The following is a 55,931-nucleotide window of genomic DNA, read 5'->3' on the forward strand; positions in this document are numbered from 1 at the left end:
GGCCGACACGGACCGATTGGCGCGAGCGGCGAGCAGCGGACGGTGGGTTAGAGGCGTTCCAATAGTGATTTCAATGCGCCTCGCACAGGCTGCGAAGTAGTGAATCTATGTTCTTAATTTTGTTGGCGGACCGATGTCCTGGTATACCAAGCCCCTGATTGGCCTTGTTTCATCAAGGCTCTAGAGCTGAACCATGGTTCGATTTATGGCAATTTGGAGATTGCGCAGGCCAAATCGACTCCGTAAATAGAGCCGACCTTTCCGATCCCCGCGCGCCCCCTGCTGGGCCGCCATAAAACATCAAAGCCCATGACCGCACGGATCGAACGACCCCTCTCGCCGCACATGCAAGTCTACCGCTGGACGCTGACGATGGCTCTGTCCATCATCCATCGCGCCACCGGTATTGCCCTCTATTTCGGAACCCTGCTGCTGGTCTGGTGGCTGGTTGCCGCGGCTTCCGGCCCGGCCGCTTACGCGCACGTCCAGGCCTTCGCCGGCAGCATCATCGGGCGGCTGATCGTGTTCGGCTACACCTGGGCACTGATGCACCATATGCTCAGCGGCATCCGGCATTTCGTGTGGGACCTCGGCTACGGCTTCAAGGCCAATGAGCGGGAAGCGCTGACCTGGGGCGCCCTGATCGGCGGCATCGCGCTGACGGTGCTGATCTGGATCATCGCCTATGCGAACGGAGGTGGACGATGAGCGCATCCGATACGCCGAAGCGCAGCCTGCGCACCCCGCTCGGCCGCGTCCGCAATCTCGGCGCCGCGCATTCCGGCACGTCCGATTTCTGGCGCCAGCGCATCACCGGCGTCGCCATGACGCTGCTGATGATCCCGGCGCTGGTGATCATCGTGATGCTGCTCGGCCGCAATCAGGTCTACGCTGCGCAGACCCTGAGCTCCATTCCCGTCGCGGTGATCCTGCTCCTCTTCATCTTCGCCAGCGCCTGGCACATGAAGATCGGCATGCAGGTGGTGATCGAGGACTACGTCCATAACGAGAAGCTGAAGCTCGTCTCGATCATGCTCAACAATTTCTTCTCGGTCGCCGTGGCGCTCGCCTCGACCTACGCGATCCTGAAACTGTCCTCCGGAGTGTAACCCATGGCCACCACAACGAATGGCACGGGCAACGGCGCTCCCGCCACCAACGGCAAAGCCTATCCGATCGAAGACCACACCTATGACGTCGTCGTGGTCGGCGCTGGCGGCGCGGGCCTGCGCGCCGTGGTCGGCTGCAGCGAAGCCGGCCTGCGCACGGCCTGCATCACCAAGGTGTTTCCGACCCGCTCGCACACGGTGGCGGCGCAGGGCGGCATCTCCGCCTCGCTCGGCAACATGCACAAGGACGACTGGCGCTGGCACATGTACGACACCGTGAAGGGGTCGGACTGGCTCGGCGATCAGGACGCGATCGAATACATGGTGCGCAACGCGCCCGACGCGGTCTACGAGCTCGAGCATTGGGGCGTTCCGTTCTCGCGCACCGAGGACGGCAAGATCTATCAGCGTCCGTTCGGCGGCATGACCATGGACTACGGCAAGGGCCAGGCGCAGCGCACCTGCGCCGCCGCCGACCGCACCGGCCACGCCATGCTGCACACGATGTACGGCCAGTCGCTGCGCCACGCTGCCGAGTTCTTCATCGAGTTCTTCGCCATCGACCTGATCATGGACGACCAGGGCACCTGCCGCGGCGTCATCGCGCTCAAGCTCGACGACGGCACGCTGCACCGCTTCCGCGCCCAGACCGTGATCCTCGCGACCGGCGGCTACGGCCGTGCCTATGCCTCCTGTACCTCGGCGCACACCTGCACCGGTGACGGCGGCGGCATGGTGCTGCGCGCCGGCCTGCCGATGCAGGACATGGAGTTCGTGCAGTTCCACCCGACCGGCATCTACGGCTCGGGCTGTCTCGTCACCGAAGGCGCCCGCGGCGAAGGCGGCTATCTCGTCAACTCGGAAGGCGAGCGCTTCATGGAGCGCTATGCGCCCTCGGCCAAGGACCTCGCCTCGCGCGACGTCGTCTCGCGCGCGATGACCATCGAGATCCGCGAAGGTCGCGGCGTCGGCAAGAAGAAGGACCACATCTTCCTGCATCTGGACCATCTCGATCCCGCGGTGCTGGCCGAGCGGCTGCCGGGCATCTCGGAATCCGCAAAGATCTTCGCCAATGTCGACGTGACGCGCGAGCCGATCCCGATCGTGCCGACGGTGCACTACAACATGGGCGGCATCCCCACCAACTATCACGGCGAAGTCCTGACCAAGAAGGACGGCGACGACAACGCCATCATCCCCGGCCTGATGGCGATCGGCGAAGCCGCCTGCGTCTCCGTGCACGGCGCCAACCGCCTCGGCTCCAACTCGCTGATCGACCTCGTCGTGTTCGGCCGCGCCGCAGCGCTCCGCCTCGCCGAGAAGCTGACGCCCAATGCCAAGCAGCCGGAGCTGCCGGCGAACTCGTCCGAGCTCGCGCTCGGCCGGCTCGACCATTACCGCTACGCCTCCGGCGGCACGCCGACCGCAAAACTGCGCGAAGGCATGCAGCACGTGATGCAGAGCAATTGCGCGGTGTTCCGCACCGGCGAAGTCCTCAGCGAGGGCCAGAACCTGATCGAGAAGGTCCACAGCGGCATCACCGACATCGCCGTGTCCGACCGCTCGCTGGTGTGGAATTCGGACCTCGTCGAGACGCTCGAGTTCGACAATCTGATCTCGCAGGCGGTGGTGACGATGAATTCGGCCGCCAACCGCACCGAGAGCCGTGGCGCGCATGCGCGCGAGGATTTCTCCGAACGCGACGACAAGAACTGGATGAAGCACACGCTGGCCTGGCTGGACGATGCCGGCAAGGTCAAGATCGAGTACCGCCCGGTTCACGACTACACCATGACCAACGACGTGCAGTACATCCCGCCGAAAGCGCGTGTGTACTGAGCGAACAGCGAAGGCCTTATCGAGATGGTTGAATTCGCACTTCCGAAGAACTCCAAGATCACTGGCGGCAAGACCTGGCCGAAGCCCGCGGGCGCGACCGAGACACGCGAGTTTCGCGTCTATCGCTGGAATCCGGACGACGGCAAGAATCCGAGCGTCGACACCTATTACGTCGACACCAATGATTGCGGTCCGATGGTGCTGGACGGCCTGATCTGGATCAAGAACCACATCGACCCGTCGCTGACCTTCCGCCGCTCCTGCCGCGAAGGCGTCTGCGGCTCCTGCGCCATGAACATCGACGGCCAGAATACGCTCGCCTGCACCCGCTCGATGCACGACGTGAAGGACGGCGCGGTGAAGATCAATCCGCTGCCGCACCAGCCGGTGGTGAAGGACCTCGTCCCCGACCTCACCAATTTCTACGCCCAGTACGCATCGGTCGAGCCCTGGCTGAAGACCACCTCGCCGACGCCGCAGAAGGAATGGCGCCAGACCCACGAGGATCGCGAGAAGCTCGACGGCCTCTACGAGTGCATCCTGTGCGCCTGCTGCTCGACCTCGTGCCCGAGCTATTGGTGGAATAGCGAACGTTATCTCGGCCCCGCCGCTCTGCTCCAGGCCAACCGCTGGGTGTCCGATTCGCGCGACGAGGCGACCGGCGAGCGGCTCGACAATCTCGAGGATCCATTCCGCCTCTACCGCTGCCACACCATCATGAATTGTGCCAAGGCCTGCCCGAAGGGACTGAACCCGGCGGAAGCCATTGCCGAGCTCAAGCTCAAGATGGTCGAGCGCCAGATCTAAAGGCGGCTTCATGCTTCCTGTCCCGGCCAGTCCGGCCGGGACATTCCGAGATCGCAGTCAATTCGAGTAGAATTTTCTCCGACCCGCGGTGGGCGTAAGTTCCAGGCGCACAACCAGCGGTTCCGGCACAAGTTGCTTCCTTCCTCGCGCGAGATTCAGTTAAGCTCCCGTCAGGGACGGAGCGACTGTGCAGAGGGCGCAACGCAATTCGCTGAGGCTGTTGCAGTGGATGATGGCGGCATCCCTGGCGCTGCCGGTTGCGCTGTTCATCATCACCTCCGCGATCTCCTACACCTCGACCAGGGACATCGCCGACCGGGAAATCGAGCGCACGCTTGATGTCGTGCATGAGCACGCGCTCAAGGTGTTCGAGACCATCGATCGCAGCCTGGCCGAGCTCAACGAGGTCGTGCGCGGCCTTCCCGACGACGTCATCCGCGCGCGCGAGCCGGCGCTGCACCGCCGCCTGAAGCGGCTGACCGATTCGCTGCCGCAGCTCAAATCGGCCTGGATCTTCGACGCGGACGGAAGAGCGCAGGTCAACAGCCTCGCCTCGCCGCCGCCGGAGCTCCGCTTTGCAGACCGCGACTATTTTTACGCTCATGTCGACCAGACCATCGGCAGCTTCATCGGCACGGCCCTGACACCCCGTCCGCCCTATCAGGGCGCACGCTTCTTCGGGATGAGCCGCCGCCGCGACTCCGACGACGGCAGCTTCATCGGGGTGATCCAGGCCTCCGTCCTGCCCGAATATTTCGAGAGTTTCTATGCGCGGATCGGCTCCGATGCCGGCAGCTTCTTCGCGATGGGCCGCGCCGACGGCGTGCTGCTCGCGCAGTTCCCGCGGCTCGAGCGCGACCTTCGGCTCGATCCGACTGGACCGGTCGGCCGGGAAATCGCGACGCGGCCCGCGCACGGCCTCATCACCGTCGCCTGGCCGTCGGACGGGATCGAGCGCCGCATTGGCTATCGGCGCGTCGCCGAGTATCCGATCTATGTCAGCGCCGGGCTCGAGACCTCGGCGATCCGCGCGCGCTGGCTCGCCACCATGGGCCAGCATCTGGTGTTCGGCATTCCCGCCACCGCACTCCTGTTTCTGCTGTTGGCGCTGGCGTTGCGGCGCACCCAGCACCTTCAGGCCGAAGCCGCCAAGCGGCGTGAGGCCGAGGAGGCGCTCAAGCACAGCCAGCGCCTGGAGGCGCTCGGACAGCTCACCGGCGGCGTCGCGCATGATTTCAACAATCTGCTGACCGTGATCCGCGCCTCTGTCGACCTGTTGAACCGGCCGCAACTGACGGAGGAGCGGCGGCAGCGCTACATCACGGCCATTGCGGACGCGGTGGCGCGCGCGGCCAAGCTGACCTCGCAGCTGCTCGCCTTTGCGCGGCGTCAAACTCTGAAGCCGGAAGTGTTCGACGTCGGCGAGCGGATGCAGGCGCTGCACGACATGCTGGCGCCGCTGCTGGGGCCGGCCATCGAGATCACCATGCGCCTGCCCACCGAGCCCTGTCTCGTCCACGCCGATGCCGGCCAGTTCGAGACGGCGCTGATCAACATGGCGACCAACGCGCGCGATGCCATGCAGGGCAAGGGCAGGATCGTTTTCACGGTCGAGACCGCGACGACCGTTCCGGACACGCTGGCCCATGTCCCAGGCAGCCAGAACTTGGTAAGCCAGAATTTGGGAAGCCAGAGCTTGGCAAACCAGAACTTGGCAAACCGCGGCTTCATCAGCGTGACCGTCAGCGACACCGGCATCGGCATTCCTGCCGCACGACTGGAGCGCATCTTCGAACCGTTCTTCACCACCAAGCAGGTCGGCCATGGCACCGGCCTCGGCCTGTCCCAGGTGTTCGGCTTCGCCCGGCAATCCGGCGGCGAGGTGACGGTTGCGAGCGAGGTCGGTCGCGGCAGCACCTTCTCGCTCTACCTGCCGCGCGTGCCGCCGGACCTGCTGCCGCAGCGGCAGGCGCCGAACACAGCGCCGGCGGTGGCCGGCAGCGGCATGTCGGTGCTGCTGGTCGAGGACAATATCGAGCTGGCCAATTTTGCCGCCGACGGCCTCACCGAGCTCGGCTACAGCATCACGCTGGTCGACAACGCCACCGATGCGCTCGCCGAGCTCGTCATGGACGCGGATCGCTTCGACGTCGTGTTCACGGACGTGGTGATGCCTGGGATGACCGGGCTCGATCTGGCACAGGCGATCCGCGACCGCGGCATCGACGTGCCGGTCGTGCTGACCACGGGCTACAGCCAGGCCCTGTCGCAAGAGGGCGTGACCGGTTTCGAACTCGTGCAGAAGCCTTATTCGATCGAGGAATTGTCGCGCGTTCTCCACCGGGCGGCCCGGATCCGGCGCGTCCGGGACGGCGCGGCCGAGTGAGGCTCCACGCGGAACCTGAGGGAACCGATTGATTTCCTTCGCGTTGTCCGCTCATGCACAAGCCGGCCGCGAAGCGCGAACAAGACCCAAAGCCGCCCATCGTCGGGATCAAGGGGGAGAATGGCGACGAGGTCGCCGCGCCACCGCCGGAATTGCTCGAGCCTGACCCGGAGCTAACGCCCGAGGAAGCCGAGCAGGCCCGCAAGGATTATCTGCTGACGCGGTTCTGGATCAGCGCGCGCGGCTTCTGGGGCCGCAACGGCGATCGCCTCGCCTGGCCGTTCTCGCTCGGCCTCGGCGCGCTGATCGTCCTGACCGTCGGCTTCCAGTACGGCATCAATGTCTGGAACCGGGCGATCTTCGACGCGATCGAGAAACGCGATGCGACCGCCGTCTTCCATCTCACCGCTTTGTTCTTCCCGCTTGCGATCGGCAGCATCGTGCTCGGCGTCATCCAGGTGTTCGCGCGCATGGGCATCCAGCGGCGCTGGCGGGCCTGGTTGACTGCAAGCGTGCTGACACGATGGCTCAAGAACGGGCGCTATTACCAGCTCAACCTCGTCCGCGGCGACCACGAGAATCCGGAATACCGGATTGCGGAGGATCTGCGCATCGCGACCGATTCGCCGGTCGATTTCCTCGCGGGCGTCACCTCGGCGCTGCTCTCGGCCGCGACCTTCATCGTCGTGCTCTGGACCATCGGCGGCGCGCTCACCGTTACGCTCGGCGGGTCGAGCATCACCATTCCCGGCTTCCTCGTGATCGCCGCGATGCTCTACGCCGCGATCGCGTCCGGCTCGATCCTGGTGATCGGCCATCAGTTCGTCCAGGTCTCCGAGAGCAAGAACCAGGCCGAGGCCGATTTCCGCTATACGCTGACACGCGTGCGCGAGAACGGCGAGAGCATCGCGCTGCTCGGCGGCGAGGAGGAAGAGCGCGACGGCATCGACCGCAATTTCACGAGCGTGCTCAGGCAATGGGCGCGGCTCGCCGGCCAACACATGCGCACCACGCTGGTGTCGCAGGGATCGAGCCTGGTTGCGCCCGTCGTGCCGCTTTTGCTTTGCGCACCAAAATTCCTCGACGGCAGCATGACGCTGGGACAAGTGATGCAGGCGGCCTCCGCCTTCACCATCGTGCAGAGCGCGTTCGGCTGGCTGGTCGACAATTATCCGCGGCTCGCCGACTGGAATGCCTGCGCGCGCCGCATCGCCTCGTTGATGATGTCGCTCGACGGCCTCGAACGCGCCGAGCAAGGCGATGGCCTCGGCCGCATCAAGCGCGGCGAGACCCGCAACGACGCCATGCTGGAGCTGAACGACCTCTCGGTCACGCTCGACGACGGCACGGCCGTGGTCGGCGAGACCGAGGTGGTGATCGAGCCCGGCGAACGGCTGCTGGTCGCCGGCGAATCCGGCACCGGCAAGAGCACGCTGGTGCGCGCCATCGCGGGCCTGTGGCCCTGGGGCGGCGGCAGCGTGAATTTCCATCCCGACCGGCGCCTGTTCATGCTGCCGCAGCGGCCCTACGTGCCTTCCGGATCCTTGCGCCGCGCGGTCGCCTATCCGGGCGCCGCCGACCACTGGACCGTGGAGGAGATCGGCGAAGCCTTGCACAAGGTCGGGCTCGATCATCTCAAGGAGAAGATCGAGGAAGAGGGCCCGTGGGACCAGACGCTGTCAGGCGGCGAGAAACAGCGTCTCGCCTTCGCGCGGCTGCTGCTGCACAACCCCGATATCGTCGTGCTGGATGAGGCGACCTCGGCGCTCGACGAGAAGAGCCAGGACAAGATGATGAAGACGGTCACCGACGCGCTACCGAAGGCGACCATCGTCAGCGTCGCGCATCGCGCCGAGCTGGAAGCCTTCCACAGCCGCAAGATCGTGCTGGAGCGCCGCAAGGGCGGCGCCAAGCTCGTCAGCGACATCGAGCTGATCCCGCGCAAGGGCAAGCGCAGGCTGCTCGGCCGCTTCCTGCGGCAGCGCAAGGCACCGAAGAAGGCGGCGTGAGGAAAGCGTTGTAAACGCATTCTCTCCGTCGTCCCGGACAAGCGCAGCTCTAGGTAACGCGAAGCGTTGCCTAGAGCTGCGTGCAGATCCGGGACCCATACCCAGGGAGGAGTTTGGCGACGACTCGGAGTGGGCATCTCGCGTCAGACTCCTCACTGGGGTTATGGGTCCCCGCGTTCGCGGGGACGACAGCGAGATTGTGGCTCGCATCGAGCGTTGGAGTCCCGCGCAAAACCGGCTATGCATGCGCCGCTTGCAACGAGGATCGCCTGCTTGACGACCGACAACACCCCTTCGTCCGCGCCGTTCGGCGCGTTCGCGCCCAATGCGGCGCAAGCTGCGATCATTCGCCTCGCACAGCAGTCGGGGCTGAAGCGCGGCGCATTCCGACCCTGGATGTCACGGCTGGTCAACCTGCTGCGCGGCGGCCCGGTCGACGTGCAATATCAGGGCGCATCGTTCCGCTTCTATCACCAGGGCAGCGCGACCGAGCGCGGCGCGCTGTTCAATCCCGATTACAATCTCGACGAGCTCGACTTCCTGCGCCAGCACACCCCTGCGGGCGGCACCTTCGTCGACGTCGGCGCCAATGTCGGCACGTTTGCGCTGGTGATGGCGCAGCAGGTCGGCAGCTCAGGCAAGGTGGTCGCGATCGAGCCACATCCGCTGACGTTTGGACGGCTTTCCTTCAACCACGCCGCGTCGAAGACGGCGCAAGTGCGCCTGGTGCAGGCCGCGGCCGGCGACAGCGACGGCGAGCTGATGATCGAGAGCGGCGGCGGCAATCTTGGCGCCACGCACGTCGTCACCGGCACGGCGACCGCCGAGGCCATCAAGGTGCCGTCACTGCGGCTGACACGCATTCTCGACGAGGCCGGCGTCCGCCAAGTCGATTCGCTGAAGATCGACGTCGAGGGTTTTGAGGACCGCGTGCTGATCGGCTTCTTCCGCGATGCGCCGCCCTCGCTATGGCCGCGCGCGGTCGTCATCGAGCATCTGTCACAAAACGAATGGCAGCAGGATTGTATTGCCGACATGGTCGCGCGTGGATTCGCGATCATGCGCAAGACGCGAAGCAATACGTTCCTCTCACGCTGACAAGGACGAAGGAGGTTACGATGATCGACCATCTGGGTTTCTCCGTCTCCGACTATGAGCGCGCCAAGGCGTTCTACGCCAAGGCGCTGGCTCCGCTCGGCTACGGCCTGATCATGGAGGTCACGGCGGAGCAGACCGGCCACGCTGCCGCCGCAGGCTTCGGTGCCAACGGCAAGCCGGATTTCTGGATCGGCGGCGAAGGCGCCATGAACAAGCCGGTGCATGTCGCGATCGCAGCCAGGGACCGCGCCACCGTCGACGCGTTCTACACGGCGGCCATCGCGGCCGGCGGCCGCGACAACGGCCCGCCCGGCATCCGCCCGCATTACCATGCGAACTACTACGGCGCCTTCGTGCTCGACCCTGACGGCCACAACATCGAGGCCGTCTGCCACGCGCCGGAATAAGGCAGATCCAGCGCGACGCGATCTGGGAACATCGGCGCGGCATCATCGTTGTCCTTCTCCGGACAACTGATCCCGATGATGCCGATGCCGATCGAACCGCCCGAGATTCCACCGGCAACTCCGGGGACTCCAGCCGAACCGCCGCCCGGCATTCCGCCGGGCAATCCGCAGCCTGAAATCACGCCGCCGGTGCGCGAACCCGGCTCGCCACCGCGGCCCGACGAATTGCCGGGCCGCATGCCTGAAGAGATTCCATCGCGCGGGCCGAACGGGCCGCTGACGCCGAACCCTGCGACGGATGCAATTCCGCCGCGGGATCGCGCATGAAGCAGCCGATCACATGTGGGGCAATTGCAACCAGCGTCTGAATGCGCAATGAACGTTGCCGGAGTGACATGATTTCCGTGCAGAAATAAATCGGGCCGCGACCGCATCGCCCGCCACAATCCGGCCTAACGCGTAGCTGTTCATCCCAACACTTCGTCAAAGAACCTTCCGGGGAAGTTCACCACCATGACCAATCTTCGTTTCGTGCTGCTCGCGACGACGGCTCTGACCGCGATGCAATTCGCAAGCTCCGCATCGCAAGCGCAAAGTGCGCCGCCGCTCGTGGTCGCACAGGCGCAGCCTCAAGATGCAGGCCCTGACGGAAAACCGAAGCAGCCGCCGAAGGGACCCGCGGCTGCGCCGCCTGCTGGGCCCGCACGCCCGGCCGCTCCGCCGCCCGCCGCTGCACCGCCCCACCCGCCCGCTGCGCCGCCGCCGGCTGCCGCACCGCCGCGTCCCGCCGCGCCGCCACCGCCTCCGCCGCCACCTGCGGCCCGTCCGGCTCCCCCGCCGCCACCACCGCCGCCTGCTGCACCGAAGCAGCCGTCGCCGCCTCCGGCCGCGGCGCCGCAGCAGCACGCCCCGACACCTCCACCTCCGCCGCCTGCGGCACGCCCGGCTCCCACGCCGCCGGCACCGCCGCCTGCTGCAGGTCCGCAGCACGCACCCACGCCGCCGCCTCCCGCAGCACGTCCGGCCCCGACGCCACCAGCGCCGCCGCCGGCTGCAACGCCTCCGGGCCGCCCCGCTCCGGGCCCCGCGGCGACGCCTTCTCCCGCACCCGCAGCGCCGACGGCGCGACCGGGAGCGCCTGCTCCGACCGCCACACCTGCCCCGACTGCGACACCCGCGCCGACTGCAACGCCGGCTCCGGGCAGCACGCCTGGCGCACCGCCGGCGGGCCGCCCCGGCGCACCGCCGCCCGGCGCACGTCCCGGCACGCCTCCGGCTGCAGGATCGCCGGCTCCCGGTGCCGCGCCCGCTCCGACGGCCACGCCGGCTCCCGGCAGCACGCCGACGCCACCGCCCGGACGTCCGGGTGCGGCAACGCCGGGCCCCGGCGCGGCTCCGGCCCCGACTGCGACGCCAACCCCTGGTCAGCAGGGTGCAACGCCGCCCGCGGCCGGAACCCCGCCTGCCGGCCCGCAGGCTGGTGCCCCGCCCCGGCCGCCGGCGCCTCCCGCCGGCGCTGCCGCGCCGACCGTCGTCCCTGGCACACCGGCCGCCGCGCCGCCGCCCGACAGGGCACAATACAGGCCGCCGACGGTCGCGCCCGCCTTCCGGGCCGCGCCGACGGTCGCCGCGCCCTTGCCGCCTCCGCCGCGCCCACAGCAACGCGACCTGACCCCGCTCGCGATCGGTGCAGGCGTGGTGGCCGGCGCCGTGATCGGCGCCACCATTGCCGACATGCACAGCCAGCGACGCGAGGTCGTCGAAGGCGGCCGCACCGTCTACACCGAGCCGGACCGCATCATCATCCGCGATCCGGGCGGGCAGGCTTACGTCCGTGGCAACGACCTCTATCGCTTCCGCTATGGCGCCCGTGACATCCGCACCGACACCGTCGGCGGTGAAACCCGCACCGTCGTGGTCCGTCCCGACGGCAGCGAGATCATCACCGTGGTCGGTGCGGACGGTTCGCTGCGGCGGCGAATCCGCAGGGACCCCCGCGGGGGCGAGCTCGTCATCATCGACAACACCTACCGCGATCCGCGGGCAGTCGGCGGCTTCTATGTCGACGTGCCGCCGCCGGTCGTGAACATTCCCTACGACCGCTACATCGTCGACGCCCAGGAGGCATCGCCGGACGTGATCTACCAGACCATGGTGGCACCGCCGGTACAGCGGATCGATCGGCGTTACTCGCTCGACGAGATCCGCTACAGCCCCAATGTTCGCATGCAGATGCCGAGCATCGACGTCAACACGATCAACTTCGAGACGGGATCGTGGACCATCCCGCCGGACCAGGCGGCCCGGCTGCAGGTGATCGCCGACGGCCTCAACCAGGCGATTCAGCAGAACCCGCGCGCGGTGTTCCTGATCGAGGGACACACCGACGCGGTCGGCAACGAGGTCGACAATCTGTCATTGTCGGACCGTCGTGCGCAGTCCGCGGCCGAATTGCTAACGCAGCAGTTCAACGTGCCCGCGGAGAACCTGACGTCGCAGGGCTATGGCGAGCAGTATCTGAAGGAGCAGTCGCAAGGGCCGAGCCTGATCAACCGGCGCGTGACCATCCGCAACATCACGCCGCTGCTCAATGGCGGCCAGGCCAACGCGGCGCCTCCGCCGCGGCAGTAAGTCCCTCGCAACGAGAAAATGGCCGGGAGCAATCCCGGCCATTTTTGTTTGGCGCGCGTCTCGCCCTTAATGCGCGGCGGCAAGCCCAAGCGCATCCGCGATGACGCGAAACACTTCCGTATTGTCCATCGAACCCTGCACGCGCTCGCTGCCAGGTCCGGTCGCGGTCAGGATGACGTCCTCACCCGAATGCACACTGGCGCCGATCATCGCCGGCAGATTGCCCGGGCGCAGCACGACGCCTGGAACATCCTTGTATCTGTCGTTGGCCTTGAACGTCCCGTCCTCCGCACCCTTCACGGTCGGCTCGTTGGGATTGTCGAGCTTCGGGCGGAACGTCTCGTAATGGTCCGGCAGGCTGGCCGAGAAGATGGCAAGCCGCCGGCTCACGTCGATGCGGGCCGGATAACCCTCCGCATCCGGCGCCGGATAATTCGGAAACCCGGCCTGATCGTAGACGCCGACGCGCTCGCGCAGCGGCACGTTGGGCGCGGTGCCCATGTCGTCATTCACCGTGCCGACGAGGCTGTTGGGATGATTGTGGTCCGCCAACACCAGGATGAGGGTGTCCTCGCCGCGCGCGCGCGCCCATTCACGGGTCTGGCGCACCGCGTTGTCGAGCATGATCGTGTCGAAGACGGCGCGCTCCATGTCGAGCAAATGCGCGTATTTGTCGATCATTCCGGACTCGACCATCAGGAAGAAGCCAGCCTCGTTCTTCGCCAGGATGTTCAGCGCTGCCTGCACCTGCTCGGTCAAGTCAGGTTGCTCGGGAAATTTCTTCACGCCGCCGCCTCTGAGGAATTTACGATCCAGCGCGCCGTCCATGTTGCCGGTGGCGAACAGGCCGAGCAGCTTGCTGGTCTCCGGCTTTGCGGCAGAAGCGCCGAGCTCGCCCGCGGTGGTCACCACCTGATAGCCTGCGTCACGAAACTTCGCGATGTAGTCGGTCTCGTCCTTGCGCTTGGAGCCGGCGGCGGATTTCGGCAGGAAATTCGCGCTGCCGCCGCCCATCAGCACATCCGGCTTGGCCGCGAACAACTGCTCGACGATCTCGTCATAGGCCGCGCGCCGGCGCGTGTGCGCGACCATCGCCGCCGGCGTTGCGTCCTCGATCTCGGTGTTGGTGACGACGCCGATCGCTATGCCGAGCCGCCTCCGGGCAAGGCTCGTGATGGTTTCGACCCGGGGATCGTCGAACGGGCTTGCGGTGCGGTCCGCGTAGACGCCGAGGGCGTTGACGGCAGCCTTGTGCCCGGTCGCATAGGCGCTGGCCGAGTTCGCGGAGTCCGTGATGATCGAGTCCGAGCCCGCGGTCGCCACCAGTGCCATGTGAGGCATGTCGTCGATAGCGAGCTTGCCGCGGCTCTTGCCCTCCGAGATGCCCTTGGACAGGATTCGGGCCGCGACCCGATGCGCCGGCGACATGCCGTCACCGATGAACAGGATGACGTTCTTCGCCTTGCGCGGACCCGTGTCGTAGACCGTCCACGTGATGCTGCGCTGGCGCGTGCCGTCACTCACATCCACGGCAATGCTGCCCGGCGTGGTCAGCGTGACGTCGCGCAGGATCAGCGCCGACTGCTCCTTGCCGTCCTCGCGGTCGATGAAGGTCGCCGAACGGCCGAACGCGGTCGCGTAATCCGCGCCGTTCACCGTCACCTTCAGCTTGGCGGGATCGACCGGCCCGGGGAATTCGACCTTGAAGTCGAATTGGGCTCCGGCCAGGATCTCGGCACGATCGATCGGATAGATCGTCTGTGCCGACAGTGACGTTGTCCAAAGCAAGACGATGAGAGAGGCGAGTGCCGATCCCTTGACCATGTTCGATGCTCCGCGATGCCCATTCCGGGGGAAACGGGGAGCCTAACGGCCGAGGATGACACCGTCATTATGTCGCGCATCGCCCGATCGGGCGGCAAAAGGCCTCAACCCTTGTCGCTCTCGAGCCGGAAGATCTGCGAGCCTTCGCTGCCCGACAAAAGGCCGGTGTCGCTGTAGAGCTTCAGCTTGGTGCGGGTGTCGGCGATGTCGAGGTTGCGCATGGTCAGCTGGCCGATGCGGTCGGCCGGCGAGAACGCGGCATCCTCGACCTTCTCCATGCTGAGCCTTTCCGGCGCATAGGTAAGGTTCGGGCTCTCGGTGTTGAGGATCGAATAATCGTTGCCGCGGCGCAGCTCCAGCGTCACCTCGCCGGTAACGGCGCGCGCGACCCAGCGCTGCGCGGTCTCGCGCAGCATCAGGGCCTGCGAGTCGAACCAGCGGCCCTGATAAAGCAGCCGGCCGAGGCGCATGCCGCTGATGCGGTACTGCTCGATGGTGTCCTCGTTGTGGATGCCGGTGACGAGGCGCTCATAGGCGATGTGCAAGAGCGCCATGCCCGGCGCTTCATAGATGCCGCGGCTCTTGGCCTCGATGATGCGGTTCTCGATCTGGTCGCTCATACCGAGGCCGTGACGGCCACCGATGACGTTGGCCTCCAGGAACAGCGCGACGGGATCGGCGAAGGTCTGGCCGTTCAGCGCTGTGGGCTGACCTTCTTCAAAGCGCACGACGACCTTCTCGGCCTTGACGGCACAATCGTCGCGCCAGAATGGCACGCCCATGATCGGGTTGACGATCTTGATGCCGCTGTCGAGGCTCTCGAGGTCCTTGGCCTCGTGCGTGGCGCCGAGCAGATTGCTGTCGGTCGAATACGCCTTCTCGGCGCTCATCTTGTAGGCAAAGCCCTGCGCGGTCATGAACGCCGACATTTCGGCGCGGCCGCCAAGCTCGTCGATGAACTGCTGGTCGAGCCAGGGCTTGTAGATCTTCAGGCCGGGATTGGTGAGCAGGCCGTAGCGGTAGAAGCGCTCGATGTCGTTGCCCTTGAAGGTCGAGCCGTCGCCCCAGATATTGACGCCGTCTTCCTTCATCGCCGCGACCAGCATCGTGCCGGTGACGGCGCGGCCGAGCGGGGTGGTATTGAAATAGGTAATACCGCCTGTCGAGATATGGAAGGCGCCCGACTGGATCGCGGCGATGCCTTCATGGACCAGCTGCGTGCGGCAATCGACGAGCCGGGCCTTCTCGGCACCGAACTCCATCGCCTTGCGCGGGATCTCGTTGTAGTCGGCCTCGTCGGGCTGGCCGAGATTGGCGGTGTAGGCATAGCAGCGCGCGCCCTTCTGCTTCATCCAGAGCAGCGCCGCCGAGGTGTCGAGGCCGCCCGAAAAAGCGATGCCGACTTTCTCACCCTTGGGCAGGCTTTTCAGGATCGTGGTCATGGCGCTTCCAATCGGGTCTCAAAGGGCTGATGTCATGGACGGGTTGACCGCGCGAATATCAAATTTCGCGGGGCTCGGCACCCATTTAATGGCTTAAACCGAGGGTTCGGGACCGGTCTTGCCGCCGAACAGGCGCCGGCGGAGCCGGTAGGCGGGCATGTTCAGCCGGGTCAGGGCGGCATCGACCGCCTCGTCCGAGAACCGGGTCCGTGGCCAGCGGTAGATCAGCGCGTAGGCAAACCAGATCACGACGAAACTGACGAGACCGGCGATCGCCACATCGGTGAAGAAATGACCGCCAAAGGCCATGCGCAGCCCGCTGGTGACGGCGCCGAACACCACCGCGCCGGCATAGGCGAGCGGGCGCCATGCCGGCGGCGCCAGCGCGGCCGGCGCCAGCGTCCAGAACGCGGTCGCGCCCTCGCCCGAGAAGAACGAGCAGTTGCGCGCGCAGCCGCCGCGCGGATCCCACCACGCCACGAACTGCTGGTCGCCGGCAAACTGCGTCACCACCACCGGGCGCGGGCGGCCCCAATAGGTCTTGAAGGTGAGGTTGGTGAGGATGCCGGCCGACATGATGATCGTGACCAGCAGGAACACGATCGCGCGACCCGACACCATCAAGGGACGGTCGGGCCGGATCATCTTGACCACGAGCGCCACAAGCGAGGGCAGCACGAAGGCCCATGCGACCCACATCGCAGCGTCACGCGCAAAGCCCGCCCAGTCGTTCAGCTTGAGCGGAAAGGTTTTGGTTTGGGGGTCGAAGAACAGCGACGCCAGCTTGAGATCGAGCTCGGGATAGAGGCCGAAAACAACGCCGATCACGAGCCACAGCGCCAGGGCGATGAAGAGTCCAGTCCGGTTCATGGCGGGCGGTTTAGCGGAGAGACGACGACATGAAAACCCCGGTGAAGGTGCCCATCCTCCCCTGGGAGGGTGTCAGAGAGCATCATCTTGCATCCGGCCTTGAATTCGACGGCAGCGGCGGAGGCGGTCGGCGCGGGGGCGGCGGGATGCGCCAGGCGCCGGCATTGCGGCCGGCGATCAGCCAGTAGACCACGCCGGCGACGATGCCCGCGCCGGTCATGATCTCCAGATGGCGCCGCACGATGCCTTCGAACTGAAACGTGTCGGAGTGAAAGGGAACGAGGCCGAGATAGCAGGCAAGTCCGACGAGGCCGCCGCCGACGGCATAAGCGAGCGCGCTGCGGATGTAGAGGGCTTCGGTGATCGCAACGATCACTGCCGCCGGCACCAGCGCAAAGCCGGAGACGAAGATGAAGCCGAAGCCGAGCAAAATGTCGATCGCGCCCTGATCGACGGGGCCGGCGCCGAGATCGGCGAACTCCGGAAACAGCAGCGCGACGACCACGATCATGCCGCCGACGAAACAGGCGGCGAGGAAGCCGATGAAGATGACGATGAGGCGGCCGATCAGGGACATGCGGAGGAAGTCACCGTAGTCGTCATTGCGAGCGCAGCGACTTGTCCGCCGAAGCCTTGGCGAAGGCGGAAGCAATCCAGAGATACGTCTGCAGACACAGTCTGGAATGCTTCGTCGCTACGCTCCTCGCAATGACGAGCATGCGAGAGCGCGGTCATGACAACCTAATCCGTCATTGCCATGGCGCGCAGTGCCTGCCGTTCGCGTGCGCTGAGCTTCTCGGTCTCCGACTTGAGCTGGCCGCAGGCGGCGAGGATGTCGCGGCCGCGCGGGGTGCGCACCGGCGAGGAATAGCCGGCATTAAAAATGTATTCGGAGAATTTCTCGATCTGGTCCCAGTCCGAACATTCATAGGCGGTTCCGGGCCAGGGATTGAACGGGATCAGGTTGATCTTGGCGTGAATGCCCTTGAGCAGCTTCACCAGCAGTTTTGCATCGTCGAGCGAATCGTTGACGCCCTTGAGCATCACATATTCGAAGGTGATGCGGCGCGCGTTGGAGGCGCCGGGATAATCGCGGGAGGCCTGCAGCAGCTCCTTGATCGGATATTTGCGGTTGAGCGGCACCAGCTCGTTGCGCAGCTCGTCGCGCACCGCATGCAGCGAGATCGCGAGCATGACGCCGATCTCCTCGCCGGCGCGCACGATGTTCGGCACCACGCCCGAGGTCGACAGCGTGATGCGTCGGCGGGAGATGCCGATGCCTTCATTGTCGCCGACGATCAGCAGCGCATCGCGCACCGCGTCGAAATTATAGAGCGGCTCGCCCATCCCCATCATCACGATATTGGTGACGCGGCGTGTGCCGTCCTCGCGATCGGCCCAATCGTTCAGGCGATCCCGCGCCACCATGATCTGTCCGACGATCTCGCCGGCGGTGAGATTGCGCACCAGGCGCTGCGTGCCGGTGTGGCAGAACGAGCAGTTCAGCGTGCAGCCGACCTGCGAGGAGACGCACAGCGTGCCGCGATCGGTCTCGGGAATGTAGACGCATTCGACTTCATGAGCGCGCTCGACATTGTCGCCGCTCGGCAGACGCAGCAGCCATTTGCGGGTGCCGTCGTTGGAGATCTGCTCGGCCACGACTTCGGGCCGGTCGACCGTAAAATGCTGCGCGAGCTCGGCGCGAATGCCCTTCGAGATCGAGGTCATGTCGTCGAAGCTCTGGGCGCCGCGAAAATAGAGCCAGTGCCAGAGCTGCTGCACGCGCATCTTGCGCTGCGCCGGCGCGACGCCCACCTCGCCGAGGCGATCGGCAAGCTCCGTGCGCGACAGACCGATCAGCGAAGGCCTCGCCGGCGGCACATAGGTCTCGAGTGGCGTCTTCTCCACCAGGATTGCGTTATGCGGCTCGGTCGTCGGTTGCATTGAATGGACCTAAAGGTTTTGCGGCGTTTCGGAATGGTCCGAAGGGATCGCAAAGCGACCCTGAGGACCAGACCTGAGGTGCGCAACTGCGCACCGGGGAAGCTCGAGATTCCGGGGTTCGACGCTGCGCATCGCCCCGGAATGACGGAAGAAATCTGGAACCGGCCTTATATAGCAACCGGAACAGCCGATTGCGACCGTGGCTGTCGCTTAGCCTTAAAGGACTAAGCCTTACCGCCGGCAATCCTGCGCGATCTTGTCCAGCGCCTGGGCGAGGCCTTTCAGCGAGAACGTGTCGGTCGTCTCGGTGCCCTTGGCCGAGACCCCCTTGACGACCAGCTCGGCGGATTTGCGCATGGCTTCGACCATCCGCTCCTCCTCGGCCGCGTTCTTGATCCAGAGGCCGTCGCCCTGCGTGTACATGGCGAAGGCGGCGCCGCCGACCTCGACCGACGATTCCGAGCCTGGCTTCAGCGCGTAACCGATCATGACCGAAACTTCGTTGTTCACCTTCTCGGCCGGACGGGTCGAGACGAAGGCATAAGCGGGATCGCGCGGCCGATTCGGCGGATTGGTCTTCGACGACGAGGGTTTTGCCAGCGCGAAGCAGACCTTCTTGCCGTTGGGCGTCGCCGAATAAGCGCCCCAGGTGCCGAACTGGCCGATCAGGGTCGGCTCCGCGCCACCCGCAACCGCTGCGGGCGGGGCCGCAGGCTTGCTCTCGGGCTTTGCCGCGCTCTTTGCAGCCGTATTGGCCGCCGGAGCCGCCGACTTCGGTGCGGCCTTCGGCGCCGGTTGCGTCGTCTGCGCCCGCGCAAGATCGGCGATCCCGCACGTCATCATGCCGATCATCAAAGCTAAAGATAGCACCCGCCACATGCTGGAGTGGTTCCCTCAATATTGTGACTGGAAGATGGCCCGGCCGCGCTTTGTCCCCCGGCAGGGATAACCGGAAAAGTCCAATTTGGGAAGGCAGTTAGCGGTATCAGCGGCGCCTTAAGCTTTGGACCGCGCGGCGCGCTGGTCGGCCCATTGCGTCTCGGTCCAACGTAACAAATCCTCGGCGCCGGAACTGCGCAAATGCGCGCCACCGTCGATGACGACCATCTCGCCATTGATGTAGGCGGCGCGGTCCGAGACCAGGAAGCTGGCGAGATCGGCAAGCTCGCCGTGCTCTCCGGTCCGGCCAAGCGGATTGCGCGCGGTCCAGCCTTCGTCACGGCCTTCGGGGCGGAGCTGCCCCGACGCGCCCGCGGTTGGGAACGGACCAGGGGCGATGGCGACGGTGCGGATGCCTTTCGGGCCCCATTCCACGGCGAGACTTCTGGTCATCGCCAGCAGCGCCGATTTCGCCATCGCCGAGGGCACGGTGAAGGCGCGGCCGGTGATGGTCGAGGTCGAGAGGATCGAGAGCACGACGCCGCCATGCTGGTCCTCGATCCAGCGCCTGCCGGCGGCCAGCGTGCAGTACATCGCGCCATGCAACGTCGGCGCCAGGATCGCATCGGCGGCGCGGAACGACAGATGCTCGCTCTGTGCGATGAACGTCGCAGCGGCGTTGTTGACGAGGATGTCGAGCGGCGCCTCGTGCCAGATCTGCTCCATCATGCTGTCGACGGCCGCGCCGTCGCGGATGTCGCAGGCGATCGTCGTGACCTTGCCACCGGTCTGCGCGCGCATCTCGCTCGCGGTTGCTTCCAGCCGGTCGAGCTTGCGGCCGCAGATCACGAGCTCGGCGCCGAGTGCAAGGAAACGGCGCCCCATCGCGGCGCCGAGGCCCGAGCCGCCGCCGGTGACGAGGATGCGCTTGTCCCTCAGCAGGCCTGTTTCAAACATCGTTTGAATCCTCCCTTTTCTTCTTGCTCCGTCATTGCGAGCGCAGCGAAGCAATCCAGAATCCGTCCGGCGGAAATAGTCTGGATTGCTTGCTGCGCTCGGATGACGAGGATAGGCCCTCGCGCCGCCCGAGACAAAGAATCCGGATTGTCCGGCCGCAGTAAATCCGGCAGAAACGGCCAAACTATAATTCCACCCAAAACGCCCAAGGTGCCGCTATGAAAGCCATCCTCTGCTCGCAATATTGCCAGCCTGACGATCTCGTACTGGCTGAGGTGCCGGATCCGGTGGCAGGTCCCGGTGAAGCGGTGATCGCGATCAAGGCGGCGGCGCTGAACTTCTTCGACATCCTGATGATTCAGGGCAAGTATCAGATCAAGCCGCCGTTCCCGTTCTCGCCGGCCGCCGAAGTCGCGGGCGTGATCGAGAGCATCGGCTCCGGCGTGACCGATCTGAAAGTCGGCGATCGCGTCGTCGCTTCCTGCGGCCACAACGGCGCGCGTGAGAAGATCGCGCTGCCGGCGGCGTCGATCGTGAAGATCCCCGACAATCTCGACTACGACCGCGCGGCCGGCATCATCATCATCTACGGCACGGCGCTGCATGCGTTGGAAGATCGCGCCAGCCCGAAGCCGGGCGAGACGCTCGCGGTGTTAGGTGCGGCCGGCGGCACCGGCCTTGCCGCCTGCGAGCTCGGCAAGCTGATGGGCCTGAAGGTGATCGCCTGCGCCTCGTCGGACGAGAAGCTCGAGTTCGCGAAGGCGCACGGCGCCGAGCTGACGCTGAACTACGCCAAGGAAGACCTCAAGGAAGGTTTGCGAAAACTCACGGGCGGCAAGGGCGTTGATATCATCTTCGATCCGGTTGGCGGTGCCTATGCCGAGCAGGCGCTGCGCTCGATCGCCTGGGAAGGCCGCTTCCTCGTGATCGGTTTCGCCGCGGGCGACATTCCGAAGATGCCGCTGAACCTCGCGCTGCTGAAAGGCTGCGACATCCGCGGCGTGTTCTGGGGTGCCTGGACGCGGCAGAACCCGGAGAAGAACCGCGCCAATCTCGAGAAGCTCGTGAAGTGGACGGCGGAAGGAAAGATCTCGTCGCATGTCGACCGCACCTTCCCGCTGGCGCAGACAGCAGATGCACTGAAGGTGCTCGCGGGACGTCAGGCCATGGGCAAGGTGATTTTGCATCCGTGAGGATGTAGGCGTCGCCATCGCCACATACAAAACTGTCACCGCTCGAATCGCTGGCGTCGCTGAAGCTGCGCCAGCTTTTTCGTGCGCCGTCGCTTGGTAATGAGCCCTCAACCATTCCCGCCAAAATTGCGGTGCATTCCCCTGCTTTGCCGCAATCAAACCCAAATCTCTCCCGATTCGCGCAAATCGTCGTCGTTTTTTGGGCTGATTCAGACGGCGATTTACCGGTTCCAGTTTGCGGGGTACCTCTGGACAACAATAAAAAGACTGAAGCCGGGAATGCCCCTGCGTTGCGTTAGTAATGGGGAGCATCACCATGGAGACGACGGCGTACCGCCCGTCCAAGGAGTCGAGTGCGCTCGACTTCAATCGAGCCGCATCACATCCGCCGACCGCGTCCTTTGTCCGTGCGCGCGCCGCACGGGCCGATCTTTCGCAGGACGATCCGATTCCGCTGTTCCTGTCCGATCCGCTCGGCGCGCCGGACCCAAGCGAATATACGCCGGTGGAGTTGCGTTCCAGAATTGTGCCGCGTGTTCTCGCGGCTGCTCTGGCGGCGTCCACCCTGGCAGTTCTGGCCGTATTGTTTCAGTCCGACTTTCGCGGCTTCTTCACTGCCAATGCCGGTAGCTCGGTGGGGCTCGCGCCGGACATGGCCATGGCGTCGGCCAACGCGCCGGCGATACCACAGACCCCGCTCAAGGATCCGGCCCGCGTGTCCAACACGACGCTGGCGAGCGCCGACGCACGGGACCTCCCTGCACCGACGGTGCCAAGCCGCGAAGCGATAGCGACCGCCTATCAGGTTGCGCTGCAAGCGCAAGGACCGGTGCAAGGACCGGTGCAAGCACCGGAGCCCGTCGCCGCACAGCCTACACCGCCTGAACCGGTCAGGACGCTCGACGCCGACACGCTGGCAGCGTTGATGACGCGCGCGAAGAGCCTGTTGAGGATCGGTGACATCGCCGCAGCGCGGCTGCTGCTCGAACGCGCGGCCAATGCGCAAGATGCAACGGCGGCGCTTCTGCTGGCGCAGACCTATGATCCCACGGTGCTCGGCACCAGCGACGCGCGAAGTGTCATTGCCGACGCATCCGCCGCACGTGACTGGTACCAGCGGGCTGCATCACTCGGATCGGCGGAGGCGCGCCAGCGTCTCGTCCGGATTCAGAACTAGAACTATTCAGGGGACATCATGCGTAACGCTTTTGGAATGGCACTTGCCGCCATCATGACGATCTATGCCTCCACGGCCGGCGCCGAGCAGACCGAATACGATCCGGCCAAGGTCTCGGACGGCCTGAAGGCCATCTTCCAGTTCGGCTCGACCTCGACCAAGCAGGCGCTGAACGCCAACACCGTCACGCTGATCACCGGCACGATCGGCGGCACCTATGTGCAGTTCGGCGCCGACCTCGCCTCGGTGCTCGACGACGGCAACAAGATCCGCGTGCTGCCGATCGTCGGCCGTGGCTCGGTGCAGAGCGTCGCCGACATCCTATTCCTGCAAGGGGTCGATCTCGGCATCGTGCGGGCCGATACGCTCGACTATCTCGAGCGCAAGGGTTTTGCCAAGGACATCAAGAAGCAATTCACCTATGTGACGAAGCTCTACAACGAAGAGATGCAGGTGATCGCGCCGAAATCTGTTGCGACGCTGAAGGATCTCGAAGGCAAGACGGTCAGCGTCGACCTGCCCAATGGCGGCACCTTCGTCACCGCGCTCACCGTATTCGAGCGGCTCGGCATCAAGGCGAAATTCGTCTATGTCGAGCAGCGCATCGCAATGGAAAAGCTGAAGGCCGGTGAGATCGACGCCGTCATCGTGGTCGGCGGCAAGCCGTACAAATCCGTCTCGACCTTCGGCAATGACGGCCGCTTCCATCTTGCCAAGGTCGACTATGCAAAGCCGCTCCAGAGCGACTATCTGCCGGCGACGCTGACGACCAAGGACTATCCGAACCTGATCAAGGAGGGCGAGAGCGTGGACACCATCGCGGTGCCAGCGGTGCTCGCGGCCTATAGTTGGGCGCCAAACACCGAACGCTATCGCAAGCTCGCGCTGTTCGTGGACGCGTTCTTCACGAAATTCCCGGCGCTCCAGAACCCGCCCTTCCATCCCAAGTGGAAGGAGGTCTCGCTCGCGGCGCCCCTGTCGGGTTGGAACAGATTGCCGGTGGCGCAGCAATGGCTCGACAAGCACGGCGTCGAGCCGGTGACACGGCAACGATTCGAGGCGTTCCTGAAGCAGAGCCCCACGGCCGCAAAGGTCTCCGACGCGGACAGGGAAACGCTGTTCAAGCAATTCCAGGCATGGGACGCGGAGAAGGCGCGGGTGGAGGCGGGCAAGAAATAGCGAGCGCGTTTCGTCGCCACACACTCAGTGTCATCGCCCGGCTTGACCAATGGCCAACCTGTCAGTGATGTGTCCGAACAGGTGTCAGCCATGTCCCCGGACTACACATCAAGCCGGGGCATGACAGCGGAATGTGTGGTTGAATCCGCGTTGACTACGCCGCTTCCACGTCCGCATCGCCCTCCTCACCCACCCCGCGCTTCAGCACAGCACGGGCGGCTTCGCGGTGCTCATTGGTGATGTGGCCGGAAACCATGCGGATGGCGGTGGCGAGCACGGCGGCGTCGTCGGCGAAGCCGAGGACCGGCATCACGTCGGCGACGAAATCGAACGGCAGGATGAAATAGGCGATCGCACCCAACAGCGCGGCCTGGACGTGGCGCGGGGTCTGCCGGTCGAACGCGCAGTAATAAGCAGCAAGCAGGTCTTCCGCGAACGGCAGCTGCGCGGCGACACGCTTCAGCTTGCGCCAGAAGCGGCGGCGTACGCTCTCACGATCTTCCGCGAGCCGATCGGCCGGCTCGAAACCGACGCTGTGTTCGGCAGCCATGTTCGACAAACTCCCCGTTCAGCCGGGCGACGATCCCGATCCCGGCTGATCACAAGATGGGGATGTGGCCGATCCCTGCAAGACGTCGGCCCGGTCTCAGCCTGCGATCGCGTTCATCGTCTTGGCCAGCGCGATGTCGAGCGCGGTGACGCCGCCGGCGTCGTGGGTCGACAGCACCACGTCCACCGTCTTGTAGACGTTACGCCATTCGGGGTGGTGATCCATCTTCTCGGCGGCCAGCGCAGCGCGGGTCATGAAGCCGAACGCCTCGTTGAAATCCTTGAAGATAAAGGTTTTGCCGATGGCATCCCGGCCCTGAACCTCGCTCCAACCGGGTAGTCCGCCCAGCGCCTGCCTGCGCGCCTCCGCCGAAAGCCGATCTGCCATGGTCATGTCTCCGTCCTTCAGGGGAACTTTACCCTAACACCCCGCTGGCGCCCGGGTTCATACGGGGATTTCCGCCATCCGCTAACCATGACGGAGATGTAACCCCGCCGCACAAGAAATTTGCTACAATTGCGGGCGTAAATCGCCGGCCAAGATGAAACTGAGCCTGAAGCGCCTGTTTGGGAGATCGATGACCGGGGGATTGGACCTGGCCGAAACGCCCTCTCCGCCTTCGCCGCGATCCGCGGCGCGGAAGACCGCGCTCGTGTCTCTTGCGCTCGTGCTTGCGATCATCGGCGCGCTCGTCGGCGGCTACTACTTCGCCATGCGGCCGGTGACGTTGAAGATCGCGGTCGGTCCCGCCAACAGCGACGACGTCAAGGTCGTGCAGGCGCTGACGCAGGCCTTCACGCAGAGCAAGGGCCAAGTGCGGCTGCGGCCGATCCAGACCGACGGCGCCACCGCCAGTGCCAATGCGCTTGCGGAAGGCAAGGTCGATCTCGCCATCGTGCGCGGCGACCTCGACGTGCCCAAGAACGCGCAGGCGGTCGCGACACTGCGCAAGAACGTCGTGGTGCTGTGGTCCGTGCCTAGCAAAGGCAAGAAGCGGGGCGCGAAGATCACCAAGATCTCGCAACTCACCGGCCATCGCGTCGGCGTCGTCGGCCGCACCCAGGCCAACGTCAATCTGCTCAAGGTGATCCTCCAGCAATATAACGTCGATCCCGCCAAGGTCGAGATCGTGCAATTCCCGGCCAACGAGGTCGCCGAAGCGATCAAGGCCCAGAAGGCCGACGTCTATCTCGCAGCCGGCCCGGTCAACAGCAAGATCACGGCAGACGCGATCGCCGCCTCCACCAAGGATTTCGGTGCGCCCAGCTTCCTCGCGATCGAGTCCGCGGATGCGATCGCGCAGAACCATCCGGTCTACGAAGCGTCCGAGATTCCCGCCGGCACCTATGGCGGCTCGCCCGCCCGCCCGGATGACGAGGTCAAGACCATCAGCTTCTCGCACCACATCGTGGCGCGCAAAGGCGTGTCCGAAACCACTATCGCGGCGTTCACGCGCCAGCTCTTCGCCGTGCGCCAGCAGCTGGTGACGGAATTCCCGCTGGCGGCGAAGATCGAGACACCCGACACCGACAAGGACGCGGTGATCCCGGTGCATCCGGGCGCTGCCGCCTTCGTCGACGGCGAGGAAAAGACCTTCCTCGACAAATACAGCGATTACATCTGGTGGAGCCTGATGGCGTTGTCCGCCATGGGCTCGATCGGCGCTTGGTTCGCGGGCTATCTGAAGAAGGACGAGCGCGACAACAACAACCATCAGCGCGAACGGCTGCTCGACATGATCGCCGCCGCACGCAAATGCGAGACGACCGAAGAGCTCGACCAGATGCAGACCGAGGCCGACGAGATCCTGCGCGACACGCTGCGCTGCTTCGATCACGGCGCGATCGAGGAAGCCGCGCTCACCGCCTTCAACATCGCACTCGACCAGTTCCACGCCGCCGTCGCCGACCGCAAGGCGGTGCTGTTCAGCCTGCCGCAGAACCTGCAGCGGGCCGGCGCCCAGTTCAGGGCCGCCGGCAACGCGTGAACGCTTGCGCGCGTTATAGCTGCGTCACATTGTCTCAATATAGGTTCACCGTCATTCCGGGGCGCGCAACGCGCGAATCCGGAATCTCGAGATTCCGGGTTCTGATCCTTCGGACCGTCCGGGAATGACGGCGCGAGATGCGCGCAGCACAGCGAGCCAAGCATGAACATCAGATTCTCCCGCCGCCGCTTCCTCGCCACCGGCGCCGGTGCGCTCGGCGCGGTCGCGATGCCCCATCTCTCGCGCGCGGCCGATCGGCCGATGGTCACTCATGGCGTCCAGTCGGGCGACGTCACTATCGACGGCGGCGTGGTGTGGGCGCGCACCGATCGGCCCGCGCAGATGCTGGTCGAGGTGGCGACGACGGAGTCATTCAGGGATGCCCGCGCGCTGCCGCCGATCGCAGCGCTCCCCGAGAGCGACTTTACCGCGAAGATGCTGATCGAGAATCTGCCGGCTAGCCAGGACATCTTTTACCGCGTCCGCTTCCGCGATCTCTCCCACAGCGCCATCGAGGGCGAGCTGGTGGTCGGCCGCTTCCGCACCGCGCCGGCCGACCGCCGCGACGTCAGCTTCGTCTGGGGCGGAGACGTCGCCGGCCAGGGCTGGGGTATCAATCCCGATGACGGCGGCATGTTCACCTTCTCGGCGATGCGCAAGCACCGTCCGGATTTCTTCCTGCATTCGGGCGACACCATCTATGCCGACGGCCCGATTGTATCCGAGGTGAAGCTCGCCGACGGCAAGATCTGGAAGAATGTCACCATCCCCGAGAAGGCCAAGGTCGCCGAGACGCTGGACGAGTACCGCGCCGCGCACAAATACAATTTCACCGACGACAACCTCCGCGCCTTCAATGCCGAGGTGCCGATCTTCGTGCAATGGGACGACCACGAGGTGACCAACAACTGGTCGCTCTCGAAGGAATTACCGGCCGCCTACAAGGAGCGCGACATCGCCCTGCTCGCCGCCCGCGCGGGCCGCGCCTTCCACGAGATGTATCCGATGCGCGAGAGCATCGTTGAGCCGGGCCGGGTCTATCGCCAGATCTCCTACGGCCCGCATCTCGACGTGTTCGTGCTCGACGAGCGCAGCTATCGCGGTCCGAACGGCGCCAATCTCGAAACCGCTTACGGCCCCGCCAGCTACTTCCTCGGCCCGGACCAGATCGCCTGGCTCAAGCGCGGCCTGCTCAATTCACGCGCGACCTGGAAGGTGATCGCTTCCGACATGCCGCTCAGCCTCGTCGTCGCGGACACGCCGAAGGGCGGCTCGGAAGCAATCGCGCAGGGTGACGGCCCGGTCCGCGGCCGCGAGTTCGAGATCGCCGACATCCTGCGTTTCATCAAGATGGCGCCGATCAGCAACACGGTGTGGCTGACGGCGGACGTGCACTACGCCGCCGCGCATTATTACGATCCGAACAAGGCGCAATTCCAGGAGTTCGAGCCGTTCTGGGAATTCGTCTCGGGCCCGCTGCATGCCGGCACGTTCGGTCCGAACGCGCTCGACAACACCTTTGGACCCGAGGTGCGCTTCGTCAAGGCGCCGGGCAAGGACAGCCAGAACCTGCCGCCCTCCGCCGGCATGCAGTTCTTCGGTCACGTCAAGATCGACGGCGCCTCGGGCCAGATGACGGTGACCTTGCGCGACCGCACCGACGTCGCGCTGTGGTCGACCACGCTCGATCCGAAGCAGGCCTGATCGCTAGTCGAGGGCGCGCACCTTCAGCGCCGCCTCCAGCGCGTCGCTCGAGCACGGCTTCTGCAACCGCGGCTGGCTGGAGAATTCAGGCGGAATGCGCGCCTCGGCGCCATAGCCGGTGACGAAGACGAACGGGATCTTCAGCGCAGCCAGCCGCTCCGCGACCGCAAAGCTCGTCTCGCGGATCAACTCGACATCGAGCAGCGCGAAATCGGGCGCGCGGTTGGCGATGGCGCCGAGCGCCTGCGTCACCGACCCGACGGTCCGCACGCCCGGCACTCCAAACCCGAGCAGACGGTCCTCGAAATCGATGGCGATGATCGGATCGTCCTCGACGATCAGAACGTCGGCCGGCCAGCTTGAGCCATTGGAAAGTGCGGGTGTCATGATCGCATCTTGTGTGTGGGGGTTCGGATCAGGACTGCCGCGACACGATGCCTGCGCACAGCGCATCGGAGGGTTCCCGGAACGAAACCCACCACATTGCCGTTCTCTAGTCTGTCCACTTGTGCACACAGGGAATGCAAGGAACTCGTTAAGGTGGGGAGGAAGATCGGAGTTCACGATGGATGCGCGTATCAGCAAGATGACCGAGGTCGAGAGCCGTCCGGCCAACAATTTATTGCGGCGTTTGAGCCAACCAGACTACGCCCTGCTCGCACCGCACGTGGCCGTCGAAAACTCCGCAGCCGGCCAGCTGCTCTACAGCCCCGGTGACGACGTCCAGGTCGTCCACTTCCCCTGCGGACCGGCGCTCGCGACCTTTCTGGTCCCCAACGAGGATGGCCGAGACGTCGAGACCATCCTGGTCGGTCGCGAAGGCGCGGTGGGCGGTATCGTCAGCGAGGGATTCCTGCCGGCCTATACCCGGATCTGCGTGAAATTCGGCGGCCCGTTTGCGCGCGTTCATGTCGCCAAGCTGGAAGCGGCCAAGCTGCGCTCGGCGTCGCTGCGCAACATCTTTGCCCGCTACGCCGATTGCATGCTGGCGCAGATCTTCCAGTCGACCGCCTGCAATGCCATCCATTCGATCGAACAGCGGACCGCCAAATGGATCCTGGCGGCGATGGAGCGCACCGGCGACGAGGACAGCGTGCCGCTGACCCACGAACAGCTTGCGACGCTGCTCGGCGTTGGTCGCAGCTATGCCAGCCGCGTGCTTCAATCGTTCAAGGCGGAACGGATTCTCGACACGAGGCGCGGATCGATCCTGGTTCGCAACCGCGACGGCCTGAGGCTTCGCGCCTGCCTGTGCAACGACGCGGTGAAAATGCACTTCGAGGAGGTGCTGCGCGGCGTCTACCCGACCGAGGAGCGGGAGGCCGGCTAGCGGTCCGCCTCGCTTCCCCGGCGTGGAGAACGAGCAGGCGCACTATCCCGCACGGCCGGAACCTGGGCTAATATCCCCCGGCATGAGCGGGGCTTTCCTACACACCATCTTCGACGTCTTGGCGTGGCTGGCGGCGGCGGCGGCCGTCTACTGGCTGTCGCGGCAGCGCCTGCAGTTTCCGGCGCAATCCTTCGAGCTGCCCTATATCGCGGCGCTGGTGTTCGGCGCGGGCCTCGGGGCCTACCTGTTCGGCTCCGCCAATCTGTGGCTGTCGGGCGAGAGCGGCATTGCGCGCTCGGTCGAGGGCGCGCTGGCCGGCGGCATCGTGGCGATCGAGCTCTACAAATGGTCCGCGGGGATCGCCGCGCGAACCGGTGCCCGTTTTGCGCTGCCGCTGGCGCTCGGCATCGCGATCGGCCGGCTCGGCTGCTACTTCGCGGGCCTCGACGATTTCACCTATGGCACGCCGACGACGCTGCCATGGGCCCATGATTTCGGCGACGGCATCCTGCGCCATCCCGTGCAGCTCTACGAGAGCGCGGCCATGGTCGTATTCGCGCTGCTCTATGTGCTGGCGGCCGTGAACCGGAACGCCTTTGTGATCACCAATGGTTTCTACCTGGTTCTCGTCTATTATGGAGCGCAACGCTTCGTCTGGGAATTCCTCAAGCCCTACGGCCCGCTGATCGGCCCCTTCACCCTGTTTCACCTGCTGTCGCTGTCCATTTTGCTCTACGCCGGCGTCATGCTGGCGACGGCGCCCAAAGCGAGACGCTTACAAAACGAGATACTTGCATGAACGCGCCGTTGCGTAAGTCGCGTCCCTATATTTTCTGGGGCCAGACCCAATCTCTTTGCGAGACCTGCCTGAAGCTGGTGCCAACCAAGATCCAGATCCTGGACAACGAGGTCTGGTACGAAAAGCGCTGCAAGGAGCATGGCGTCCAGTCGACGCTGGTGTCGACGGATGCCGCCTATTGGCGCCTGTGCAAGGATTTCATCAAACCCGGCGACCGGCCGCTGCAATTCCAGCAGCGCACGGAATTCGGCTGTCCCTATGATTGCGGTCTCTGTTCCGACCACGAGCAGCATTCCTGCCTGGCGCTGATCGAGATCACCGAGCACTGCAACCTCACCTGCCCGGTCTGCTTTGCGGAATCCTCGCCGGCACGCACGAAATTCACGCCGCTCGCGACGATCGAGAAGATGCTGGACGCGCTGGTCGCAAGCGAGGGCGAGCCCGATCTCGTGCAGATTTCCGGCGGCGAGCCGACGCTGCATCCCGATTTCTTCGAGATCCTGGATGCCGTGCGCGCCCGCCCGATCCGGCACGTCATGATCAACACCAACGGCCTGCGCATCGCCCGCGAAAAGGATTTCGTGGCGCGGCTCGCCGAGAACAGGCGCGGGCTGGAGGTCTATCTCCAGTTCGATTCACTGCAGCGCGATGCGCTGATCGACCTGCGCGGCGCGGATTTGCGAAAAATCCGCCAGCAGGCGCTGGAGAATCTCGAGCATTTTGGCGTGTCGACCACGCTGGTCGCGACCATCAAACGCGGCGTCAATGATTCCGAGATCGGCGACATCGTTCGCCACGCCCTGACCTGGACATGCGTGCGCGGCGTCACGCTGCAGCCGGTGCAGGACGCCGGCCGCAACGAGAATTTCGACGAGAAAACCGACCGCATCATGCTGTCGGAGATCCGCAAGCGCGTGATCGAGACCGGCGTGTTCGGTGACAAGGACATGATCCCGTTGCCCTGCAATCCCGAAAGCATCTCGATCGGCTATGGCCTGCGCAATGGCGAGAGGGTGCTGCCGCTGACCTCGCTGATCCCGCAGGAGCAGCTGGTCGCGGTGATGCCCAACACCATCAGCCCGGAGAAATATCCGGTGCTGCGGGAAAAGTTCGTCGATCTGTTCTCGCTGTCGTCGGGCCCCCTCAACACCTCCGAGCGCGTCTGCGAGCTGTTGTGCTGCCTGCCGAGCTTTCAGGTGCCGGAGGGGCTCTCTTACGAGAACGTCTTCCGCGTCACCATCGTGCAGTTTCTGGATCGCTTCAATTTCTGCGTCGGCAACGTCAAGCGCAGCTGCATCCATTTCGTGACGGAGCAAGGCGCGATCATACCTTTCGACACCTACAATCTGTTCTACCGCAACGGCAAGATCGACGGCATTCGCGCGGCGCTGCACGGCGACACTTATCGGGAAACCACGCAGCGCGAGGAGATGCCTCGTTGAGCGAGACGCCTCCAACTCCACCATCGCGAAGCGGACTTGTCACCGCGTTGATGGTGATGTTCGGGGTGATCCTGTTGCTGCCCGGCATCTGCGCCTTGATCTTCATCGCTGACTCGTCGATCCCCTTGGATATCCGTTTCGTCCCCGTCCTCGTCCTCACACTGCTGGTGGCATTCGCCGGCGTGATGCTGATCAGGGCCGCGAGAAAGAAACCATGAGCGATTCCGGCCACACCCCACCGGCAGTGCCTCCGCAGAACCAGCAACAGCGCGGCGGCTGCCTGACCGCGCTGATGGCGATCGCCGGAATCTTCATGCTGCTGCCGGGGCTCTGCGCGCTCCTGTTCGGCGGAATGTCGGTGGTCGAGGGTGGCCAGATCCCCTCCGACATCGCGTCGCTGGTGTTTTTGGGACTAGTCATCGGCATCGGAGGCGTCGTCTTGATCTGGGCGGCCATCATGGGACGAAAGGCCCCGCCGGCACGGAACGGCAGCTAACCCCCGGAGATTCCCGGGCAAAATTCAGTCAACCAAGGTCCAAAGAACGCATTGTTTTTTGGCGTTTTTTGCATATATTGCGCCGCAACGCGTAGGCTGCCCGGTCGATATGGCCGGGCTTCCTTTTTGGGCGGAAAGCGCCCCGTTTCCAGTCTTCCAGCGTTGTTTCGAGAAGAGGTCCCGGTCCGACCGGCGAGATCGCGCTTAACCCATTGTTCGAACCAAAGAAGCTCACTCATGAACCTCCGTAACGTCGCCATCATCGCTCACGTCGACCACGGCAAGACGACCCTGGTCGACAAACTCCTCCAGCAGTCCGGCACGTTCCGCGAGAACCAGAAGGTGACCGATCGCGCCATGGACTCCAACGATCTGGAGCGCGAACGCGGCATCACCATCCTGGCCAAGGCGGCCTCGGTGCAGTGGAAGGACACCCGCATCAACATCGTCGACACCCCCGGCCACGCCGATTTCGGCGGCGAGGTCGAGCGCATCCTGAACATGGTGGACGGCGCCCTGGTGCTGGTGGACGCTGCCGAAGGCCCGCTGCCGCAGACCAAGTTCGTGGTCTCCAAGGCGCTCAAGGTCGGCCTGAAGCCGATCGTCGTCATCAACAAGGTCGACCGCCCCGACGCGCGCCCGACCGAAGTCATCAACGAGGTGTTCGACCTGTTCGCGGCGCTCGATGCCAGCGAGGAGCAGCTCGACTTTCCGATCCTCTACGGGTCGGCCAAGCAGGGCTGGATGGCTGACAGCCCGGAGGGTCCGAAGGACAAGGGCATGGAGCCGCTGTTCGACCTGATCCTGCGCCACGTCGCGCCGCCGAAGGTCGAGGAAGGTCCGTTCAGGATGATCGGCACCATCCTGGAGGCCAACCCCTATCTCGGCCGCATCATCACCGGCCGCATCTCCTCCGGAGTGCTCAAGCCGAACCAGCAGGTCAAGGTGCTCAACGCCGAGGGCAAGCTGGTCGAATCCGGGCGCATCACCAAGATCCTGGCGTTCCGCGGTCTCGAGCGCACCCCGCTCGATGAAGCCGAAGCCGGCGACATCGTCGCCATTGCCGGCCTGACCAAGGGCACCGTCGCCGACACCTTCTGCGATCCGACCGTCGAAGTGCCGCTGCCGGCGCAGCCGATCGATCCGCCGACCGTGTCGATGTCGTTCATCGTCAACAACTCCCCGCTCGCCGGCACCGAAGGCGACAAGGTGACGAGCCGGATGATCCGCGACCGTCTGTTGCGCGAAGCCGAAGGCAACGTCGCGCTGCGCGTCGTCGAAGCCTCCGACAAGGACGCAATGGAAGTCTCGGGCCGCGGCGAATTGCAGCTCGCGATCCTGATCGAGACCATGCGCCGCGAGGGTTTTGAGCTCTCGGTGTCGCGCCCGCGCGTCGTGTTCCAGAAGGACGAAGCCACCGGCGCCACCATGGAGCCGATCGAGGAAGTCGTGATCGACGTCGACGAGGAGCACTCCGGCGTCGTCGTGCAGAAGATGAGCGAGCGCAAGTCCGAGCTGATCGAGATGAAGCCCTCGGGCGGCAACCGTCAGCGCCTGGTGTTCTACGCGCCGACCCGTGGCCTGATCGGCTACCAGGGCGAGCTGCTCACCGACACCCGCGGCACCGCGATCATGAACCGCCTGTTCCACGGCTACGCGCCGTACAAGGGCGAGATCCAGGGCCGCCGCAACGGCGTGCTGATCTCCAACGACCAGGGCGATGCGGTGGCCTACGCCATGTTCAAGCTGGAAGACCGCGGCCCGATGATGATCGAGCCGGGCTGGAAGGTCTACAAGGGCATGATCGTCGGCGAGCACACCCGCGACAACGATCTCGAGATCAACGTGCTCAAGGGCAAGCAGCTCACCAACATCCGCACGACCTCGAAGGACGAGGCCGTGCGCCTGACCCCGCCGATCCGCATGACGCTGGAAAAGGCGCTCGCCTATATCGAGGACGACGAGCTCGTCGAGGTCACGCCGAAGTCGATCCGCCTGCGCAAGAAGCACCTCGACCCGAACGAGCGCAAGCGCGCGGAGAAGGCCAAGGAGGCGGTGGCGTAAGGCCACCGCTCTCCGTAGGGTGGGCAAAGCGCAAGCGTGCCCACCAATGGACGATGGTGGGCACGGCGCAAGAGCGCCTTTGCCCACCCTACAAAAGCGTTTGCCCGTCCGGCTTCAGCACACCCAGCGAACGTGCTAGAGCCCGCCCATGACCTCCCTCCCCTCCTCCGTGGACGTCGCGATCGTCGGCGCCGGTGCCGCCGGCCTCGGCGCTGCACATGCGCTGGCGGGCTCCGGTCTCTCCGCGATCGTACTGGAGGCACGGAACAGGCTCGGCGGCCGCGCCTGGACCGTACAGGCCTCACCTGACGTGACCTTCGACGTCGGCTGCGGCTGGCTGCACTCGGCGGACAAGAACTGCTTCGTTTCGATCGCGCAGCGGCTCGGTTTCGAGCTCAACAAGGACCTGCCGCCCTGGCGCGAGCGCGCCTATGGCAACGCGTTTCCGCAAGGCGAGCGCGACGATTTCATGGGCGCGATGGACGCGTTCTATGAGCGCCTCTGGGAAGCCGCGCAGACGGGCAAGGACGAGCCTGCGAGCCGGAGCCTCGAAATGGGCAATCGCTGGAATCCCATGATCGACGCGATCTCGACCTATATCAACGGCTGCGAACTCAAGGACATGTCGACGCTGGACTGGGATGCCTATGAGGATTCTGGTCTCAACTGGCGCGTCCGTCGCGGCTATGGCGCGCTTGTTGCGGCCTTTGGCGCGCCCTGTCCGGTGGCGTTGAACTGCAACGTCGCGCTGATCGATCATTCCGGCCCGCGGGTCCGCCTCGAGACGTCGCAGGGCACGCTGACCGCGGACAAGGTGATCGTCACCGTGCCGACCAATCTGATCGCCGATGAGACGATCCGCTTTTCGCCGCCGTTACGGTCCAAGGTCGACGCGGCAGCGGGCCTGCCGCTCGGCGTCGACGACAAGGTGACGCTCGCGCTCGAGGACGCCGAAGCCTTTCCCAAGGAAGCAAACCTGCGCGGCGCCACCATGCGCACCGCGATGGGCACCTACCATATCCGCCCGTTCGGCCAGCCCTGCATCGAAGGCTTCTTCGGCGGCAGCTTCGCCCGCGCGCTGGAAGATTCCGGCGACGGCGCCATCGCCGCCCATAGCATCGACGAGATCGCCGGCTTTCTCGGCAACGACATCCGCCGCAAACTGAAGCCGCTCGCCGAGTCGCGCTGGGCGCATGATCCGTTTGCCCGCGGCTCATACTCGCACGCGCTGCCTGGCCATGCCGGCGACCGCGCCGTGCTGGCCGCGCCGGTCGATGGCCGGCTGTTCTTTGCCGGCGAGGCGACGTCGCCAACCTTCTTCACGACCGCGCATGGGGCGCGGGACAGCGGGGAACGGGCGGCGAAGGAAGTGCTGGCGGCAATCGGGAAGCGCTAACCTCCCCACCAATGTCGTCCCGGCGAACGCCGGGACCCATGCCGCGTGATCTTTCAGTCACGCGTGGTGCGCGTACCGCGGATTGACCCTAACTTCCAGTCTTCGCCAAACTCCGCTCTGTGGTGGGTCCCGGCGTTCGCCGGGACGACACCAATCTTGTGGTGCCGCTGTCGCGTCACTCGATCACCCTCGCCCGCAAATCCGCATCGGGCACGAAACACGCGTCATACTTGCCGAAGATGCGATAGCGGTTGCGCGCGATGAGGCTGTACACGGGGTCCCGCAGCGGCTTCGGTACGGTGAACAGCACGCGCACCCAACCCCAGCCCGGGAGTCGCGACAGCACCGTCAACGCCGCATCCGACTTCATGTACACCTCACCGCCATGAACCACGGCATTGGTGTCGGGATCATCGGGGTCGATGCCGAACAACCGCGCGAGCCGGGCGCCATACTCCGACTGGATCGGCGTGAAGCGAAACCGCTTCGCCGTGTCGCGCTGCGCGACGAAGCGGACCCAGCGCGAGCAGAAGATGCAGACGCCGTCGAACAGGATCACGTCGTCATCGGGCCATTTGCTCATCAGCGGTTATCCAGCGTCAAGAGCGCCACCAACATCAGCACGATCGCCGGCCCCGTCTTCACCAGCGCGCCGAGCGGTTCGATCCAGAGATCGGGCGTCAGGACCGCCGCGCCGAACATATAGCCGAGCGAGGCGGTGATGCCAGCAACGAGCCCGGCCGCCGCGGTGCGGCGAAAGGCAATCATCGCGCCAATGCTCATGTCCATCAGGCTGGTGCCGATGGTGATGGGATCGACCAGCGCGGCCGGGAAGTCGTGCGCCGTCAGGATGTCGGCGGCGGCACGGTAGGACACGAACAGCGCGATGAAGCCGGAGACGAGCCAGAACACGACGAGGCTGGCGAAGATCAGCGCCTTGACCAGGAACAGCCGCGCGAACCATTTGTCCTGGACGGTCGCGGGATGACGACCAATCATATCGACTAGCGTCTTCGGTGCGATGCCCGTGGCGGCGATCCATGCGGAGGGATCACCTCGCACGCCGCGGCGCAGCTCGGCGATGGCGGTGGAGCGCATCGGCGGCATCCAGCCGAGATAATTGGCGAGATCGCCGATCCTGGCGCCAAGATCGAGCACGAAGGACGGCATCGCGACATGCGGCCAGGTGGCCGTGCCGAACGCAAGGCGGAACTGTTTGATGACGCCGGCCATGGTGACCGGCTCAGCCTGCATCAGATCCCAGCTCACGGCTTTGACAGCGGCATCGTCGATGTCGCGCACGGTGAGCCAGGCGATGGTGGCCGAGATATCCTCGACTGAAACGGGCTGGAACGGCGTCGCCATCTCCTTGTCGGGCAGGTCGAGCGGGAAGGCAGCGAGCGCGCGGAGCATGGCGCTGCCGCCATAGGCGGATGGTGCGACCACGAAGCCGGGCCGCAGGATGGCGTGCGCAATGCCTGAGGCCGCGATGAGGCGCTCGGCCTCGCGCTTGGTCGTTGCGAACGCAGTGCGATCGGCTTCGGCCGCTCCGGGGATCGAGATGTGCACCAGTCGGATCGCGCGGCCGCTGTCGGTGATCGCCGCAAGCAGGCGCGCGACGAAATCGCGATGCACGGCACCTGTGTCGCTGCCGGGGCCGTCCTGGAGCACGCCGAGACAGTTAACGACGACATCCACCGCATGCTCGCGCAACAGCCGCGTCAGCATGGTCGCGTCGAGCGAGAGGATCGGCAGCTCGATGTCGAGCGCGCTCGTCTTCTGCGCCGCCGACAGGCTGCGCGCCACGCCAAGCGCGCGAAAGCCACGCGCGCGAAGATCGTCCGTAACGAAGCGGCCGATCAGGCCGGAGGCGCCGAGCACCAGGATGGTTCGCTGGTTCATCACGGCTCTCAAAACGGCTTTGCGACCATCAGCCAGAGGATCAGCATCGTCGCGCCGAAGCCGGGGAAGCCGAACGCGAACCAGCGGCGAAACAGGACGAAGTATCGTTGTGGCAATGCACGGTGCTGCTCCGCGGCCTTTCGCGCGAGATCGCGCATCTCGATCTGCATGAACACGACAGGAATCCAGAACAGGCCGGCGACAACATACAACACGAGCGAGGCGAGCAGCCAGCGCTCGGTGATCGGCATCGCCGAGAGCAACATCAGCAAGCCGCCCGTGACCGGCTGGAGGAGCACGGCCGACAGTGTGAAGATTGCGTCCGCAATGACGACGACCGAAGCGGTGCGCGCGATGAACTCCGCATCGTCGGTGCGATGCGCCATCAGCATGAAGAAGGCGATGCCGGTTCCGGTGCCGAGGATGACGATGGCGCCGAGCACATGGAGAAACTTGACCAGGAAATACAGCGTCATGGCTTCTTGGTCGCGGTTGGCCTGCCTTGGTTCAGCGCACCCACGAGCTCCCGGCTCGCGGCTTTGACGCCGGCCTCACTCTCGATCATCCAGTGCCCCTCGCTGCCGACGGCCGGCAAGGTGCGGAAGTCGATCTTGCCGCCGCTGCCGCGAAACGCATCGGCCAGGCCCTTTGAAAACGCCGGCGCAAAATAGCTGTCATTGGTCGCAACGAGCCATGTGACAGGAATGCGCGCGCCCTTGCCGAACTCTGCAGCGGCGGCAAGAAGCGTGTGTGGCGCGCAGATCCGGTTCGGCTCATCATTGGCATGGCCGCCGCGCCCCGGCGCAAACACTGTGATCGCGGCGATCGCCTTCGGATCGGCATTGGCGAGCGCCAGCGCACCCCAGCCGCCGGCGGAATGGCCGATCACGATGGCAGCGTCCTTGCGGATAAAATCCTGCTTTCGCAAGAACTCCAGCGAGAGCCGGATTTCCTCGGCCGTTGCACGGCCCGAACGCGCATAGTCGGCCTCATCGCAGCCGCCCTGGTCCTCGATATAGCGGCCGCCGGTCGCACCATGGCCGAGCCGCTCCGGCACCAGCACGGCAAACCCGCGCGCGACGAGATAGGCGGCGAGCGGACGATATTCCGGCTGCGGCATTTGCGCTCGACGCAAGCCATTCTGCGTCGAGGCGTGTGCGATGACCACAAGCCGGAACGGACCTGCGCCGGCGGGGCGAAACAGCAGGGCACGCGCAGCGATGTCGGTATCCGGCGACGGCACCCGCCACGCTTGTCGGCGAAACGGTTCACCCTCCTCACCCGATGGGCCAAACGTGACCTGAGCGCACAGAGGCGGCGCTGTCAGCAAGGCCAGCAGAGTCAGAAGCGCGAAGATGTTGAGAAGCCGCATGAATGGCCGAGGACGAGCACGAACAGCGACAGCCACACTAGTAGGAACGAATCACTATGGGCGGACTTTCTGCGTGGCCCTCGCCCTTCATTCGTTGCCGCAGAGGGAGTTTTGCACCGACACACGGCACGCCGGTGCCATTCGCGTCGGCGTCCTGTCTTTTTTCGGTACAACATGGCTCAGATACTGATGCACAAAGTCCACACGTTAACCGATAATTAACGATAGGTCTTGCCGCCGGCGCGGCGACTTGGTTTGATTGCGCCCATGAGCACAACCCTGATCGAGGTCCGGCCGGCCAAAGCTGCAGATGCGACTGCGGTGGCGTCGACTCATGACGAAGCTTGGCGCTCCGCCTATCAGGGCATCATTCCCGGCGCCGAGCTGGAAAAGCTCATCAACCGCCGCGGCCCGCAATGGTGGGACAGCGCGATCCGCAAGGGCAGCCGCGTCAGCGTGCTGGTGTTCGGCGACAAGATCGCGGGCTACGCCAATTACGGCCGTAATCGCGCCCGCAGCCTGCATTTCGACGGCGAGATCTACGAGCTGTACCTGCGCCCCGAATTCCAGGGCCTCGGCTTCGGCCGCCGCCTGTTCGCCTCCGCCCGCCGCGACCTGATGCAGAGCGGGCTGAAGAGCATGGTGGTGTGGGCGCTCTCGGACAACGACCCCGCGACCGAGTTCTACCGGGCGCTTGGGGGCCGTATGGTGGCCCGCTCCTCGGAGCGGTTCGGGCCGAAGTCGCTCGACAAGGTTGCCTTCGCTTGGACCAATTGAGCTGCTGAAAGCCTAGGCGGCAGCGTTTTCCTTCCGTCGATACCGTTGCCTTTGAGCCGGTGACTTCCGGATTCATTATTTCACAAAAACGCGATGGATCAGCGGGCCAAGCCCGCGTATGACAGCGCCAAATCGCTGCCGGGCGCGATTTATCCTCGGCAATAACGGAGCCTTGAATGCGTATCGATGCGATCTCGATCGGGAAGAACGTACCTCACGAAGTCAATGTCCTCATCGAAGTCCCCGTGGGCGGCGAACCGATCAAATACGAGATGGACAAGGAGGCCGGCACGCTGGTGGTCGACCGCTTCCTCTACACGCCGATGCGTTACCCCGGTAACTACGGTTTCATCCCGCACACCTTGTCGGATGATGGCGATCCCTGCGACGTCCTGATCATCAACACCCGCGCCATCATTCCCGGCGCCGTCATGAGCGTGCGCCCGGTTGGCGTGCTGTTCATGGAAGACGAAGCCGGCGGCGACGAGAAGATTCTGGCGGTGCCGTCGTCGAAGCTGACGCAGCGCTACGACAAGGTGAAGTCGTACTCCGACCTGCCCGACATCACGCTGCAGCAGATCCAGCACTTCTTCGAGCACTACAAGGATCTCGAGAAGGGCAAATGGGTGAAGATCCTGCGCTGGGGCGGCCCGGAGGACGCACACAAGCTGATCCTCGAAGGCATGGATCGCGAGAAGAAGAAGAAGGGCTAATCGCCATTCCGGGGCGATGCGTCAGCATCGAACTATGGTGCGCAATTGCGCACCTGAGAATCTCCAGGTTCCGGGCTCGCACTTCGTGCGCCCCGGAACGACTGCGTTGACTACACCGCCGGCTTCGGTAGCTCGGCGATCGCGCAGGCCGCACGCAGCGTGTTGACCAGCAGGCACGCCACGGTCATCTGGCCGACGCCGCCCGGCACCGGCGTGATCGCGCCGGCCACCCCAAGCGCTTCCTGATAGGCGACGTCACCGACGAGGCGCGTCTTGCCGTCTTCTTTGGGTATCCGGTTGATGCCGACGTCGATCACGGTCGCCCCTGGCTTCAGCCAGTCGCCGCGCACCATCTCAGGTCTTCCGACCGCGGCATAGACGAGATCGGCCTGCTTCACGAGCCCGGGCAGGTCACGCGAGCGCGAATGCGCGATCGTCACCGTGGCGTTCTCGTTCAGCAGCAATTGCACCAGCGGCCGGCCGACCAGATTGGAACGGCCGATGACGATGGCGTTCTTGCCTTCGAGCGAGGCATGCACGCTCTTGGTCAGGATGATGCAGCCGAGCGGCGTGCAGGGCGACAGCGCCTCGAAACCGCCGGCGAGCCGGCCGGCATTGTTCGGATGCAGCCCGTCGACGTCCTTGGCGGGGTCGATGGCGTTGACGACGGCCTCGGTGTTCAGCCCCTTCGGCAGCGGCAGCTGCACCAGAATGCCGTGCACGGCCGGATCGCGGTTGAGCTTCGCGACCAGCGCCAGGAGGTCTCCTTGCGAGACGTCGGCCGGCAGCTTGTGCTCGAACGAGGCCATGCCGGCGGCCTGGGTCTGGGTGTGCTTGGAGCGGACATAAACCTCGCTGGCGGGGTCGCTGCCGACCAGCACGACCGCCAGCCCCGGCACCAGATCGTGCTCGCGCTTGACGCGGGCGACCTCGTCCGCGACGCGGGCCCGGAGTTCCGCGGCAATGATTTTTCCATCGATAATCTTGGCGGTCATGTCAGTTCCCTCAGTCTTTCGATTGGGCCGAGACGAGCTGGCGCAGGGCTTCGCCGAGCCGTGCCGGATCGCCGTCGACCGCGATCTGCTTCAGCCGCGAGGTGGCGCCGGACAGAAGCTTTACGCCGGCCTTGGGGACGCCCAGCGATTTCGCCAGCAGGACCAAAACGGCCTTGTTGGCCTCGCCGCCATCGGCGATGGCGCGCACCCTCACCTTGAGCACGCTGCGGCCGTCGGCCAGTTGCTCGATCCCGTCGATGCCGTCGCGACCGCCGCGCGGCGTCACCCGCAGCGCGATGCTGATTCCTGCGGCCGAGTAGCGCCAGGGTTCCTTACAAGCTTTGTTGGCAACCAAGGCGCTCCAGCCCGCTCAGATCACGTTGGGGTAGATGTAGTACAGGATCACCCGCTCGATGAACATGATGATCAGGATCAGGATGATCGGCGAGATGTCGAGACCGCCGAGACTGGGCAGGAAATTGCGAATCGGCGCCAGCACCGGCTCGGTGATCCGGTACAGGAACTCCGCCACCGCCGAGACGAACTGGTTGCGGGTGTTCACGACGTTGAAGGCGATCAGCCAGGACAGGATCGCGGAGGCGATCAGCAGCCAGACGTAGAGGTCGAGCACGATGATGACGATGTCGAGAACGGCACGCATGGCTTTTGAAGCCTCTGGCTTTTGAAAACGTTGGCTGCGGTCGGGATTGACGCCTTTTGCTAGATATCGGTTCCCCCCCGCCCAAACAAGGGAAGTCCGCGCCCCGAATGGCTAAAACCGGGTGACACCCGTCCTTGACTTGACCTTGGCGGGGACTTAAATGGCGCCCGGTTGTCGGCCGCGTTTACCAGAGCGGCCAGCAAAGGGGCCATAGCTCAGCTGGGAGAGCGCGTCGTTCGCAATGACGAGGTCGGCGGTTCGATCCCGCCTGGCTCCACCAGCCTTCGCTGGCTTCGCCAGCTTCGGCTCGGCAAGCCCTTTCGTGGCGAAGGCTGCCGCTGCGAAGCCCGCAGGGCGAAGACGGACTTTTCCAAGCTCCCCCTACCTCCCCGTAAACCGCGGCGGCCGCTTTTCCATGAAGCTCGCCACGCCTTCCCGGAAGTCGCTGCCGGCGAGCGCCACCATCATCTCCCGATTGGCTTCGATGGTTGCCTCGGCGAGCGTCTGGAACGGCACCTCGTAGAGCTGGCGCTTGATCACGGCCATCGCGCTCGGCGAGACGAAATCGGCGAGATCGCGCGCATAGGCATAGGTCTCCTCGCGAAGCTTCTCAGGCGGGCAGAGCCGGTTCACCAGGCCGATCCGCAGCGCCTCGTCGCTCGGCACGCGCCTCGCCGAGAGCAGCAGATCCATCGCATTGGCATGACCGACGATGCGGGGCAGCATCCAGCTGATGCCGTGCTCGGCAATCAGGCCGCGCCGCGCGAAGGCCGTCGTGAACACCGTGTTGTCGGCGGCAAAGCGCAGATCGCAATAGAGCGCGTGCACGAGCCCTATGCCGGCAGTCGCACCGTTGAGCATGGCGATCACAGGCTTCTTGATCGACGGATAGAAACCGTAGCGCGTCTGCCAATCCGGACGGCGGTTCATGTCGAACGGCGGCAGGTTCGACGCGCGCCGGACGTCGTCGGGGTCGAGCCCCTTCAAAGCATCCATATCGGCGCCGGCGCAAAACGCGCGGCCCGCGCCGGTGAGGATGATGACGCGGACATTGTCATCGGCGCTTGACGCTTCCATCGCATGGCGCACGTCGCGCTCCATGGTCGGCGTCCACGCATTCATGCGATCGGGACGGTTGAGCGTGATGGTCGCGATCTTGTCGCTCACCTCATAGAGAATGTGCTCGTAGGCCATGACGCTCTCCCTTTGTCTGCCGGCGCAATTTCGCGCGCTCGTTGGGGAGCGAGCCTAGCATATCCAGGGATGAGGCAAGGGCTTCGCGCGAACGCGCGGATCACTCGGCGGCTTGCGCCAGCACCGGCCGGCGCGCCAGCCAGCCGTCGATGAAATGATCGAGCCAGGCGCGCTCTGCGACATCGTATACGGCACGATCGGCGAAATGATGATGTCGCTGCCGCGCACCGGGCGCGCTGAAGCCGTCATAGCCGCGCGTGGTCCAGCGATGCATCATCGCGTAGGTCACGTCGGGATGAAACTGCACGCCGAAGGCATTGCCGGTGCGGAACGCCTGCACCGGAAAATCGTCGCCTTCTGCAAGCAGCTCGGCGCCGACAGGCAGCTCGAATCCCTCGCGATGCCAGTGATAGACCTGGGCCGGCCAGGCCGGGCAGAGGGCGTGGCCCGCAGCGGTCGGGCGGATCGGGTAGTAGCCGATCTGGGTCAGCGCATCGGCATGCGGCGCGACGCGGGCGCCGAGCTGCATCGCCAGCATCTGGGCACCAAGGCAGATGCCGAGGAATGGCCGCTGCTCGCGCAGCGGAATTTCGATCCAGTCGATCTCGCGGCGAATATAGTCGTCGGAATCATTGGCGCTCATCGGACCACCGAAGACCACGGCGCCGGCATGCTGATCGAGCGTCTCGGGCAGGGGATCGCCGAAGCGGGGACGGCGGATGTCAAGCCGATGGCCAAGCGCACGCAGCGCATTGCCGACACGGCCCGGCGTCGAGGATTCCTGGTGCAGGATGATCAGAACCGGCAACTGGGTTTCGGAGGCGACGGCACTTGGCGTCCTTCTCGGGAAGGGCACCACTTCTGCGCTACCAAACCTGTCCGTCCGGAACGACATGGCCTCTGCGAGTGCTATCGGTTCAGACCGTCAGCATAACTAAGCGATCGTTAATTTCGTGTGAGTTCGCGCACACATCGAAGCCGAAGCAAGCTCCGGGCCAATACGGGAGCTTCGAGGGCTAATGCCTCTGCCTCTGGAATCTGCTGGTGGCAGCCAGGATGAAGCCCCGCGGGAAGAAGCGCAGCGCGAATGGCACAATCTTGATGCCGAGACCAGGCAGCACTGCCCGTTTGTTGGCCATCAGGCCACGATAGGCCTCCTGCGCGACATCGGCGGCCGAAACATTGAGCAGGGCCGTATCATGTCCGGAGCCGACGCCCGCGCGCGCCTGGAATTCGGTGGGCACGGGACCCGGGCAAAGCACGGTGACGCGAACCCCGCGCGGCGCGAGCTCGGCCCGCAGCGCTTCGGTGAAGGAAATCACGTAGGCCTTGGACGCGTAATAGACGGCCATGCCGGGGCCGGGCAGGAAGCCCGCGACCGAGCCGACATTGAGAAGACCGCCCTTGTTCCTGATGAGTTGATCGGCGAATCGCAGCGACAAATCGGTCAGAGCCCGCACGTTGACATCGACAATCCCGATCTGCTCGTCGCGATCGCGCTCGATGGCATCGCCGAACACGCCGAAGCCGGCATTGTTGACGAGGTGATCGAGCTCGACGCCTTCGGCGGCGAGCGCCGCCGCGATGGTGTCGCCGGCGTCGGGGTCTTCGAGATCGCAGGCGATCACGATCGGCTTCTTGCCGCCTTTGGCGGCGAGCTCGTTCGCGAGCGCCTCCAAACGGTCCGCGCGCCGCGCTGTCAAAGCGAGACGATGTCCATTGGCGGCGAACACGCGCGCCAGCTCCGCACCTATGCCCGCCGAAGCACCGGTGATCAACGTTACCCGCTCAACCACGATCGAAGTCTCTTGAATTGAAGTATTTGGCCCCGCAATGACGGAACGAGAGCATAAGCCGTGCGCGACAGGCAAGCGGCGTCGGCCGCATGGCCGCCTGAGCGGGCGACAGGAGGCGCAGGAAAGCCGGGTTTTTACGGATGAATCCGGAGCCGGACGGCCGGCAGCTACATTAAAGTTTCGTCATGTGATCCGCACAACCGGCCATCCGCCGGTTTGCGCGGATCAGCCGCCGACGGCGCTGTCCGTCACCTGACCACCGGCGCGCTCCGCCACTGTATGCTTCAGGTCGATCCGGTCGCGCTGGGAAATCCCGAGCAGGTCGGAGGCGCGCCAGACGACGTTGTCTTCGAATTCGGAGACCTGGCCGTCGGCATAGACCAGCTCCCACATCATCCGGACGATGCGCTTGCGGCCCTCTTCGTCGAGCGAGCGCATGATGACGCTGGTGAAGTGATAGAGGTCCACCGCCTCGCCCTCGACCTGGGTGGCGTCCGCGATCAGACGATCCGCAGTGCCGCGATCGAGCTTAAAGTGGCTTTCGATCAGGCTGTGCAGCTTGCGCTGCTCGGCCGCGCTCGGCTGGCCGTCGAGCGAGATTACGTGGACCAGCAGCGCGGTGGCCGCCAACCGATAATCGCTGTCACCGAACGTGCGGTTCTGGTCATTGGGGGCAACAATATCGGCGATGAATTGGCGCAGGCCGTCGAGCATAAGATCCTACCGAAATCGATACAGCCGCGAGGCGCGGCCGTTACCAGCATTATATGAGCAGGAAACTCAACCGGCGCAACGTGCGTCAGTTCCGCGCGCTGCATTACGTTTCGGCAATCTGGATACCGTCATTCCGGGGCGATGCGCCAGCATCGAACCCGGAATCTCGAGATTCTCAGGTGCGCAGTTGCGCACCATAGTTCGCGCTGCGCGCGCCCCGGAATGACGAATGATCTCTCACGGAATCTCGTACACCACCATCTTGTCGGCGATGCCGCGCAGCGCTGCCTGTTTCTGGATCGGCTTGATCGCGCGCTGCTCCAGCACCTCGGCAACCGCGGGCGCATCGAGCACCGGGCCGGTGATGTGAATCTCCTGCGCGGTCGACAGGCTCTGCACGCGGGCGGCGATGTTGACCGTCTGGCCGAAATAATCCTGCCGCTCGTTGAGCATCACCGCGAGGCAGGGACCTTCATGGATGCCGATCTTGACGATGAGATCATCAGTGCCGCGCCGCTTGTTGAGCTGGTCCATCGCCGCGCGCATCCGCAGGCCCGCGACGATGGCATGCTCGGGACGGATGAAGGTCGCCATCACGGCATCGCCGATCGTCTTCACCACGGCGCCCTTCTCGGAGGAGATGATCTCGAGCAGTGCATGGAAATGCGCACGCACGAGATCGAAAGCGGCGAGATCGCCGACGCGCTCGTAAAGCGCCGTCGAGCCCTTCAGATCGGTGAACAGGAAGGTGAGGGACGTGATCTGGAGCCGCTGGTCCAGACTGAGGTTGTCCGCCTTGAAGACATCGCGAAAGGTCTGGTTCGACAGCATCCGCTTGGCGGTGAGGAACGGCTTGCGCTTGCCGATGAGATGATGGAGTGCCTCGGCCGCGATGAACACCGACGGCAGCACGCGCACGCCGGCCTGGTTCTCCAGCGACAGCCGCAGCGGACCCGGCCGCATGGTCGTGGTCCCCGTCGGGGCCTGCACCTTGTTGTACATGATGGCGAGCTGCTGACGATCCTTGGTCGGCTCGCCCTGGACGTCGATGAAATGGGCGGCGTGCGTGACCGGCTCGAAGATGATGACAAAGTCACTCGGCAGCTGCAGCGACATGGTCGCCTTCTCGCCGGCCGGCAACTCCATCGTATCCAGCGTCACCTCGTTCGCCAGCGTCGCAAACGATTCCTTGTTGAAGTCGACGCCGGAGCTCCAGAACACCTGCTTGAAATACTCCCACACCGGCAGCGTGTCGGGGTCATGCGCCGCGATGCGTCTGACCCGCGGATTCACGGTGAAAGACACCTCGACCTGATCGTCGACGGAGGCCTTGTAGCCGCAGGCGCAGAGCGCGCAGTGATAGTCGTCGGGCTTGAGCGCCTTCAACGTCGTGTGCGCGCCGAGCACGCCGCCGCAGCCTGGACACAGCACGTTCCAGCCGAGATCGAACAGCCCGAGCCGTGCTGCGTGCAGGAACGCCGAGATCGCGTGCTCTTCGTCGACGGCATGGTGCGTCGCGAAGTCGAGGACATTGACGCGATTGAGCTCGTGATCCTGGCCGTCCTCGATCAGACGCGCAATCGCATCGACCACCTTCGCGTCGGCGGTCTGCTTGAGAACGGAGAACTGGGCCTGGATGTCGCTCATCGCGGAAACTCTGCTGGTTGAATCACGCCATCGGCCAGGCAATCGCCTGTCACCGACGGGTGATACGGAACATGGGTGAGTGGTCCGGCTGGGTCGTGACGACGCCGAGCGGGATCACGGGATCCGCCTGATCGGCGAGCTCGACGCGGAACGCGCCGATCAGCCGGGCCAGCGCCAGCACGGATTCAGCTTGCGCAAACGGTGCGCCGATGCAGACGCGTGGACCTGCGCCGAACGGCAGATAGGCGAAGCGATCGGGCGCCTCCGTCGACATGAAGCGCTTTGGAATGAACGCGTTCGGCTGATCCCACAGCTTCTCGTGCCGGTGCAAAAGCCAGGGCGCGATCATGATGATGTCGCCCTTGGCGATCTCGACGCCGGCCGCATTGTCCTTCTCGCGGGCGGCGCGCGCGACCAGGAAGGCGGGCGGATAGAGCCGCATGGTCTCGTCGATCACCGCGCGGGTGAATTTCTGGCGATCGATGTCGGCCATGCTGTCGAGATGCTCGCCGCTTGTCTCGGACGCCACCTCCTCCTGCGTCTCCGGATCGAGTGCGAGCAGATAGAGCGCCCAGAACAACGCCGTCGCCGTGGTCTCATGACCCGCCAGGATCATGGTCGCGACCTCGTCGACGAGCTGCTCGTCGGAAAAGCCCTTGCCGGTGTCCGGATCGCGCGCCGCGTCCATGAGATCGAACAGATCACGCGGCGGCGCGCCGTCCTTCTTGCCGGCGGCGCGCCGCTCGGCGATCAGCATGGCGACGAACTCGGTCCAGCGCTTGCGGAAGCGGGCGCGGGCAAAATCCATCGGGCTCGGCCACGACACCGGCAGCAGCATGTCGAGGAAGTAGGGCCGTCCCAGCCGGGACGCATATTCCATGATGAAATTGCGCAGGGTCGCGCCATGCCGGTCCATGCCGAACGAGAACATCGTGCGCCCGGCGATCTCCAGCGTCATGCGCTGCATGATTTCGCGCAGATCGACCGGCGCGCCCGTCTGCGTATCGAGCTTCGCAATGGTCTCGTCGAGCACCGCCGTCATGTGCGGCACGAGGTTGGCGGTGGCGCGCGGCGTGAAGGCCGGCGCAAGCGTCCGGCGCTGGAACGTCCAGGAATGACCTTCCGCGATCAGAAGCCCGTCACCGAGCACCGGGCGCAGCATGCGGATGCCGGCCGGCGTGCGCGTATAGTTCTCGTAATTGTTGAGCAGGACGTGCCGGATCGCATCCGGCTGATTCAGGATGAAACTGTTGCGAAGGAAGAAGCGGCCCTTGATGACCTCTTCCTCATAAGCGGGCTGCCCCCATGTCGCGATCATGTTGCGCCGGATCACGGCAAGCCGGCCGAAGAACGACATGTCGTCGGGCGCACGCGGGGGAGCCGGGGGGATGATGGGCCTACGCACGCTGGCGATATTCATGGCTCTCTCCCGCAAGATGTGACGCAGGCAAATAGCTAATAAGTCAGCTCGGCGACCGCAATCCTGTTCTCCTGGGCGGGCCAGGCGCGCGCCACAATTCGTTCTTCGCCGAACTCGGCCACAATGTTACGCCCAACCTCGCTGGCGGGAAGCCGCAGGGTTGCTGCCGCATCCGTGGGCACGCCTGGCTTGACGTCGGCCGGCTCCTTGCCGTCGAAGAGCACCACGTCCCGCGGCAGGCCGAAATAGCCCCTCGGCCGCGACATGATCACGACCGCGGCTGCGTCCTTGTCGGCCGGCCCGAGTGGGCGCGCGGCCCGCAAATGCACGACATCGGATGAGCGCGGGAAGGGCGAGCGGTAGATGTGCGTCGTCGGCGTGTCGGGCGATGCCAGCACGAATTCGAGCGACCAGGCGGGGTCGACCTGAGCCGGCCCCCAGCGGCCGTCGGCACCGGTCTTCGCGCTGTGGAGCGCACCGCCCTTGCGCTCTCCGGTATCAGGATCGACGCGGAAGATATCGACGGTTGCGCCCGCCACCGGGCGATTGGTCGGCACGCCGCCCGGCGTCCCCGTGACGAGGCCGCTCAGCCGGACGCTTGGCTCCGGCACGATCGCGATGCGCGCGGGCTCGCGTCCCGCGATGAATTTGTAGATCTCGCGGAAGGCACGCGGGTGGAATGCCACCTCGCGATGGTCGAGCGCGCCGAGCACGAGATTGGTGGCGCCCTTCAGCTCCGGCCCTTCATTGGTGACACCGGTCGGCGTACCGGGCTTGCCGATGAAGCGGCCGTCGGCCTGGGCGTATTTGTCCATGCCGTCGCTGCGCAAGGTGAGGAAGGCGACACCCGGCGTCACCTCACTCTCGCCCTCGTTCAGGCCACGCAGGAATACGCCACGGCCGTTGAACTCGTTGTTGGGCTGGTCGTCGGTGGCGAACACGCCGTGATTGGGCGTGCCGCACAAGACCGCGTGGCTGACGTCGCCGGCACCGCCATTCTTGGTCACGTTGCGGATCGAATAGCCGCCGCGCGAGCTGCCGACCAGCGCCACGCGCGCCGCGCCGGTGCGGCGCTTCAGCTCAGCGATGGCAGCGGCGAGCTCGCGGCGCTGGTCCTCGGTCGAGGAGCGGTTCGCCTGCTCGACCTTGTCGTCGCTGCGCGCGTTGGGATCGGTGAAATTGATCGCCATCATGCGATCGCGCGCGATGCCGTTGGATTCCATCCGCCACAAGGTCGTCATCCAGAGCGCGTCGTAGTCGCCATTGCCGTGGACGAACAGGATCGGCGGCACCTCGGTGCCCGGCGCCGCAGCGGGCGCGGATTGGGCCGATGCGCCGGTCCGCAAGCTCGCAATTGCGAAAGGCAAGCTGCCGGCCCCCTGCAGGATCGTCCGTCGCGACAGCTTCATTTGTTCCTCCCGGCAAACCAACTCTTTGCACCGCTTATAGCGGCCTAACCACTGGACAGCGAAGGACTTTCGCGGGCATCACTGAATTGGCCGGAATCGCCCAGGATCACTCCAAGACCATTCTGCCAGCCCGTTTGGAAGGGGATATGACCGAGCAGACGAACCGCCAGAAAATCGCCGCCGACGGCATCACCGCGCCTCTGCGGTACACGGTGTTCCGGCGCATCTGGCTCGCCAGCCTGCTCTCCAATCTCGGCCTCCTGATCCAGGGCGTCGGCGCGGCCTGGGCGATGACGCAGATGGCGGCCTCGGCGGACAAGGTGGCGCTGGTGCAGACTGCCTTGATGCTGCCGATCATGCTGATCTCGATGCCGGCCGGCGCCATCGCCGACATGTATGACCGCCGCATCGTCACCCTGGTCTCGCTGATGGTCGCGCTCGCCGGCGCGACGGTACTGACGGTGCTGGCCGGGTTCAATCTCATCACCCCGGAGACGCTGCTCGCCTTCTGCTTCGTGGTGGGCAGCGGCAACGCGCTGTTCGGCCCGGCGTGGCAGTCTTCGGTCAGCGAACAGGTGCCGCCCGATGCGCTGCCTTCGGCCGTCGCCTTGAACGGCATCAGCTACAACATCGCGCGCAGCTTCGGTCCCGCGGTCGGCGGCGTCATCGTCGCCTCGCTCGGCGCGGTGGCCGCTTTCGCCTGCAACGCGATCCTCTATCTGCCGCTGCTGGTGGTGCTGCTGCTGTGGCGGCGCAGCACCGAGCCCTCGCGCCTGCCGCGGGAAAAGCTCAACCGCGCCATGGTCTCGGGCTTCCGCTACATCACCAATTCACCGCCGATCAAGATCGTGCTGTTGCGCACGCTGGTGATGGGCCTGATCGGCGGCGCCATCATGGCGCTGATGCCGCTGGTCGCGCGCGACCTGCTGCATGGCGGTGCGCAGACTTACGGCATCATGCTGGGCGCCTTCGGCATGGGCGCCGTGATCGGTGCGCTCAACATCCACGAATTGCGCAAGCGCATGAGCGGCGAGGCTGCGATCCGCGCCTGCACCATCTCGATGGCCTTTGCGATGGCCGCCCTTGCCCTGAGCACCGAGCCGGTGCTGACGGCGACCGCGCTGGTATTGGCCGGGGCGGTCTGGATGGCCGCGATCGCGCTGTTCAATATCGGCGTGCAGCTCTCGGCGCCGCGCTGGGTCGCCGGCCGCTCGCTCGCGGCATTCCAGGCCTCGATTTCCGGCGGCATCGCGATCGGTGCCTGGGGCTGGGGCCATCTCACCGACTATGCCGGCGTCGAGGTCGCATTGCTGACCGCGGCCGGCCTGATGCTGATCTCGCCGCTGCTCGGAATCTGGCTGACGATGCCGCGCGTCGGTGCCCGCAACGAGGATGCCGACGTGCTGGCCGATCCCGAGGTGAAGCTGTCCCTGACGGGGCGCAGCGGACCCCTGGTGGTCGAGATCGAATATCGCGTCGCTCAGGAGAACGCGCGCGCGTTCCACAACGTGATGCAGGACGTGCAGCTCTCCCGGCAGCGCAACGGCGCCTATGGCTGGTCGATCGCCCGCGACATCGCCGACCCCGAATTGTGGACCGAGCGCTATCATTGCCCGACCTGGTTCGACTACTTACGCCAGCGCAACCGCTCGACCCAGTCCGAACGCGCGCTGCATCAGCAGGCGATCGATTTCCATATCGGTCCCGAGCCGGTGCGGATCCGCCGCATGCTGGAGCGTCCGTTCGGTTCGGTGCGCTGGAAGGAGGAGACGCCGGATCGTGCCAGTGCCGAGGTGCTGCCGGTGGTCGCGACCGCGGCGGGGAGCAGTGTCAGACCGTAGCCCGGATTACGCTTCGCTCCATCCAGGCTACGAGAACTCTTACTGCCCGTGCTCGGTCAGCACCTTGTCGCAGCCTTTGCTCAGCTTCGTGCGGTGCTGCTTCAGGCACGCGAGCACGGCGCCATCGCCATTGTTCATCACGGCACGGCAGAAGCGGGTGACGTCGCGCGCGCAGGCATCGTGGCCCGGCTGCTGCTGCGCGGATACGACCGATGCGCCGAGCAGCAAAGGAAGAATGAAAAGAAATCTGGCCATCGCGTAATGCCTCTTACCCGGAAGAATGTGCGGGCGAAGGTAGTGCGACGATCCCTCAGCCGCAACGGCTTTATTGGCAGGCTGCATGGCGCTGCCGCGTGACCCCGGCTTGACGCCGGGGCGTATCGCGAGGGGAGCTAACCGACGCAACGATTGCAGTGTTGCGTGCTCTTACTGCTTGTCCTGGGCGTCAGCGACCTTGCGCGACGCGCCCTTGGCGAGATCCTTGTCCATCACCGCGCGGCAGCCGGCGCTGAGATCCGAGCGATGCTTCATCATGCACGCCGTGATCTTCGGGATGTTGGGGATTTCCGACGAGCACAGGCGGAAGGCGTCGCCGGTGCACTGCTGCTGCGCCTCGGCCGAGAAGGCGAAGCTCGAACTCGTCGCGACGAGCGAGACGATGGCGGCCAAACCGAGCGCCAGGCTGGCGTCGCGGAGACTGGCAAAGAAGGACTTGGTGTTAAGAGGCTTGGTGTCAAGAGACTTGGTCATCTGAAGCTCCCATTGGCGCCGTCGCAACGGTGCCGGTTGTTGATGGGAGCTACGATGCTCCAGCAAAACAGTTTCCACTGTGATGATGGTCACGGGCTGCGCCCCGACTGTGATGTCGGTCACTTTGGCGCACCTCCCTGAAATTCCTCCACAACCGCCGTCGTGTTGGTGTCACGTTAACTGTTACTTCGCATTAATGGCTCGTCGCGCGGGAAATTCCGCCGGTTTGGTTGCGTAATTGGAAAGAGTAGCGATGCGTAATGCGTTGGGCCTGATGTTGGCCAGTGTAGTTGCGGCGGTCGTGATCGCCGCCGGCGGTTGGTTTTATTATTCCTCGCGCGCCGATCAGGCCGCTCCCAAGACAATTGCCGCCCGTGCCGCCGATCCGTTGCCGGCACCGGCGAAGCTCGCCGCCAGGGATGACGTCGAAACCACCGCGACGATCGCGGCCAGGCCGACGACAGTTGCTCAGGCACCTGCGCCCGCCCCGGCCATGCCGGTTCAGCAGAAATCGACCTGCGCCAATCCGAACGCGCTGGGCGTCTCCCGCGTGGTCGAGATCGACACCACCGGCGGCCCCGGCTTCGGCTTCGACCATTTCAAGCAATTCGACTTCCTCACCGACAAGGAGGTCGTGCTGACCTTCGATGACGGTCCCTGGCCCGTGAACACGCCGAATGTGCTGAAGGCGCTGGCGGACGAATGCACCAAGGGCCTGTTCTTCTCGGTCGGCAAGCACGCGACCTATCACCCGGAAATCCTGCGCCAGGTGCTGGCCCAGGGCCACACGGTCGGCACGCATACCTGGTCGCACGTCAATCTGAACGGCAAGAAGATGACGGAGCAGATGGCCAAGGACGAGGTCGAAAAGGGCATCAGCGCGGTGAAATTCGCGCTCGGTGCCAACCCGGCGCCGTTCTTCCGCTTTCCGCAGCTGCAGCATAATCCGGCGATCGTGAGCTATTTCGGCACCCGCAACGTCGCGATGTTCTCGACCGACGTCGACTCCTTCGACTTCCGCAAGGGCGCGACGCCGGAAAAGATCATCGAGACGGTGATGACCCGGCTGGACAAGCTCGGCAAGGGCATCATCCTGATGCACGATTTCCAGAAGAATACCGGCATAGCCCTGCCGACGCTGCTCGCGCGGTTGAAGGCCGGCGGCTACAAGGTCGTGCAGATGAAGGCCAAGACGACGCTGCAGACGCTGCCGGAATATGACGAAGCGATCATGAAGGACATGAAGGTGCCGACCGCGAGCACGAACACGCGTCCGATCGGAAGCGTGGTGCAGACGGTGTCGCAGTAAACGCCATCTATCCAAACCAAAACTCTTGCGTCATGGCCGGGCTCGTCCCGGCCATTTGCTTTTGGCGAGCCCCTTACCAATAGATGCCGTGGCGGTGCAGCTCGCTGATGATGCGGCGCTCGGTCCAGCGCTTGGACCTCGGCTTGTCCGCCCTTGCCGTTTTCTTGGTGGCGGGCTTGGTTGTCGCGACCGGCGCCGGGGTGGTCGTGGGCGTGGTCGCCGCCGGAGTGGCCGTGGCGGCCGGCGCGGAGAGCGACACTGCCGGCGGACGATCGGAATATTTCGGCGCCTCGGTGGCCGGCGCAGCTTCGCTCGCCTGCGGCGTGGAGGTGGTCGCCGAGGTTGCCGTGGTCAGTGGAGCGGGAGCCTGAGCGCCCGCCGCGGACAGCGACAGGCTGCGGGAGCCGTCTGCCTCGGCAGAGGCGGAAGCCAGGACCATGGTGGCAACCAGAATGATCTTGCGCATGTGAAATCTCCCCGTGATGGCGTGCCCGGGACATTACGGGGAAGGTATCCTGGGTTAAGTGATTGGCCTCACACAATCGCAGAGCAATTTCGAACCGGCCGGCTGCGATCAACACCCCCGCCGATAAACCCGCAGCGTCACGTCCGGAAAGCTCATGCTGTCGAGCAGGCAGACGCCCTTTTCCGCGTCCATGCGGGCGATGAGTTCATCGCCGACCCGCGGTCCGACCAGCGTGTGCTGGATCGAGCTCGAGACCACGAGGATGTTCGACTGCAGAAGCGCGTCTGCGGTGGCCGCTGCCGTTCGATGCAGCATCTCGCCGCGGACGACGAGATTCATCCGCGCCTGCGCCACATACAACTGAATGGTCGCGGGCGTGACCGGGTAGGGACTCGAAAAGCCGACGTAAAGCGGGCCCGACAGCGGTGGCTTGACGTCGCGCAGAAGCGACCAGAGACGTTCGGTCGATGCGCGGATGCTGTCCTGCTGCTGTGCGCTCAGCGGCGTCGCCACGCTGAGCTGACCGATCACGACGTGCTTGACGAACAGCGCGAGGGCGATTGCGAGCGCAAGCACGCGGCCCGCTGTCAGCAGATGGCGACGGATGTCTTTCGCAAGGGCCGTACGCGCAAGCAGCGATCCCATGGACGCCATGCTGGCGCAGCCATTGAGGACCATCGCGACGATGAACACGCCGTAGAACATTGCGCCGAAAAAGTAGGTCTTGATCTCGGCAACGGACGGAATGGCGTAGGCAATCAGCACGGTCGCGAGCAGAACGACCGCATCCAGCACCGCAGCCTGGCCCTGGATCGCAGCGAGCACGAAGCGCAGCAGCATCAAGGCCAACCCGATGGCGAGCCAATAGTGCAGGCCGAACTGTCCCTCTCCACCGATGGAGAAGCGTAGCAGTCCGGGCCAGAATCCTTCGCCCGTCGTCCAGAGGTCGCGCTGGCCGACGAACACGTTGAGGATGTAGGTGACGGTCTCGACCAAGGCCGGGCCGATCAGCACGGCCGTGGTCGCGATCAACGGCAGCACGAACCACGCCAGCGCGCCGAGCGCAGTCCTGATCGACAGGCGCAATCCGCCGGCCTGGATGCAATCGACGACCAGCCGGATCGCGAACGCGCTGCCGAGCAGAGCGAGCGCGGCCGGGAACGACGTCGGCTTGATGCAGGCGGCGAGTGCGCAGGCAACGCCGAGGCCAGCCAACGACCGGGCGCTGCGCCGGAGCACGCCGCGGTAGACGATGGCACCGGCGGCAAGACCCATGGCAAATCCCGAGGGCAGATCGGGACGCGCCTCGGTAATCGTGTGCCACAGCACCGGCACGCACACTGCTGCGACCAGACACGATGCGATCTCGAGGACCGGCCGTCGCCGAACCAGCCAGATGATCCCGAGCAGGAAGCCGAAGACGATCACGGCATGAACGAGATAGGG

Annotated in this window: 54 protein-coding genes and 1 tRNA gene (1 of these 55 only partly in view); 27 read left to right on the forward strand and 28 right to left on the reverse strand. The window is 65.1% G+C overall.

Annotated elements, in window-relative coordinates; genetic code table 11:
- Positions 1-309: 309 nt before the first annotated feature.
- The 10 genes from sdhC (at position 310) to BM190_RS30950 (ending at position 12,286) form a co-directional block, all read left to right on the forward strand.
- Positions 310-708: a succinate dehydrogenase, cytochrome b556 subunit gene (gene sdhC / locus BM190_RS30905; protein WP_018318928.1), complete on the forward strand. Its 399-nt coding sequence runs from the start codon at positions 310-312 to the stop codon at positions 706-708.
- Positions 705-1,109: a succinate dehydrogenase, hydrophobic membrane anchor protein gene (gene sdhD, locus BM190_RS30910; RefSeq protein WP_018318929.1), complete on the forward strand. Its 405-nt coding sequence runs from the start codon at positions 705-707 to the stop codon at positions 1,107-1,109. The genes sdhC and sdhD overlap by 4 nt, the downstream gene beginning before the upstream one ends.
- Positions 1,110-1,112: 3 nt before the next feature.
- Positions 1,113-2,948: a succinate dehydrogenase flavoprotein subunit gene (gene sdhA / locus BM190_RS30915; protein WP_018318930.1), complete on the forward strand. Its 1,836-nt coding sequence runs from the start codon at positions 1,113-1,115 to the stop codon at positions 2,946-2,948.
- Between the two features lie 24 nt (positions 2,949-2,972).
- A complete protein-coding gene (locus BM190_RS30920; RefSeq protein WP_038972643.1) occupies positions 2,973-3,755 on the forward strand; it encodes a succinate dehydrogenase iron-sulfur subunit in 783 nt (260 codons plus the stop codon).
- Between the two features lie 187 nt (positions 3,756-3,942).
- The gene (locus BM190_RS30925) at positions 3,943-6,141 is read left to right on the forward strand and encodes a hybrid sensor histidine kinase/response regulator family protein (RefSeq protein WP_092261467.1); all 2,199 of its coding nucleotides are present in this window, start codon (positions 3,943-3,945) and stop codon (positions 6,139-6,141) included.
- Positions 6,142-6,194: 53 nt separating this feature from the next.
- Positions 6,195-8,150 (forward strand): ABC transporter ATP-binding protein/permease, encoded by a 1,956-nt coding sequence (locus BM190_RS30930; RefSeq protein ID WP_092261468.1) that lies wholly within the window; start codon positions 6,195-6,197, stop codon positions 8,148-8,150.
- A 273-nt stretch (positions 8,151-8,423) separates the two neighbouring features.
- Positions 8,424-9,248 carry an FkbM family methyltransferase gene (locus BM190_RS30935; RefSeq protein ID WP_177237396.1) on the forward strand — a complete coding sequence of 275 codons (825 nt, stop codon included), beginning with the start codon at positions 8,424-8,426 and terminating at the stop codon, positions 9,246-9,248.
- 20 nt (positions 9,249-9,268) lie between these two features.
- Positions 9,269-9,655 (forward strand): VOC family protein, encoded by a 387-nt coding sequence (locus BM190_RS30940; RefSeq protein WP_092261470.1) that lies wholly within the window; start codon positions 9,269-9,271, stop codon positions 9,653-9,655.
- A gap of 84 nt (positions 9,656-9,739) precedes the next feature.
- Positions 9,740-9,982: a hypothetical protein gene (locus BM190_RS30945; RefSeq protein ID WP_026202099.1), complete on the forward strand. Its 243-nt coding sequence runs from the start codon at positions 9,740-9,742 to the stop codon at positions 9,980-9,982.
- A gap of 186 nt (positions 9,983-10,168) precedes the next feature.
- Positions 10,169-12,286, forward strand: coding sequence for an OmpA family protein (locus BM190_RS30950; RefSeq protein ID WP_018318937.1), 2,118 nt, complete (start codon positions 10,169-10,171; stop codon positions 12,284-12,286).
- A gap of 66 nt (positions 12,287-12,352) precedes the next feature.
- Here BM190_RS30950 and BM190_RS30955 read toward each other — a convergent pair whose 3' ends face one another.
- The 7 genes from BM190_RS30955 to BM190_RS30985 form a co-directional block, all read right to left on the reverse strand.
- A complete protein-coding gene (locus BM190_RS30955) occupies positions 12,353-14,110 on the reverse strand; it encodes an alkaline phosphatase (protein WP_092261471.1) in 1,758 nt (585 codons plus the stop codon).
- 104 nt (positions 14,111-14,214) lie between these two features.
- Positions 14,215-15,552, reverse strand: a complete 1,338-nt coding sequence (gene argG / locus BM190_RS30960) for an argininosuccinate synthase (protein ID WP_018318939.1) — start codon at positions 15,550-15,552, stop codon at positions 14,215-14,217.
- A 93-nt stretch (positions 15,553-15,645) separates the two neighbouring features.
- Positions 15,646-16,422, reverse strand: coding sequence for a phosphatase PAP2 family protein (locus tag BM190_RS30965; protein ID WP_018318940.1), 777 nt, complete (start codon positions 16,420-16,422; stop codon positions 15,646-15,648).
- Between the two features lie 82 nt (positions 16,423-16,504).
- A complete protein-coding gene (locus tag BM190_RS30970) occupies positions 16,505-16,999 on the reverse strand; it encodes a hypothetical protein (RefSeq protein ID WP_018318941.1) in 495 nt (164 codons plus the stop codon).
- Positions 17,000-17,163: 164 nt separating this feature from the next.
- Entirely contained in the window at positions 17,164-18,366 is a 1,203-nt protein-coding gene (gene rlmN / locus BM190_RS30975) for a dual-specificity RNA methyltransferase RlmN (protein WP_092261472.1), read from the reverse strand.
- A gap of 231 nt (positions 18,367-18,597) precedes the next feature.
- A complete protein-coding gene (locus BM190_RS30980; RefSeq protein WP_018318943.1) occupies positions 18,598-19,245 on the reverse strand; it encodes an invasion associated locus B family protein in 648 nt (215 codons plus the stop codon).
- A 117-nt stretch (positions 19,246-19,362) separates the two neighbouring features.
- On the reverse strand, positions 19,363-20,202 hold the full coding sequence (locus BM190_RS30985) for an SDR family oxidoreductase (RefSeq protein WP_092261473.1): 840 nt from the start codon (positions 20,200-20,202) through the stop codon (positions 19,363-19,365).
- 218 nt (positions 20,203-20,420) lie between these two features.
- Between BM190_RS30985 and BM190_RS30990 the strand changes: the two genes are divergently transcribed.
- The 3 genes from BM190_RS30990 (at position 20,421) to BM190_RS31000 (ending at position 23,751) form a co-directional block, all read left to right on the forward strand.
- A complete protein-coding gene (locus BM190_RS30990; protein WP_018318945.1) occupies positions 20,421-21,395 on the forward strand; it encodes an NADPH:quinone oxidoreductase family protein in 975 nt (324 codons plus the stop codon).
- A 316-nt stretch (positions 21,396-21,711) separates the two neighbouring features.
- Positions 21,712-22,572 (forward strand): hypothetical protein, encoded by an 861-nt coding sequence (locus BM190_RS30995; protein WP_092261515.1) that lies wholly within the window; start codon positions 21,712-21,714, stop codon positions 22,570-22,572.
- An 18-nt stretch (positions 22,573-22,590) separates the two neighbouring features.
- Positions 22,591-23,751, forward strand: a complete 1,161-nt coding sequence (locus tag BM190_RS31000) for a TAXI family TRAP transporter solute-binding subunit (protein ID WP_018318946.1) — start codon at positions 22,591-22,593, stop codon at positions 23,749-23,751.
- 154 nt (positions 23,752-23,905) lie between these two features.
- On the opposite strand, the gene BM190_RS31005 is transcribed toward BM190_RS31000, so the two are convergent.
- Positions 23,906-24,301: a YkvA family protein gene (locus tag BM190_RS31005; protein ID WP_092261474.1), complete on the reverse strand. Its 396-nt coding sequence runs from the start codon at positions 24,299-24,301 to the stop codon at positions 23,906-23,908.
- Positions 24,302-24,397: 96 nt separating this feature from the next.
- Positions 24,398-24,694 carry a 4a-hydroxytetrahydrobiopterin dehydratase gene (locus BM190_RS31010; RefSeq protein WP_283806132.1) on the reverse strand — a complete coding sequence of 99 codons (297 nt, stop codon included), beginning with the start codon at positions 24,692-24,694 and terminating at the stop codon, positions 24,398-24,400.
- Positions 24,695-24,842: 148 nt separating this feature from the next.
- Between BM190_RS31010 and BM190_RS31015 the strand changes: the two genes are divergently transcribed.
- Together BM190_RS31015 and BM190_RS31020 are read left to right on the forward strand one after the other, a co-directional pair.
- A complete protein-coding gene (locus tag BM190_RS31015; protein WP_092261475.1) occupies positions 24,843-26,288 on the forward strand; it encodes a TAXI family TRAP transporter solute-binding subunit in 1,446 nt (481 codons plus the stop codon).
- A 162-nt stretch (positions 26,289-26,450) separates the two neighbouring features.
- Positions 26,451-27,992, forward strand: a complete 1,542-nt coding sequence (locus tag BM190_RS31020) for an alkaline phosphatase D family protein (RefSeq protein ID WP_092261476.1) — start codon at positions 26,451-26,453, stop codon at positions 27,990-27,992.
- A gap of 3 nt (positions 27,993-27,995) precedes the next feature.
- On the opposite strand, the gene BM190_RS31025 is transcribed toward BM190_RS31020, so the two are convergent.
- A complete protein-coding gene (locus BM190_RS31025) occupies positions 27,996-28,379 on the reverse strand; it encodes a response regulator (protein WP_092261477.1) in 384 nt (127 codons plus the stop codon).
- A gap of 178 nt (positions 28,380-28,557) precedes the next feature.
- Between BM190_RS31025 and BM190_RS31030 the strand changes: the two genes are divergently transcribed.
- The 7 genes from BM190_RS31030 to BM190_RS31060 all read left to right on the forward strand — a co-directional run bounded on the left by BM190_RS31030 (position 28,558) and on the right by BM190_RS31060 (position 35,519).
- Positions 28,558-29,322, forward strand: coding sequence for a Crp/Fnr family transcriptional regulator (locus tag BM190_RS31030; RefSeq protein WP_092261478.1), 765 nt, complete (start codon positions 28,558-28,560; stop codon positions 29,320-29,322).
- A gap of 82 nt (positions 29,323-29,404) precedes the next feature.
- Complete coding sequence (locus BM190_RS31035) at positions 29,405-30,121, forward strand: prolipoprotein diacylglyceryl transferase (protein ID WP_092261479.1); 717 nt, start codon at positions 29,405-29,407, stop codon at positions 30,119-30,121.
- Positions 30,118-31,563, forward strand: a complete 1,446-nt coding sequence (locus tag BM190_RS31040) for a radical SAM protein (protein ID WP_092261480.1) — start codon at positions 30,118-30,120, stop codon at positions 31,561-31,563. Before BM190_RS31035 ends, BM190_RS31040 begins: the two co-directional genes overlap by 4 nt.
- Positions 31,560-31,781: a hypothetical protein gene (locus BM190_RS31045; protein ID WP_092261481.1), complete on the forward strand. Its 222-nt coding sequence runs from the start codon at positions 31,560-31,562 to the stop codon at positions 31,779-31,781. The genes BM190_RS31040 and BM190_RS31045 overlap by 4 nt, the downstream gene beginning before the upstream one ends.
- Positions 31,778-32,059: a hypothetical protein gene (locus BM190_RS31050; protein ID WP_092261482.1), complete on the forward strand. Its 282-nt coding sequence runs from the start codon at positions 31,778-31,780 to the stop codon at positions 32,057-32,059. The genes BM190_RS31045 and BM190_RS31050 overlap by 4 nt, the downstream gene beginning before the upstream one ends.
- A 237-nt stretch (positions 32,060-32,296) precedes the next feature.
- Entirely contained in the window at positions 32,297-34,123 is a 1,827-nt protein-coding gene (typA, locus tag BM190_RS31055) for a translational GTPase TypA (RefSeq protein WP_018318956.1), read from the forward strand.
- A 148-nt stretch (positions 34,124-34,271) separates the two neighbouring features.
- Entirely contained in the window at positions 34,272-35,519 is a 1,248-nt protein-coding gene (locus tag BM190_RS31060) for a flavin monoamine oxidase family protein (RefSeq protein WP_092261483.1), read from the forward strand.
- A 175-nt stretch (positions 35,520-35,694) separates the two neighbouring features.
- Here BM190_RS31060 and BM190_RS31065 read toward each other — a convergent pair whose 3' ends face one another.
- The 4 genes from BM190_RS31065 to BM190_RS31080 are packed head-to-tail and all read right to left on the reverse strand — an operon-like array spanning position 35,695 to position 38,793.
- The gene (locus BM190_RS31065; protein ID WP_092261484.1) at positions 35,695-36,102 is read right to left on the reverse strand and encodes a thiol-disulfide oxidoreductase DCC family protein; all 408 of its coding nucleotides are present in this window, start codon (positions 36,100-36,102) and stop codon (positions 35,695-35,697) included.
- Complete coding sequence (locus tag BM190_RS31070; protein ID WP_177237397.1) at positions 36,102-37,421, reverse strand: SDR family oxidoreductase; 1,320 nt, start codon at positions 37,419-37,421, stop codon at positions 36,102-36,104. The genes BM190_RS31065 and BM190_RS31070 overlap by 1 nt, the downstream gene beginning before the upstream one ends.
- A gap of 8 nt (positions 37,422-37,429) precedes the next feature.
- The gene (locus BM190_RS31075) at positions 37,430-37,897 is read right to left on the reverse strand and encodes a DUF2269 family protein (RefSeq protein ID WP_018318960.1); all 468 of its coding nucleotides are present in this window, start codon (positions 37,895-37,897) and stop codon (positions 37,430-37,432) included.
- Entirely contained in the window at positions 37,894-38,793 is a 900-nt protein-coding gene (locus BM190_RS31080) for a dienelactone hydrolase family protein (protein ID WP_092261486.1), read from the reverse strand. Before BM190_RS31080 ends, BM190_RS31075 begins: the two co-directional genes overlap by 4 nt.
- Positions 38,794-39,060: 267 nt before the next feature.
- Here BM190_RS31080 and BM190_RS31085 point away from each other — a divergent pair, with 267 nt between their 5' ends.
- Both BM190_RS31085 and ppa read left to right on the forward strand, forming a co-directional pair.
- On the forward strand, positions 39,061-39,570 hold the full coding sequence (locus BM190_RS31085) for a GNAT family N-acetyltransferase (protein ID WP_018318962.1): 510 nt from the start codon (positions 39,061-39,063) through the stop codon (positions 39,568-39,570).
- Between the two features lie 176 nt (positions 39,571-39,746).
- On the forward strand, positions 39,747-40,283 hold the full coding sequence (gene ppa, locus BM190_RS31090; protein ID WP_018318963.1) for an inorganic diphosphatase: 537 nt from the start codon (positions 39,747-39,749) through the stop codon (positions 40,281-40,283).
- 110 nt (positions 40,284-40,393) lie between these two features.
- Here ppa and folD read toward each other — a convergent pair whose 3' ends face one another.
- Genes folD through BM190_RS31105 form a run of 3 tightly spaced genes read right to left on the reverse strand, consistent with a single transcriptional unit; the run spans position 40,394 to position 41,939 of the window.
- Positions 40,394-41,278, reverse strand: a complete 885-nt coding sequence (folD, locus tag BM190_RS31095; protein WP_092261487.1) for a bifunctional methylenetetrahydrofolate dehydrogenase/methenyltetrahydrofolate cyclohydrolase FolD — start codon at positions 41,276-41,278, stop codon at positions 40,394-40,396.
- Between the two features lie 10 nt (positions 41,279-41,288).
- On the reverse strand, positions 41,289-41,633 hold the full coding sequence (locus BM190_RS31100; RefSeq protein ID WP_092261488.1) for a DUF167 domain-containing protein: 345 nt from the start codon (positions 41,631-41,633) through the stop codon (positions 41,289-41,291).
- A 15-nt stretch (positions 41,634-41,648) separates the two neighbouring features.
- Complete coding sequence (locus BM190_RS31105; RefSeq protein WP_018318966.1) at positions 41,649-41,939, reverse strand: YggT family protein; 291 nt, start codon at positions 41,937-41,939, stop codon at positions 41,649-41,651.
- A 204-nt stretch (positions 41,940-42,143) separates the two neighbouring features.
- Here BM190_RS31105 and BM190_RS31110 point away from each other — a divergent pair.
- A tRNA-Ala gene (locus tag BM190_RS31110) sits at positions 42,144-42,219 on the forward strand.
- A gap of 101 nt (positions 42,220-42,320) precedes the next feature.
- On the opposite strand, the gene BM190_RS31115 is transcribed toward BM190_RS31110, so the two are convergent.
- The 7 genes from BM190_RS31115 to BM190_RS31145 all read right to left on the reverse strand — a co-directional run bounded on the left by BM190_RS31115 (position 42,321) and on the right by BM190_RS31145 (position 50,119).
- Complete coding sequence (locus BM190_RS31115; protein ID WP_018318967.1) at positions 42,321-43,133, reverse strand: enoyl-CoA hydratase; 813 nt, start codon at positions 43,131-43,133, stop codon at positions 42,321-42,323.
- Positions 43,134-43,233: 100 nt separating this feature from the next.
- On the reverse strand, positions 43,234-44,028 hold the full coding sequence (locus BM190_RS31120) for a glutamine amidotransferase (protein WP_092261489.1): 795 nt from the start codon (positions 44,026-44,028) through the stop codon (positions 43,234-43,236).
- A 121-nt stretch (positions 44,029-44,149) separates the two neighbouring features.
- Positions 44,150-44,929, reverse strand: a complete 780-nt coding sequence (locus tag BM190_RS31125) for an SDR family NAD(P)-dependent oxidoreductase (RefSeq protein ID WP_092261490.1) — start codon at positions 44,927-44,929, stop codon at positions 44,150-44,152.
- A gap of 225 nt (positions 44,930-45,154) precedes the next feature.
- Complete coding sequence (locus tag BM190_RS31130) at positions 45,155-45,643, reverse strand: tellurite resistance TerB family protein (protein WP_018318970.1); 489 nt, start codon at positions 45,641-45,643, stop codon at positions 45,155-45,157.
- Positions 45,644-45,880: 237 nt separating this feature from the next.
- Positions 45,881-47,290: an adenylate/guanylate cyclase domain-containing protein gene (locus BM190_RS31135; RefSeq protein WP_092261491.1), complete on the reverse strand. Its 1,410-nt coding sequence runs from the start codon at positions 47,288-47,290 to the stop codon at positions 45,881-45,883.
- A 49-nt stretch (positions 47,291-47,339) separates the two neighbouring features.
- A complete protein-coding gene (locus tag BM190_RS31140) occupies positions 47,340-48,710 on the reverse strand; it encodes a cytochrome P450 (protein ID WP_092261492.1) in 1,371 nt (456 codons plus the stop codon).
- Between the two features lie 35 nt (positions 48,711-48,745).
- Positions 48,746-50,119, reverse strand: a complete 1,374-nt coding sequence (locus BM190_RS31145) for a hydrolase (RefSeq protein ID WP_092261493.1) — start codon at positions 50,117-50,119, stop codon at positions 48,746-48,748.
- Positions 50,120-50,265: 146 nt separating this feature from the next.
- Between BM190_RS31145 and BM190_RS31150 the strand changes: the two genes are divergently transcribed.
- Entirely contained in the window at positions 50,266-51,960 is a 1,695-nt protein-coding gene (locus BM190_RS31150) for an MFS transporter (RefSeq protein WP_092261494.1), read from the forward strand.
- A gap of 39 nt (positions 51,961-51,999) precedes the next feature.
- On the opposite strand, the gene BM190_RS31155 is transcribed toward BM190_RS31150, so the two are convergent.
- Together BM190_RS31155 and BM190_RS31160 are read right to left on the reverse strand one after the other, a co-directional pair.
- On the reverse strand, positions 52,000-52,215 hold the full coding sequence (locus tag BM190_RS31155) for a cysteine rich repeat-containing protein (protein ID WP_092261495.1): 216 nt from the start codon (positions 52,213-52,215) through the stop codon (positions 52,000-52,002).
- Positions 52,216-52,386: 171 nt separating this feature from the next.
- Complete coding sequence (locus BM190_RS31160) at positions 52,387-52,710, reverse strand: hypothetical protein (RefSeq protein WP_092261496.1); 324 nt, start codon at positions 52,708-52,710, stop codon at positions 52,387-52,389.
- A gap of 253 nt (positions 52,711-52,963) precedes the next feature.
- Between BM190_RS31160 and BM190_RS31165 the strand changes: the two genes are divergently transcribed.
- Entirely contained in the window at positions 52,964-54,019 is a 1,056-nt protein-coding gene (locus tag BM190_RS31165; RefSeq protein WP_092261497.1) for a polysaccharide deacetylase family protein, read from the forward strand.
- Positions 54,020-54,092: 73 nt separating this feature from the next.
- Here the strand turns inward: BM190_RS31165 and BM190_RS31170 are convergent, their stop codons facing one another.
- The gene (locus tag BM190_RS31170) at positions 54,093-54,485 is read right to left on the reverse strand and encodes a hypothetical protein (protein WP_092261498.1); all 393 of its coding nucleotides are present in this window, start codon (positions 54,483-54,485) and stop codon (positions 54,093-54,095) included.
- A 108-nt stretch (positions 54,486-54,593) separates the two neighbouring features.
- On the reverse strand, positions 54,594-55,931 hold the 3' portion of the coding sequence (locus BM190_RS31175) for a glycosyltransferase family protein (RefSeq protein ID WP_092261499.1). Its footprint extends 309 nt past the window's final position; only the last 1,338 of its 1,647 coding nucleotides appear in the window; its start codon lies beyond the right edge, outside the window; it ends in the stop codon at positions 54,594-54,596.

Source organism: Bradyrhizobium sp. Rc3b, assembly GCF_900114915.1.
Taxonomy (GTDB): domain Bacteria; phylum Pseudomonadota; class Alphaproteobacteria; order Rhizobiales; family Xanthobacteraceae; genus Bradyrhizobium.

Bases quoted from the DNA above. Each gene is read 5' to 3' on its own strand.
- sdhC (WP_018318928.1), top strand. From the start codon at position 310: ATGACCGCACGGATCGAACGACCCCTCTCGCCGCACATGCAAGTCTAC.
- sdhD (WP_018318929.1), top strand. From the start codon at position 705: ATGAGCGCATCCGATACGCCGAAGCGCAGCCTGCGCACCCCGCTCGGC.
- sdhA (WP_018318930.1), top strand. From the start codon at position 1,113: ATGGCCACCACAACGAATGGCACGGGCAACGGCGCTCCCGCCACCAAC.
- BM190_RS30920 (WP_038972643.1), top strand. From the start codon at position 2,973: ATGGTTGAATTCGCACTTCCGAAGAACTCCAAGATCACTGGCGGCAAG.
- BM190_RS30930 (WP_092261468.1), top strand. From the start codon at position 6,195: ATGCACAAGCCGGCCGCGAAGCGCGAACAAGACCCAAAGCCGCCCATC.
- BM190_RS30940 (WP_092261470.1), top strand. From the start codon at position 9,269: ATGATCGACCATCTGGGTTTCTCCGTCTCCGACTATGAGCGCGCCAAG.
- BM190_RS30945 (WP_026202099.1), top strand. From the start codon at position 9,740: ATGCCGATCGAACCGCCCGAGATTCCACCGGCAACTCCGGGGACTCCA.
- BM190_RS30950 (WP_018318937.1), top strand. From the start codon at position 10,169: ATGACCAATCTTCGTTTCGTGCTGCTCGCGACGACGGCTCTGACCGCG.
- BM190_RS30955 (WP_092261471.1), bottom strand. From the start codon at position 14,110: ATGGTCAAGGGATCGGCACTCGCCTCTCTCATCGTCTTGCTTTGGACA.
- argG (WP_018318939.1), bottom strand. From the start codon at position 15,552: ATGACCACGATCCTGAAAAGCCTGCCCAAGGGTGAGAAAGTCGGCATC.
- BM190_RS30965 (WP_018318940.1), bottom strand. From the start codon at position 16,422: ATGAACCGGACTGGACTCTTCATCGCCCTGGCGCTGTGGCTCGTGATC.
- BM190_RS30970 (WP_018318941.1), bottom strand. From the start codon at position 16,999: ATGTCCCTGATCGGCCGCCTCATCGTCATCTTCATCGGCTTCCTCGCC.
- rlmN (WP_092261472.1), bottom strand. From the start codon at position 18,366: ATGCAACCGACGACCGAGCCGCATAACGCAATCCTGGTGGAGAAGACG.
- BM190_RS30980 (WP_018318943.1), bottom strand. From the start codon at position 19,245: ATGTGGCGGGTGCTATCTTTAGCTTTGATGATCGGCATGATGACGTGC.
- BM190_RS30985 (WP_092261473.1), bottom strand. From the start codon at position 20,202: ATGTTTGAAACAGGCCTGCTGAGGGACAAGCGCATCCTCGTCACCGGC.
- BM190_RS30990 (WP_018318945.1), top strand. From the start codon at position 20,421: ATGAAAGCCATCCTCTGCTCGCAATATTGCCAGCCTGACGATCTCGTA.
- BM190_RS30995 (WP_092261515.1), top strand. From the start codon at position 21,712: ATGGAGACGACGGCGTACCGCCCGTCCAAGGAGTCGAGTGCGCTCGAC.
- BM190_RS31000 (WP_018318946.1), top strand. From the start codon at position 22,591: ATGCGTAACGCTTTTGGAATGGCACTTGCCGCCATCATGACGATCTAT.
- BM190_RS31005 (WP_092261474.1), bottom strand. From the start codon at position 24,301: ATGGCTGCCGAACACAGCGTCGGTTTCGAGCCGGCCGATCGGCTCGCG.
- BM190_RS31010 (WP_283806132.1), bottom strand. From the start codon at position 24,694: ATGACCATGGCAGATCGGCTTTCGGCGGAGGCGCGCAGGCAGGCGCTG.
- BM190_RS31015 (WP_092261475.1), top strand. From the start codon at position 24,843: ATGAAACTGAGCCTGAAGCGCCTGTTTGGGAGATCGATGACCGGGGGA.
- BM190_RS31020 (WP_092261476.1), top strand. From the start codon at position 26,451: ATGAACATCAGATTCTCCCGCCGCCGCTTCCTCGCCACCGGCGCCGGT.
- BM190_RS31025 (WP_092261477.1), bottom strand. From the start codon at position 28,379: ATGACACCCGCACTTTCCAATGGCTCAAGCTGGCCGGCCGACGTTCTG.
- BM190_RS31030 (WP_092261478.1), top strand. From the start codon at position 28,558: ATGGATGCGCGTATCAGCAAGATGACCGAGGTCGAGAGCCGTCCGGCC.
- BM190_RS31035 (WP_092261479.1), top strand. From the start codon at position 29,405: ATGAGCGGGGCTTTCCTACACACCATCTTCGACGTCTTGGCGTGGCTG.
- BM190_RS31040 (WP_092261480.1), top strand. From the start codon at position 30,118: ATGAACGCGCCGTTGCGTAAGTCGCGTCCCTATATTTTCTGGGGCCAG.
- BM190_RS31050 (WP_092261482.1), top strand. From the start codon at position 31,778: ATGAGCGATTCCGGCCACACCCCACCGGCAGTGCCTCCGCAGAACCAG.
- typA (WP_018318956.1), top strand. From the start codon at position 32,297: ATGAACCTCCGTAACGTCGCCATCATCGCTCACGTCGACCACGGCAAG.
- BM190_RS31060 (WP_092261483.1), top strand. From the start codon at position 34,272: ATGACCTCCCTCCCCTCCTCCGTGGACGTCGCGATCGTCGGCGCCGGT.
- BM190_RS31065 (WP_092261484.1), bottom strand. From the start codon at position 36,102: ATGAGCAAATGGCCCGATGACGACGTGATCCTGTTCGACGGCGTCTGC.
- BM190_RS31070 (WP_177237397.1), bottom strand. From the start codon at position 37,421: ATGAACCAGCGAACCATCCTGGTGCTCGGCGCCTCCGGCCTGATCGGC.
- BM190_RS31075 (WP_018318960.1), bottom strand. From the start codon at position 37,897: ATGACGCTGTATTTCCTGGTCAAGTTTCTCCATGTGCTCGGCGCCATC.
- BM190_RS31080 (WP_092261486.1), bottom strand. From the start codon at position 38,793: ATGCGGCTTCTCAACATCTTCGCGCTTCTGACTCTGCTGGCCTTGCTG.
- BM190_RS31085 (WP_018318962.1), top strand. From the start codon at position 39,061: ATGAGCACAACCCTGATCGAGGTCCGGCCGGCCAAAGCTGCAGATGCG.
- ppa (WP_018318963.1), top strand. From the start codon at position 39,747: ATGCGTATCGATGCGATCTCGATCGGGAAGAACGTACCTCACGAAGTC.
- folD (WP_092261487.1), bottom strand. From the start codon at position 41,278: ATGACCGCCAAGATTATCGATGGAAAAATCATTGCCGCGGAACTCCGG.
- BM190_RS31105 (WP_018318966.1), bottom strand. From the start codon at position 41,939: ATGCGTGCCGTTCTCGACATCGTCATCATCGTGCTCGACCTCTACGTC.
- BM190_RS31115 (WP_018318967.1), bottom strand. From the start codon at position 43,133: ATGGCCTACGAGCACATTCTCTATGAGGTGAGCGACAAGATCGCGACC.
- BM190_RS31120 (WP_092261489.1), bottom strand. From the start codon at position 44,028: ATGTCGTTCCGGACGGACAGGTTTGGTAGCGCAGAAGTGGTGCCCTTC.
- BM190_RS31130 (WP_018318970.1), bottom strand. From the start codon at position 45,643: ATGCTCGACGGCCTGCGCCAATTCATCGCCGATATTGTTGCCCCCAAT.
- BM190_RS31135 (WP_092261491.1), bottom strand. From the start codon at position 47,290: ATGAGCGACATCCAGGCCCAGTTCTCCGTTCTCAAGCAGACCGCCGAC.
- BM190_RS31140 (WP_092261492.1), bottom strand. From the start codon at position 48,710: ATGAATATCGCCAGCGTGCGTAGGCCCATCATCCCCCCGGCTCCCCCG.
- BM190_RS31145 (WP_092261493.1), bottom strand. From the start codon at position 50,119: ATGAAGCTGTCGCGACGGACGATCCTGCAGGGGGCCGGCAGCTTGCCT.
- BM190_RS31150 (WP_092261494.1), top strand. From the start codon at position 50,266: ATGACCGAGCAGACGAACCGCCAGAAAATCGCCGCCGACGGCATCACC.
- BM190_RS31155 (WP_092261495.1), bottom strand. From the start codon at position 52,215: ATGGCCAGATTTCTTTTCATTCTTCCTTTGCTGCTCGGCGCATCGGTC.
- BM190_RS31160 (WP_092261496.1), bottom strand. From the start codon at position 52,710: ATGACCAAGTCTCTTGACACCAAGCCTCTTAACACCAAGTCCTTCTTT.
- BM190_RS31165 (WP_092261497.1), top strand. From the start codon at position 52,964: ATGCGTAATGCGTTGGGCCTGATGTTGGCCAGTGTAGTTGCGGCGGTC.
- BM190_RS31170 (WP_092261498.1), bottom strand. From the start codon at position 54,485: ATGCGCAAGATCATTCTGGTTGCCACCATGGTCCTGGCTTCCGCCTCT.